At 40.4% G+C, this 41,981-nt stretch carries 42 protein-coding genes and 1 pseudogene; 18 read left to right on the top strand and 25 right to left on the bottom strand.

From position 1 onward, the window contains the following. Positions 1 to 300 (bottom strand): PD-(D/E)XK nuclease family transposase (locus B4N43_RS25590; protein WP_414711935.1); only part of this gene is annotated, 300 nt, incomplete at its 3' end. Here B4N43_RS25590 and B4N43_RS22590 point away from each other — a divergent pair. Both B4N43_RS22590 and B4N43_RS22585 read left to right on the top strand, forming a co-directional pair. Further along, positions 245 to 715 (top strand): hypothetical protein, encoded by a 471-nt coding sequence (locus B4N43_RS22590; protein ID WP_286736362.1) that lies wholly within the window; start codon positions 245 to 247, stop codon positions 713 to 715. The two genes, B4N43_RS25590 and B4N43_RS22590, sit on opposite strands and share 56 nt — an antisense overlap. 219 nt (positions 716 to 934) lie before the next feature. Further along, positions 935 to 1,462: a DUF4468 domain-containing protein gene (locus tag B4N43_RS22585; protein WP_088161285.1), complete on the top strand. Its 528-nt coding sequence runs from the start codon at positions 935 to 937 to the stop codon at positions 1,460 to 1,462. An 81-nt stretch (positions 1,463 to 1,543) separates the two neighbouring features. On the opposite strand, the gene B4N43_RS22580 is transcribed toward B4N43_RS22585, so the two are convergent. Beyond that, entirely contained in the window at positions 1,544 to 2,290 is a 747-nt protein-coding gene (locus B4N43_RS22580) for a hypothetical protein (protein ID WP_088161284.1), read from the bottom strand. 261 nt (positions 2,291 to 2,551) lie between these two features. On the opposite strand from B4N43_RS22580, the gene B4N43_RS22575 reads away from it, so the two are divergent. Continuing rightward, entirely contained in the window at positions 2,552 to 7,060 is a 4,509-nt protein-coding gene (locus B4N43_RS22575; RefSeq protein ID WP_286736358.1) for an AAA domain-containing protein, read from the top strand. A 284-nt stretch (positions 7,061 to 7,344) separates the two neighbouring features. Here B4N43_RS22575 and B4N43_RS22570 read toward each other — a convergent pair whose 3' ends face one another. Next, the gene (locus B4N43_RS22570; protein ID WP_075992243.1) at positions 7,345 to 7,740 is read right to left on the bottom strand and encodes a hypothetical protein; all 396 of its coding nucleotides are present in this window, start codon (positions 7,738 to 7,740) and stop codon (positions 7,345 to 7,347) included. Between the two features lie 3 nt (positions 7,741 to 7,743). Beyond that, entirely contained in the window at positions 7,744 to 8,916 is a 1,173-nt protein-coding gene (locus B4N43_RS22565; RefSeq protein WP_248933575.1) for an FAD-dependent monooxygenase, read from the bottom strand. A gap of 83 nt (positions 8,917 to 8,999) precedes the next feature. Between B4N43_RS22565 and B4N43_RS22560 the strand changes: the two genes are divergently transcribed. Further along, the gene (locus B4N43_RS22560; protein ID WP_286736354.1) at positions 9,000 to 9,953 is read left to right on the top strand and encodes a helix-turn-helix domain-containing protein; all 954 of its coding nucleotides are present in this window, start codon (positions 9,000 to 9,002) and stop codon (positions 9,951 to 9,953) included. 5 nt (positions 9,954 to 9,958) lie between these two features. On the opposite strand, the gene B4N43_RS22555 is transcribed toward B4N43_RS22560, so the two are convergent. Beyond that, positions 9,959 to 10,216 carry a hypothetical protein gene (locus B4N43_RS22555; RefSeq protein WP_145330417.1) on the bottom strand — a complete coding sequence of 86 codons (258 nt, stop codon included), beginning with the start codon at positions 10,214 to 10,216 and terminating at the stop codon, positions 9,959 to 9,961. Positions 10,217 to 10,363: 147 nt separating this feature from the next. Then, positions 10,364 to 10,600, bottom strand: coding sequence for a hypothetical protein (locus tag B4N43_RS22550; RefSeq protein WP_286736352.1), 237 nt, complete (start codon positions 10,598 to 10,600; stop codon positions 10,364 to 10,366). A 343-nt stretch (positions 10,601 to 10,943) separates the two neighbouring features. On the opposite strand from B4N43_RS22550, the gene B4N43_RS22545 reads away from it, so the two are divergent. Next, positions 10,944 to 11,411, top strand: coding sequence for a hypothetical protein (locus tag B4N43_RS22545; RefSeq protein ID WP_088161279.1), 468 nt, complete (start codon positions 10,944 to 10,946; stop codon positions 11,409 to 11,411). A 26-nt stretch (positions 11,412 to 11,437) separates the two neighbouring features. On the opposite strand, the gene B4N43_RS22540 is transcribed toward B4N43_RS22545, so the two are convergent. From B4N43_RS22540 to B4N43_RS25585, 3 genes and pseudogenes are all read right to left on the bottom strand, one after another. After that, a complete protein-coding gene (locus B4N43_RS22540) occupies positions 11,438 to 11,884 on the bottom strand; it encodes a hypothetical protein (RefSeq protein WP_075992237.1) in 447 nt (148 codons plus the stop codon). Positions 11,885 to 12,003: 119 nt separating this feature from the next. After that, positions 12,004 to 12,261 (bottom strand): hypothetical protein, encoded by a 258-nt coding sequence (locus B4N43_RS22535; RefSeq protein ID WP_075992236.1) that lies wholly within the window; start codon positions 12,259 to 12,261, stop codon positions 12,004 to 12,006. 4 nt (positions 12,262 to 12,265) lie between these two features. Then, positions 12,266 to 12,373: pseudogene (locus tag B4N43_RS25585) on the bottom strand (DUF3606 domain-containing protein); the annotation flags it as partial. Positions 12,374 to 12,540: 167 nt separating this feature from the next. On the opposite strand from B4N43_RS25585, the gene B4N43_RS22530 reads away from it, so the two are divergent. The 3 genes from B4N43_RS22530 (at position 12,541) to B4N43_RS22520 (ending at position 14,218) form a co-directional block, all read left to right on the top strand. Continuing rightward, positions 12,541 to 12,741 carry a hypothetical protein gene (locus tag B4N43_RS22530; protein WP_088161276.1) on the top strand — a complete coding sequence of 67 codons (201 nt, stop codon included), beginning with the start codon at positions 12,541 to 12,543 and terminating at the stop codon, positions 12,739 to 12,741. 10 nt (positions 12,742 to 12,751) lie between these two features. Continuing rightward, the gene (locus B4N43_RS22525) at positions 12,752 to 13,525 is read left to right on the top strand and encodes an Fpg/Nei family DNA glycosylase (RefSeq protein WP_286736350.1); all 774 of its coding nucleotides are present in this window, start codon (positions 12,752 to 12,754) and stop codon (positions 13,523 to 13,525) included. Between the two features lie 84 nt (positions 13,526 to 13,609). Continuing rightward, on the top strand, positions 13,610 to 14,218 hold the full coding sequence (locus B4N43_RS22520; RefSeq protein WP_145330415.1) for a hypothetical protein: 609 nt from the start codon (positions 13,610 to 13,612) through the stop codon (positions 14,216 to 14,218). 67 nt (positions 14,219 to 14,285) lie between these two features. On the opposite strand, the gene B4N43_RS22515 is transcribed toward B4N43_RS22520, so the two are convergent. From B4N43_RS22515 to B4N43_RS22470, 10 genes are all read right to left on the bottom strand, one after another. Further along, the gene (locus B4N43_RS22515) at positions 14,286 to 14,558 is read right to left on the bottom strand and encodes a hypothetical protein (RefSeq protein ID WP_286736348.1); all 273 of its coding nucleotides are present in this window, start codon (positions 14,556 to 14,558) and stop codon (positions 14,286 to 14,288) included. Positions 14,559 to 14,841: 283 nt separating this feature from the next. Further along, positions 14,842 to 16,407: an ABC transporter permease/substrate-binding protein gene (locus tag B4N43_RS22510; protein ID WP_286736347.1), complete on the bottom strand. Its 1,566-nt coding sequence runs from the start codon at positions 16,405 to 16,407 to the stop codon at positions 14,842 to 14,844. Then, positions 16,404 to 17,324, bottom strand: a complete 921-nt coding sequence (locus B4N43_RS22505; RefSeq protein ID WP_286736346.1) for an ABC transporter ATP-binding protein — start codon at positions 17,322 to 17,324, stop codon at positions 16,404 to 16,406. The genes B4N43_RS22510 and B4N43_RS22505 overlap by 4 nt, the downstream gene beginning before the upstream one ends. Before the next feature lies 1 nt (position 17,325). Continuing rightward, positions 17,326 to 18,519 carry an ergothioneine biosynthesis protein EgtB gene (gene egtB / locus B4N43_RS22500; protein ID WP_286736344.1) on the bottom strand — a complete coding sequence of 398 codons (1,194 nt, stop codon included), beginning with the start codon at positions 18,517 to 18,519 and terminating at the stop codon, positions 17,326 to 17,328. A 12-nt stretch (positions 18,520 to 18,531) separates the two neighbouring features. Then, positions 18,532 to 19,533, bottom strand: coding sequence for an L-histidine N(alpha)-methyltransferase (locus B4N43_RS22495; protein ID WP_088161270.1), 1,002 nt, complete (start codon positions 19,531 to 19,533; stop codon positions 18,532 to 18,534). 288 nt (positions 19,534 to 19,821) lie between these two features. After that, positions 19,822 to 20,085 (bottom strand): nucleotidyl transferase AbiEii/AbiGii toxin family protein, encoded by a 264-nt coding sequence (locus B4N43_RS22490; protein WP_286736341.1) that lies wholly within the window; start codon positions 20,083 to 20,085, stop codon positions 19,822 to 19,824. Positions 20,086 to 20,096: 11 nt separating this feature from the next. Next, positions 20,097 to 20,585 (bottom strand): helix-turn-helix transcriptional regulator, encoded by a 489-nt coding sequence (locus tag B4N43_RS22485; protein WP_286736338.1) that lies wholly within the window; start codon positions 20,583 to 20,585, stop codon positions 20,097 to 20,099. 663 nt (positions 20,586 to 21,248) lie between these two features. Further along, positions 21,249 to 21,917, bottom strand: coding sequence for a DUF6766 family protein (locus B4N43_RS22480; protein WP_286736335.1), 669 nt, complete (start codon positions 21,915 to 21,917; stop codon positions 21,249 to 21,251). A 178-nt stretch (positions 21,918 to 22,095) separates the two neighbouring features. After that, positions 22,096 to 22,581 carry a CinA family protein gene (locus tag B4N43_RS22475; protein WP_286736332.1) on the bottom strand — a complete coding sequence of 162 codons (486 nt, stop codon included), beginning with the start codon at positions 22,579 to 22,581 and terminating at the stop codon, positions 22,096 to 22,098. 83 nt (positions 22,582 to 22,664) lie between these two features. Continuing rightward, a complete protein-coding gene (locus tag B4N43_RS22470; RefSeq protein WP_286736331.1) occupies positions 22,665 to 23,321 on the bottom strand; it encodes a response regulator in 657 nt (218 codons plus the stop codon). 384 nt (positions 23,322 to 23,705) lie between these two features. On the opposite strand from B4N43_RS22470, the gene B4N43_RS22465 reads away from it, so the two are divergent. Beyond that, positions 23,706 to 24,035, top strand: a complete 330-nt coding sequence (locus B4N43_RS22465) for a hypothetical protein (RefSeq protein ID WP_286736329.1) — start codon at positions 23,706 to 23,708, stop codon at positions 24,033 to 24,035. An 84-nt stretch (positions 24,036 to 24,119) separates the two neighbouring features. Here B4N43_RS22465 and B4N43_RS22460 read toward each other — a convergent pair whose 3' ends face one another. The 3 genes from B4N43_RS22460 to B4N43_RS22450 form a co-directional block, all read right to left on the bottom strand. Beyond that, positions 24,120 to 26,240 (bottom strand): mechanosensitive ion channel family protein, encoded by a 2,121-nt coding sequence (locus tag B4N43_RS22460; RefSeq protein WP_286736326.1) that lies wholly within the window; start codon positions 26,238 to 26,240, stop codon positions 24,120 to 24,122. Between the two features lie 62 nt (positions 26,241 to 26,302). Continuing rightward, entirely contained in the window at positions 26,303 to 26,509 is a 207-nt protein-coding gene (locus tag B4N43_RS22455; RefSeq protein WP_286736324.1) for a hypothetical protein, read from the bottom strand. A gap of 138 nt (positions 26,510 to 26,647) precedes the next feature. Then, positions 26,648 to 28,114, bottom strand: a complete 1,467-nt coding sequence (locus B4N43_RS22450; protein WP_286736322.1) for an MFS transporter — start codon at positions 28,112 to 28,114, stop codon at positions 26,648 to 26,650. A 228-nt stretch (positions 28,115 to 28,342) separates the two neighbouring features. Between B4N43_RS22450 and B4N43_RS22445 the strand changes: the two genes are divergently transcribed. Genes B4N43_RS22445 through B4N43_RS22425 form a run of 5 tightly spaced genes read left to right on the top strand, consistent with a single transcriptional unit; the run spans position 28,343 to position 34,301 of the window. After that, positions 28,343 to 29,284 (top strand): glycosyltransferase family 4 protein, encoded by a 942-nt coding sequence (locus B4N43_RS22445; protein ID WP_286736320.1) that lies wholly within the window; start codon positions 28,343 to 28,345, stop codon positions 29,282 to 29,284. A gap of 11 nt (positions 29,285 to 29,295) precedes the next feature. After that, complete coding sequence (locus tag B4N43_RS22440) at positions 29,296 to 31,152, top strand: glycosyltransferase (protein WP_286736317.1); 1,857 nt, start codon at positions 29,296 to 29,298, stop codon at positions 31,150 to 31,152. A gap of 3 nt (positions 31,153 to 31,155) precedes the next feature. Beyond that, on the top strand, positions 31,156 to 31,722 hold the full coding sequence (locus tag B4N43_RS22435; protein ID WP_286736314.1) for a D-glycero-alpha-D-manno-heptose-1,7-bisphosphate 7-phosphatase: 567 nt from the start codon (positions 31,156 to 31,158) through the stop codon (positions 31,720 to 31,722). Further along, positions 31,715 to 33,208, top strand: coding sequence for a PfkB family carbohydrate kinase (locus tag B4N43_RS22430; protein ID WP_286736313.1), 1,494 nt, complete (start codon positions 31,715 to 31,717; stop codon positions 33,206 to 33,208). Before B4N43_RS22435 ends, B4N43_RS22430 begins: the two co-directional genes overlap by 8 nt. 1 nt (position 33,209) lies before the next feature. Further along, entirely contained in the window at positions 33,210 to 34,301 is a 1,092-nt protein-coding gene (locus B4N43_RS22425) for a glycosyltransferase family 9 protein (RefSeq protein WP_286736311.1), read from the top strand. On the opposite strand, the gene B4N43_RS22420 is transcribed toward B4N43_RS22425, so the two are convergent. Both B4N43_RS22420 and B4N43_RS22415 read right to left on the bottom strand, forming a co-directional pair. After that, positions 34,282 to 35,199 (bottom strand): glycosyltransferase family 9 protein, encoded by a 918-nt coding sequence (locus B4N43_RS22420; protein WP_286736308.1) that lies wholly within the window; start codon positions 35,197 to 35,199, stop codon positions 34,282 to 34,284. The genes B4N43_RS22425 and B4N43_RS22420 overlap by 20 nt on opposite strands. A 65-nt stretch (positions 35,200 to 35,264) precedes the next feature. Beyond that, on the bottom strand, positions 35,265 to 36,782 hold the full coding sequence (locus B4N43_RS22415) for an FAD-dependent oxidoreductase (protein ID WP_286736307.1): 1,518 nt from the start codon (positions 36,780 to 36,782) through the stop codon (positions 35,265 to 35,267). Between the two features lie 222 nt (positions 36,783 to 37,004). Between B4N43_RS22415 and B4N43_RS22410 the strand changes: the two genes are divergently transcribed. From B4N43_RS22410 to B4N43_RS22400, 3 genes are all read left to right on the top strand, one after another. Then, positions 37,005 to 37,781 carry an SDR family oxidoreductase gene (locus B4N43_RS22410; protein ID WP_286736305.1) on the top strand — a complete coding sequence of 259 codons (777 nt, stop codon included), beginning with the start codon at positions 37,005 to 37,007 and terminating at the stop codon, positions 37,779 to 37,781. A 62-nt stretch (positions 37,782 to 37,843) separates the two neighbouring features. Continuing rightward, the gene (locus B4N43_RS22405) at positions 37,844 to 38,362 is read left to right on the top strand and encodes a ferritin-like domain-containing protein (protein ID WP_286736303.1); all 519 of its coding nucleotides are present in this window, start codon (positions 37,844 to 37,846) and stop codon (positions 38,360 to 38,362) included. Positions 38,363 to 38,567: 205 nt separating this feature from the next. Next, positions 38,568 to 40,760, top strand: coding sequence for a hypothetical protein (locus B4N43_RS22400; RefSeq protein WP_286736302.1), 2,193 nt, complete (start codon positions 38,568 to 38,570; stop codon positions 40,758 to 40,760). A 3-nt stretch (positions 40,761 to 40,763) separates the two neighbouring features. On the opposite strand, the gene B4N43_RS22395 is transcribed toward B4N43_RS22400, so the two are convergent. Then, positions 40,764 to 40,913 carry a hypothetical protein gene (locus tag B4N43_RS22395; RefSeq protein WP_286736301.1) on the bottom strand — a complete coding sequence of 50 codons (150 nt, stop codon included), beginning with the start codon at positions 40,911 to 40,913 and terminating at the stop codon, positions 40,764 to 40,766. Between the two features lie 339 nt (positions 40,914 to 41,252). On the opposite strand from B4N43_RS22395, the gene B4N43_RS22390 reads away from it, so the two are divergent. Next, positions 41,253 to 41,981, top strand: a 729-nt coding sequence (locus B4N43_RS22390) for a DJ-1/PfpI family protein (protein ID WP_286736300.1), incomplete at its 3' end; no start/stop codon positions are given.

The raw sequence follows: 41,981 nt of genomic DNA, 5'->3' as shown, positions 1-41,981 counted from the left end.
ATAACATAAACAAATATCGTGTAGAAAATACTTCTCATCCCCCGCATCAGGCATTGCAAATCCATCCATCAGTACAATGATATAAACTTCACTAATTCCATAATTCCAAGCCCTTCGGTTGTCTTTGGGTGCCTGATCCGCTATCAATTTACTACTGTAGTAAAGCATGCGCTTTTTCAAATTATCCTGCGCCGTGCGCTGCACTTCAATAATAAAACGTTCGCCATACGGCAAAAGATGCTGAATGCGCCTTGTTAATCGAATAACCGGCGAAGCTTTCCATCTGCCGCCAGATCTCACGGCTAATCTTTTCGGGGTAGCCCTTCGCCTTACAGTTGGAAAAGAACTTATCCTCAATTTCGATCAGGTGGTCTTTGCTGCGATATTTGCCCGACATCATCCGCCGGAGCACATGCATCAGCCATATCGAGTCCTCCATAAGCATGCGCATGCCTATAAACCCATGAAAGGAAATCTGGAGCAACTGCTCGCTCGAACCTGTATAACTCCACTTTGGGAGGACGATTTATTGTCAATAGACGATGCGCTATTATTGGTGGGTACAGAAAGCGTACAAGATGATTGGATCGTGCTGGTCAAGCAGAAAAGGGGAAATAAAAAGTATCTCTTGTTAATCGTTAAGGGAGGCAGTTTTGGCTTTTCTCAAATATTTTTTAGGCAAAACAGTATGGCTTTTGATATTGTTATCTATTAAAATTTTATAAAATGTAGTGAAATATGATTGCATCTATATTATAGTTTTCCGATCGACTTATCTTATTGAAAACTCAACGCATTTGATATACAAATTTCAATTCTCTAACCCGCTCGCTTTGGATTTTCCTTCACAAAGAAGTACATTGCAAAAAATTAATGCGACTAACGACTTATTTTGTAAAGTTGGTTGAGTTACTTTCCTTCAAAACAATTTAATATGAAAAATTATATCATTACCGGAATATTTTTGCTTCTGTTCATAAATTTAGCATTTTCACAATATTTCACCCTAGCTCCAACAGGTTTCGTTTCTAAAGAGAATCTAGATTATACCGTAGTGGAAGTTCCTGGCGCTAAACAGCAAGAACTTTACGATAATGTATTAAAATCGATCAATAGCTTATATTCCAACCCCAAAGAAGGCCTGACTTTGGTTCCTGGGCAGGCGATCGCTTTAGCAGCTTACCAACAAAGAGGACTTAAAACATCCGCTATTGCTTACTATGATGTCGATTACACCTTGTCTTTTTTATTTAAAGATGGAAAAATAAGAATCAATAGTCCAACTTTCAGTGCTCAAATTATGAATTACAACGGTACTTGGAATAAAATGAACGTGAAAAAATTTTATTTCAAAGGCAACGGTAGCCCCAAAAATGAGAAAAAACATCAATTCGTAAACGCGTACTTTAATGAGCTGATCAAATCTATTCTTGAAAAATCAACCAATATTGATAATTGGTAATATCGATGTATTTGTTCTCTTCCTGACAATAAACTTGCGAGCTTTCATCCCATTTTTCCGGTTTTAATTCTAGAAATAATATCATTCAACGCCTTTAAAAGACATAATAACGCCAGAATATTTATCGTGATCTGCACCAATATAAGATAAATCAATACCGGATAAATTTTTATTGTTCACAGCTTCTTTAAATAGCGTATAATTCATTTTTTCGACCCTATTATTCCAGTCTTCATCCGATGTTGGCTTAATTGATTCCAAATCTTTCATTTCAAACATCGCACGATCCGATATTTTTTTAGACCGTTGGACAAAAATTGTATCTCCTTCTATCTTTAGAATCTTAACCCAACCTGCTGGTAAACCTTGGATGTTATTTCCTTCAGCATCGGTAAAGAAACTTGCACCATATAGTTGTCCTGCCTGTAGTTGTTGAGCCGATTGAGCAAGACTTTCTTTTTCATTCCGATATTTCTTACCATCTATGTTCAGTTTAATACCATAAATAATAGAGCCGATAATTGCTATCGATGCTATAATCAAATACCCTTTCCAAAGTTTGAAATACGGAATTTCTAGTGTCTTCTTAAATTTCTTTACCTCTTCTTTTATTTCAGGCGAATAATTTCTTGCGTGGATGACCTGCCCGTATTGATTGACTAAACGAGACATTTTTACCAGACCTCCTCCAACTGGAAACCCTAAAAATTTGGTCGCAGGTGTAATGATACTAAGATTGAAATTCTGCGCTATGGTCTCATTTTTTAATGTTGCAATGATATTTTTACTTCCTAAAACGTACTCGTAACGTGTATAAATGAACAGCATAAATGGAATGAATTATAACTATAACGGTTCGAAATTAAGAAAAAATTCCTCCTGTAACAATCCTGTGTCAATTAACTAATTAGTACAGAAACAGATAAATTTATTTGATATCCTACGCGTACCTGAACCATCTCGTGTAGGATCTTTGCGATGAAGCTGGCTGTCTAATTAAAATGCTGACAGGCTTTGATAAGGTAATTTGATTCGATTGCTGATTATACCGAATATTTGTATATTAGGATAAATACAAATATTACAATTATGTCATCCAAGATTTTCCTGCAATCTTTACAAAGTAAATTAAAAGGCGGTAACGCCCGCTCTATTCATTTAAATGCATTGCCAGGAAGGTTGGCCACACGGTTAGACCTGCAGCAGCTCGACCTCATTGAGGATGGTCTAGCCAAATCATTTTTAGATACCTTGTTGACCAAAGCAAACTTTGAATTTAAGATTTCATTTGATACGATAGATCTCAATGAAAAAGATACGGAGACTCAAAAGAAACTAACCTTAATTTCTAAACGACTGAACTCCATCATCATAGAAAATGAAGATTATTTTAAAGAACATGGGATGAAGACCCTCGGATTTGGCTATCCTATTCTTATAAAAAGATCCTCAAAAGATCCTTCTAAGATCATAAAAGCCCCATTATTCATTTGGCAACTAGAGGCCGTTAAATCTAAAAACAAAGTCAATGAATGGTCGTTTTTGCGAAATAAAGCGATTCATGCAAATGGAAAAATAGTGGATTCAGATATTCACCCGATTAGTATCAACGAGGTCCTCCTTTCTTTTATCAAAAGTGAAGATGACATTACATTACCCAATCTGACCAATGAAGCCTTAGATGACGCGCTGATTGACAACAACGAGTTAGTGAACGCTTGTGCTGAAGTACTGGAAGCACTCAATTCAAATAGTAAAGAGCAGATACTTGAGGTGCTAGGCAAAAACTTTGAAACAGCTATCAATGTATTACCCGAAGCATCCCAGATAGATGCTATCGCCAATAACAAAGCTTACATTCATTTTGGTGGTGTTTTTGGTTTGTTCAGAGCGCAAAAAGAAAGTATTATCACCGACATTTCCCGCTTATTGGATCGCTTCGATGCCTTTGAATTTGATGAGCTTAAAGTGGAAAATCTATCGACAACACCTTTCAGCGCCGTAGATACAGACCCAAGCCAACAGGCCATAATAAGTGCTCTTGGAAATGAACCGAACCAAATAATACAAGGCCCTCCAGGTACGGGAAAGAGCCAATCGTTAACTGCACTGATCACAAATGCACTTGCCAATGGTCTGAAATGTCTTGTCGTCTGCGAAAAGAAAACAGCGCTTGATGTGATTAAAGCAAATATCGAACGTACGAATCCTCAGATCGGCGCGCTAGTCGGTGTAATTGATGATGTGAACGATGCGCGTGAAGCGATCGTAGATTCCGTCAGAGATCGTCAGATCGGAGTTCCGTTTCACATCTCAGGAAGGCAAGCCCAAAACCAATATGATGCGATAAAATCAAAACTCAAGGAATCAGCTGAACTTATCAATGCACAGCATGCTGCCTTAGCTCAAACGGTCTACGGCGATAAGAGTTGGCCGCAGATCGTCGGACGGTATTTGGCTTTATTAAAAAACTTTAGTCAAGTACCGCTCAAGAATATTATACCGAAAGAGGATTTTAATTTTGCTCAGGATCATACAGAACTGGAAAGGACACTTGTTATTCTAAAGCAAAGCCATAATTTATTTAAGCAATCGCGTCAGGTTCATGCCATATTTAGACCATTGGCAGACGATCTATTTATAGATCAACAGGTTGGGCCATCGCGTGTAAGAATTGAGGATTTTGTTGCATACGCGCATAAACAGCTACCAACTATTGAACAGGTTATTGCTGAACTTCAAGTGAGTGGAAAGCAGTGGGCTGATGATTTTTTGAGCGGCATCCCCACAATAATGCAGCAGGATTTTAAGTCCTATTTAGCATTTTGTATTGGAGATTCAGTGAAAGAAGAGGTATTACCATCCACTTTTCCTCAGGAACAGCGCATCAATGAAATTGTCTTAGGACTACAAACAGTAGGGATAAAAGCGCAACAATTTTTCAAGCAATATGAAGATGCTCTGCAACAACATTATAGCAGCTATCATTCATCGCTAAGCAATGCAATATCAACTTATCTTGCCTACGCTGAAACAAGCATTGCTCAATATGGCAATAACTTATTAAATAATAGTAGTGGTGCAAAATTTAAAACAAGTTTATTAAGTATATTCTCGGGAAAGCATAAACAGATAAAACAAACGAGAATCGAATTAAAGAATCGTATCGCGCAGGTAAGATCAGCCCATGTTCAGAAAAATTATATTGAACATCAATATAACGATCATTTGGAAACAACTGACTTATCTATATATCTAAACAATATAGAGGAACTCAGACAAAAGGCAGCCGCTTGGAAAGAGCAATACCCGCATACGATCAGTAACTATTTGTCTAATATTAATGATCATCATTTTCATGCTGAACTGAGTGAACTAAAAGCGCAGATAACTCCCCTACTTCAAAAATTGGATAGTATAGAGCAAATGCTAATCGCTGATTACAATATCGTTCCAACGACAGCTGTTACCGATATCAATGGGTTGATTGAGGCAGTACCTTATCTAACTGAAAGAGTAACTTTTCAATTAAGGTATTTTAGTAATTTTCGTGACTATTACGCGGAACGCGCTGATGCCTATCGGAGTCTACAAAACTCGTTTGACGATATTGAAAGTAACCAGTTAACAGGAAATATAACAAATGGGATATTTTTGCCGTATACAAGTCTTCAGGCGGCACAGGAACTATGTGATAAGATTAAGCATACCGTCACAACGTTCGGTGAACATATGAGTGATTTCCGTATCTATCATGAGTGGAAATCATTTTTTCTTTCAGTGGACGAAGCGCAACAAAGGCTTATTACCAGAATCAGCATACATCTTAAAGATCATTGGGCTGAAGCATTTGAATGCTGGTATCTGTATTGGGTACTCACGACAAATGAGCCACAGGAGTTGCCAAAAAGTGACTACCAACTACAACAATATCAGCAGCAAAAACAAGAGTTTAACCATGCACAGCTGAATAGTATTATTGCCTTATGGACGGAAAGGCAAGCTGAAGCCGTCGGACATTTTAAAGCCAGAGGACAAAACATCAATAGTTTGTTTAACAAAAAGGGAGCTAAGGGAATGCGCCGCAATTCACTCCGCACTATTGTGAACAGAGAATTTGAACTATTTACAGATTTTTTTCCAGTATTATTGGTCAATCCTTCGGTTTGCAGTTCTATCCTTCCGCTGCAGGAAGGAATTTTTGATGTGGTCATATTTGATGAGGCCAGCCAGTTGCGTCTCGAAGATACCTATGCGGCCCTGATCCGGGGAAAAGCTAAAATCGTTTCCGGTGATAAGCACCAGATGGCTCCCTCCTCTTACTTCGAGGGAAGTGGAGCGCTACTTGACCCGATTGATGATGAAACAGAAGATTACGAAGATGAATTTTCAGATCGGACTGCGCTACAGGCTGCTCAGCTTAACCTCGCAGATAGTGAATCCTTACTAGCTTATGCTGTAGACAAAGGGTTCGTTGAATCTTATTTAAAAGTCCATTACCGCTCGAAACACCCTTATCTTATCGACTTCTCCAATCATGCATTCTACGGGAATAGGTTAATGCCTGTTCCGGCGAAGGAGCACTACACGCCTATCGAATATTTACAGATTGATGGTTTATATGAAGGGCAAGTAAATAAACAAGAGGCATTGCAAGTGGTCGAATTGTTACAACAGATCATGAAGGAAGCTAAAGACAGTATTCCAAGCGTGGGTGTTGCTACTTTCAATATTTACCAACGCAACTTGATCCTTGAGGAACTGAGTGCAGTTCGCCAGAATGACCCTGCATTCGACAGTTTAATGGCGCAGGCGGGAGATTCATTCTTTGTTAAAAATCTCGAAAACATTCAGGGCGACGAACGGGATATTATCATTCTATCCACAACATTTGGGCGAAAAGCCGACGGTTCGTTTAGTCAAAACTTTGGTCCGATTATACAAGGTAAAGGACATCGTATGTTGAACGTAATCATCACTCGAGCGCGGTCAAAGGTATATGTATGTACTTCTTTCCCGCAGGAGTATGTTGGTCAGTACCCAAATCTTATCCAACAGAAGGGCAATAAAGGCCGTGGTATTATGTACGCTTACTTTACCTATGCGAAAGCGGTAAGTGAGGGTAATGACGAATTGCGAAAGGGCATTCTCCAGCTATTGAGTCAGTATTGTACAGATAAACTGTATGAGCCAGCAGAATTTAGCTTGGGGTCTGAGTCTCCATTTGAAGATGAAGTATTCGAACAACTTGCACAGCATATCGGTGCCGATCGTTTAGAACAGCAGCATTCCGTAGGCGGTTTCCGGATTGATATCGTTGTCAAATCAAAAACAAGCCACAAACCACTCATCGCAATAGAGTGTGATGGCGCGAAATATCATAACAGTCCGGAAGCTTATGCTTGGGACAGTTTCCGACAGGAGCAACTTGAAAGATATGGTTTTGTATTTCATAGGATATGGTCAATTAAATGGTGGGATGATGCCGATGGAGAGCTGAAGCGACTACTTGATTTTATTCGTCAACAGGATGAAGAAGAGGCAAATTTGAACAACCACGTGCATGTGGGAACGAAAATCAATATAAATGATAATTAGCGAATCGCCATTGATAGAACCGATAATTCGCAGGTAACCAGCACAAATAATGTTATCTCATTGGTTCCCGACTCCTATTAAAGGTTATCGAGGCAACAATCGTAACCACAATAACCTTTAAAAGGGAGCTATTCACACCAAATGACGAAGTCTGATCTCACGTTCAGGCTTGATAACTTAAAAGATGCATATTAATTATCGCTTTTGATGACATTACTCCTACAGCACTAAATCTAGTTTCGCCAAAAAATCAGGTGGTCAATTTGCAACTAAGAATCGCATGGTCATTTGATATGAAATTTACATATAATAGAAGTTACTCGATATCCTAAAAATACACAGGGTAAAATACCTAAAATCAGCAATACCCAAAACCATATAGGATTTTCAGACGACAACCATAGCCAACCCACGACCAGTATTATTAAACCACCAACTATAAGATTTTCTCTTGGCTTGCCCCCTATCCTCGTAGTAGCCATTCCACCCAACACACAACTAAACCAAACACAAAAAAGTTTGATGATAAATTGGGAAAAATTGGTGGCAGCGATTTCCTTACTGGTAAATATTTCTAAAGATGACGTGAACAGCAAGCCTTGCATTTTTGCAAAAACAGAACTCATTAATCCTATCGTTCCGAATCCAACTATGACGGAAAATATCTTTCTAAAATTCATTATCTAATTGATTTTAAAATTTAACTGGTCTTTCGTTAATACAATTGGATCAATCATTATTTTTTGCACATCAGCCTCAGAGGCGGCTCTGAATGAATGGACAAAACAGTTTAATTTTTCTTTACTATCAGGGATAAATGATGCTGAATTATTTTTTGCATTAGCCTGAAATTTCTGAATTATTGGCTGCATCATGGTATCATAATTGCAACAAGCCGTTTTTAAATCATTCGGATTTTGATGAATAAAATGAGCTAGCGCCTTTGCTCCATAAATTGATAATGATGCTCCCATTCCCGATAGCGCAGTGGGACAATACCCCGCATCTCCCAATAAAACCACATTACGATTTACTAAAGTGGATGAATTTACCATCCCCATTTTATCAATAAACATTAGACCGTTATCCGCGAAGCGACCTAACAAATGCTGTATATCTTCATTATACCCAGCAAAAGATGTTTTGAGTATTTCATTAGCTTTATTTTGAACAGATGGTAAATCTCCTGTATTATGTAAATAGCACTGAATGGCTATTTCATCGGAAGCAATGGGATAAATAGACAGCATCTTATTCACATCAATATAGATATTGAATTTGCCAACCTCATAAGAATGATGCTCTTTCAATCGTCCACCCATATAAACAAATTTAAAATCCTCTAGCGTACTTTCCGGAAAATAATTTTGTCTTGTCGTAGAGCGTAACCCTTCTGAAACGATAAGGAGATCGGCCTCCAACACAGTTCCGTTGTTGAGTAATATTTGGACTTTGTCTTCATCATGCATTACGTTTTCAACAGAAGATGAAAAATGAATACTCACTTCATTTTTTACTTCGTTGTATAAAACGTGATGCAATCCGCCTCGCGTTATCAGAACGGAACGTTCAATATTCTCGTTCATTTTCTCATAGCTAAGACTTTGTATAATTGAATCGTCTGACTCCCTGAAATTTACAAATTCAGAGGGTGACGATGCTTGTTGTAATTGTTCTGCTAATCCTAATTCTTCAATAATACGAACGCCAAAACTCTTAAGCGAAATAAGAAATCCGGACTTACTGAATGATGCCGCTCTTTCCAAAACAGTCACCTTATGCCCTTGTTTGCTCAACAGTTTTGCAACAGTCAATCCAGCGATGCCACCTCCTGAAATAATAATATTTTTTTTCATTTTTTTCATTTTTATACAGCAAATATCTTTCTATATTTACAGATAAAATAGCCCAAATTAAACTAATAATAGTCCAAAAAATTATGTTTGATGAAAAGCGTAAAATGAGAAAACTTGCTGAAAAACTTGGCATCTCCTTATCTTCCATTGAAAATGAGATAAAATTTTTGAATTTCAACGAATTGAACATTGTGGACTTGATGCCCGAGATGTTAATAATGGTTCGCTCTTTAATTGCCAGCAAGACTTTTGCTTATAAAAGAAAACCAATCAGGACAATAGAAAAAGGACTACTCATTTCGTTTCAAAATATTTTTATTAACAAAAAATCGGCAAATGCCATTAGTAAAAGATCTTTGAACAATCAGCCTCATGTTCGTATTATACCTTCACATTTGGAAAGTGAAGTGTTATTTCCTAAAGATGTCCACGTACAGCAAATCAGCATTTTAGTTGAGCTGGAATACCTGAAACATTTTGTAGGAAATGATGCAGATAAATTGTCTTATCTTTTTGATATAGAAAAAACCTTTTGGATAGAAGAATTTTTGTCACCTGAAATGACTGATTTAATTGCTCAATTAGCTGACCTTTCAATAGAAAACATTTTACCGCAAGCTTTTTATCGGTTAAAAGCACTTGAACTTATTTATCTGCTTTTCAGCAATTTATTAAAAAGAAAAAAAACAGATTATTTCCATCTTAACAACGCTGAAATTGATGCGGTTTATTTGGTTCGGAATACGATAGCATCAAATCTGGAAAAATCCCTATCTAAAGATGAACTGGTAAAAATAGGTGGAATGAATGAGCTAAAACTAAGAAGGATTTTTACACAAGTTTTTGGAAAAGGAATGTACGAATATTACAATCATCTTCGTATGCAAAAAGCAGCAAGACTATTAAAGCAGGAAAATCTTTCAGTTTCAGAAGTTGGCTATCAAGTAGGATTTAGCAATCTGAGTTATTTCGGAAGGTTGTTTGAAAAACACTTTGGATTAAAACCAAAGAAGTGGCAGGATAAAAATAGAATGTAAATACCTTATCCCTTTGCAAATTCTACTTTACCGGAGAAATCAGAGGTTGAGAGCTCCATTTTAAATATGCCATCTGAGTCGGTAACGGTACTTCCAATTAGTTCCCCTTTTTCAGATTTAAAATTCACAGATGTATTGCTTGCTTTTTCATTAGTGTCACCCAATCTAATTACCCCCGATACAATTAGGTTTTCATACATGTTACTTTCATTCACATCTGTGTAAGCTTGCACTTCAAATCCACCGCTGTTATATCGTTGCACTCTCCTAATCGGATCTTCACTATACATTCTCCGAGAACAACCAATAGTTATAAAAATTATAGATAATAAAACTGTAAAAAATCTGTTCATTAAAATCGAGTCGATAAAAAAATTACTTTTATAAACAATAAAGATAAGATTACATTTTTAACATCCCGCATGTTGACCGTGTTGAACTGTATCATTGTTTTCTACTTTATACTGTTCAGCTTTAATACGATCTATTATACGTTTTCTTTTAGTGTCCGAGAGCTTCATAAAAGCTTTAGGACCTGTTAATCCCTTCCAAGCCATATCATTGTAAAAGTCAGAATCGAATCCATTGTCCGCATAAAATATCTTAGCGACTATTTCTTCGCCAAAATCCGGCAAGAACAAAGGCATACTGATGTATATCGGAATTTGTGGGCTAAAAGGAGGGTTACAACTTTTATTTTGATCTTCGTGTGTATACGCTAGCCGGTTAAAATTGCTGGCTCGCCACTATTTACCAATTGATAAACCTATATGCCACAGCTCTTGTTCTTTCTTAAATATTTAGAACCATGATATATACGGTTTATGCACAACAGCAGTATCAAGGCAGGAAAATCTCTCTGTTAGCAGTATTTATAATTGTAAAAAAAGATCACAAAAATAAAGTACAAAGGAGTGTAGTGACACTGAAAGATACAATTACCACAATTTGATCATTTATTTTTACTAAATTAATTAGTATTTTTGATCCATGAAACCTCTTGAAGTCTTTTGCCGTAATCGCGTTATGTATGTCCAAATGACTGTGCATGATAAAAGCATGGGCATGAAAGACTATCATCTTTACAACAAAAATGGGCTTGCTTTTTATGTTTTCAGAAAGTCTCAGGGAGTTTGGGAACTTGCGTTTGGAGAACTTGCAGATGATATAAAGGAAGCATGTATCGATGCACTGATCTTGCGATTCGATACCGATGTACCGGAGCTATTTTACCACCATGGCGTGCGCCAGGTAGTCGAGGTACGCGCGAAAAAATACAGTCTTTGGCACATTTATCTGAACAATGCTTATGTAGGCAGCATCCAGCACGACAAGTATACTAAGAATTTCGATTATCATATTGAGGACAACAGCCTACTGACCGACGACCAGGTACAAAAATACATCGGAATGATTCAACACGGGGAGCTAAAATGGAGAAAAGATGATAATAGATAATTTCGAGATTATTTGTGTGTTTAACGCTACTTTTTTAAACGTTTTGTCGGTTTCTTTTTTTGTGGCTTTGCTGGTGTCTTAATTTTTTTCTGTACGGCCTCCATGCGCTTTCTCCAGCTGATGATCTGAGATTCTTCATATACGGGAAGGCCTTTATCGTTGAGAAGCCCCATAGATTTAGCTAAACTAAGACTGAGACGTGCAGACTTACTGTTTGCTTTCTTCCAGGTCTGTTGATCGTCTTTAAAATCCTTCTCATAGGCAGCAATAGCCTGCTTAATAATGGCTAGCTCCTTCTTATATTCTTTGAGCTTTCGATAAAGAATCATTAATCTGTTATATGCCCCTGCTTGTAATGGTGCTTTCCTTATAACCAGGATATAGCTTTTGATGGCATCTTCAGTTTTACCTTCAAGCTCCTGCAATCGTGCATCTTTTAACAGCTCATTTTTGGATTTCTTAATACCAGTCATATTTATTTTTATCTTTCAATACGATCCTGAATACCCGGCCAAATCCCCGCTAATATATTGTAGAGTCCTTTTAACCTGAATATCATAATTAAACTTGAGAAAAGTAATGAACAAATTAACTAGCTCAAAGTTCCATCTCGGTTTCGGTCTACTTCCAGTAAAAGAAGAAGTTTGGCAATAGCGGGTTCCCTCCATTCTTCCGCAAGATCGCCCTCTATAAAACCAAAATCTTCATCTAAGATCATCTGGCAGCCATCCATCGTAATTCGGGCATATGGTCCGTTTTGCCCCTCCTGTCCTACTTCAAAATCACAGTATTTTTCTACTCCTATGTTATTTGTCACCGGAATTCCAGTGAATGTTGCTATAGCTCCCATATTCTCATTTTTTATTTTTCAAATAATTAATAACATCCTCACGACCATTGCCAACGCTTTTGATGGCCTCTTCGACTTGCTGCCGGGTTACGCCAAGTTCTTTTGCCAAATAATCTACCTCATAAGATCACCGCCAGCTACCTGATTGCGGTCCCTTGCATCTTTTTTATTTTTATTGTCTGTCATAATAAATGTTTTTGGAATAGAACAACCGCCAGCCAATAGAGTTTGAAAACTATCACTATTCTGATGTTGTTCTAAATACAAAAAGGAGGAATTATGCCTTGGTATAATGGAGATTATCCACCATCATATAAAAATCAACCGGTCAACATCCGGGAGAAAGCAACTGAAATCGCAAATGCTTTGCTTGAGGAAGGCGCCGAAGAAGGAATTGCCATAGCAACCGGCCTAAAAAAAGCGAGGGAGCATTTTAAAAAGGTAAAAGAAGAGAGTAGAAAGAAGTACACAAATTATTAAATCGACAACTATGCCAGAACTACCAGACCTACAGGCCTTCAGCAAAAATCTTACAAAAATGCTTAAAGGTAAAGTGCTTGAAAAAGCTGCCATTCACAACAAACAAAAAACCAAAGTCAGCCTGAATGAGCTGCAAACTCTAGAGGGCAAAAAACTCGTCAAAGTTTATCGGGAAGGTAAAAGACTTTTTTTTGATTTTGGCAAAGATGCTATCTTGTCGATCCATCTCATGTTGCATGGCAAACTGGTATATTCGGAGGACGAAAACCCAAAGTATGCATTAGTTTCCATGAAGTTTAAGGATGGTGGAACGCTATCCGTTACTGACTTTCAGAAAATGGCACATATAGAATTTAATCCTGAACATGCAAATGTGATGGATGCACTTTCTGAAAAGCTAAATCCAAAATTACTTTTCGGATTACTGCAATCAAGCAAGGCCAAAATTAAAACTCTCCTGATGGACCAAAATGTCATTGGCGGGATTGGAAATGCCTACGCTGACGAAATCCTGTATGAAGCAAGGATATCACCACTTTCAATTTCAAACAAAATTCCCGAAAAGCAGGTACAACATCTTGCCAAAGCAATTAAGGAAGTACTGGAAAATGCCGAACAGCAGATTCTAAAAGAGCATCCTGAAATCATTAACGGTGAGATAAGGGACTTCATGAAAGTCCATAACAAAAATGCGAAGGTTGATGGTAAGGGTCATGAAATATTGCAAACCAAAATTAGCGGCAGAACTACTTATTACACAGAGCAACAAAAAGTTTTCGAATAGCACAGGATACGACTAGAGAATTACTTATCTCAGTGAAGTTTTTTGGCACAGATCTGGTACGGAAATAATAGCAACTAATTGCATATGAATAATCTATATATTATCTTCTTTTTTTTAGTTCTCCAGGGCTGTACAATGCGTAAAAGTACAATGACACCGGTACAAAATAATAAGTCCAAAATATACAATGACAGCTCAATGCAACAAGACTATGTTTCCATTTTAGAAACAATTTTGTCTGACGATTCGGCTGGTATCAAACTGCAACGTGAAGGAGAACGAAGGGCGTTCATTCATAACAAGTTTATGAGAGATTCTATCTCATCATTGCATGACAGGAATTATGTTTTTTACAACGTCGATCCACAGAAGCTGATGAAAATACTGGATAACCAGCTCACAGATTCGCTGGATATGCTGAATCAGATGAACGAAAGGAAGGCAATCATCCCGATTCCAGCCGCTATCAAAGCAGCGTACACTGTTGATGACGCCGATAAATACAGGATGGACCGCAACCAAAGCATTTATTACTTTCATCTTCCCATTATAGGGTATAATCGCAAAAAAGCATACGTGCCGGTTGACTATATATGCGGCCCTTTATGTGGAAACGGTGATGCATTTCTGCTTGAAAAAGTGAATGGTAAATGGGTAATCATACAACGATTCTTTAACCTCTGGATCTCTTAAAAAAATGTAGTCACAATAATCTTTAAACAGAAGATATTCACGCCAAATAACCAAGCGGACTTATAGCCTAAAGGACCTTATCACTTTCTATAAATACACTTCCCGACAAATAGCACTCGGGAACATTGGCTAATACATAATCAATGTCCAGAATATTAGGACGAGCTGTACTTCCATGCCCACAATACAAACTCCTGATCCAGGTATCTACGTCATCCACCCATATCGCCTTCCAGGTAATATTTTGTGGATCCTGGACATTGACAGGTGAAATTAGGACATTATACCCCATCGCTCGCAGCGCGGTTAATACGACTCGATTTACTTTGACAAATTTCATCTTCGAAAGCTATATACGGTTGTCTTTACTTTGGAACAGAAATACAACCCATATGGTTCAAAAGTCATTAACTTTTTGTGCTTAGCGGCAGATCCTTATAGTACTAAATCTGACTGATCGCTTGCATCGGATCCATTCCCGAATCAAGAGACTCGTGGTGGTTACTCCTTTTTATATATAACTATTAAAACTGTCCTGTATGAGTTTTATGAGGTGTAATCATACAGGAGAAATGCTTCGGAACATCATTTTTTGACTTTCTGATTTAGTTTTTATACCACTTTTAGTAATATTTTTTCAAATCACTAATTCTTTCAATATGAAGTTCTCTGGCCTGAGACCGCCGCATCATTAGCGCATAAGCATTATTAAATCCCAAAGGTTTTAACCACTTGATGCCGTACAGCCTCTGAAACTCATTGTTCACATAATTATAGGTATCGGAAGGACTTTTGGATACGCTTCCTAATACCTGCTGATTTGGTTTTAACAACACCAAAAGGCCTGTTCCGGTGTACTCTACATAGCAATCAATCGCATCGCTCACCAAAGCATCAAAACATATTTTGGTCCCACCCAACCCCGTCTTTGTATCTACTTTATAATCGGTATGGCCTTCGATCAGCATTTTGTATATCGCAGCCAAAATATATTGTTCTGCAAAAATTTTTGAACCTACCTTTATCGTACCAGCGCTCCCAGAACCAGTTGGCTTATAAAGATTGTTGTGCAGGAGAAAGTCCTTTGCAATATGTTCTGGCGTCTGCTTCAAAAAGTCTGCTCTATAATTGAGCTCCGTCATGACCGAATCATTGAACTTATCTGCCAGCAGGTTCATTGTCTCTTCCAGCTTGGGGAATTTCTGAAGGGTTGCCTCTTTGATGATCGGTGAAGCAAAATAAGGTGGGAAAATCTTCTTGTCATCTGCCAGCACAAACAGGTCGTATGCCTTGATCCGCCCATCGGTGGAGTATCCGCTAATGAGATCAAGATCTTTTTCATAAGCGGCTTTATACATAATTGCATCGCTGACAACAAGTGGGTTGACATGAAGACCATAGATACTGCGAAGTCCCAGGTCACCGTCCTGACGTCCCATAAACTCTGGTGTGAAACCTGCCTTGATGCGACTGTCATTGGACCTCATAACCATATAAAGCATACTTAAAATGCACACAGCGGTGAATATGCCCAAAATAATATAGGTCTGTCGACTTTTGATATTTACCTGGGAATATTGGATTAGTGCAATGCCTTTGTCCAAGAGGATTGCTAGTAATGCTGCAGGAATAGCACCGGCCAAGATCATGTTTGAATTGTTGAGGGATATACCGCCAAAAATAAATTCACCCAAGCCTCCGGCGGCAACAAATGATGCCAAGGTAGCTACACCAACATTGATCACTGCCGCTGTACGTACGCCCGCGATAATCACTGGCATGGCAAGTGGGAGTTCTACTCTGAGAAGCAGTTGCCAAGCGGTCATACCCATCGCTTTGGCTGCCTCCACGATACCGGAACCAACTCCTGTAATGCCGGTAAAGGTATTCCGGATAATGGGTAAGAGTGCGTAAATAAATAGTGCAACAATGGCGGGAATGGCTCCGATACCCAGAACCGGAATAAGAAAACCCAACAATGCAATACTCGGTACAGTTTGCAAAACACCTGCAAAACCTAAAATAATAGCAGCAAATTTTCTCTTTCTCGAGATCAGTACCCCTAGAGGCACTCCGATAAGAATGGCCAATACCAAAGATAAAAATGTAAGCCCAAGATGTTGGCCAATCTGGGTCAATAGCTTGTCCTGTTGTTCGAGCATAAATTGCCAAAAACTTTGCGCTTTCATACCACTTGTTGTTTTCGATAGTTGTTAAATGCACCCACTAGCGTTTCATAGGCTTGCGCCGTATCTGTATGCATACTCAGAACCTGGGTGGCATGCCATAAATCTGTGCTCAATGTAAATCCATAACGCGAGATAAAAGGATCTATCGCCGTAATCCCTTGTAGTTCTTGTAAGGTAGTCACTTTATACTCCAATAGTAGGCGATTTTCGGCGAAGAAATTGGCTACAAATTCATTTGCAGGTCTATATAACAGTTCTTTTGGCGTTCCAATCTGCACGATTTTCCCCTTGTCCATTAAGCAGATCCGCTGTCCAAGTTCGAAAGCCTCCGACACATCGTGCGTAACGAGGATGATCGTCTTACTGCGTATCTCCTCCAAGGATCTGAATTCTGCGTGGATATCTGCTTTCGTTATATTATCCAGTGCTCCGAATGGCTCGTCCATTAATAGAATAGGTGAATCGGCGATCAGTGCCCTAGCAATGCCTACGCGCTGTTGTTGCCCTCCACTCAGTTCATGGGGATAACGTTGGAGGATCTCCTCGCCCAAGTTTAATTTGTGAAGTAGCTCCGCAGTACGCATGCTTATTTTCTTTTTTTCACATTTCAACAATTCTGGAACTACAGCAATATTGCGTGCAACGGTATAATGCGGAAAAAGGCCGGCATGCTGCATGACAAAACCAATTTGCCTACGTAAATCATGGATGTCTCTTTCTCTGATATCTTTGCCAGCAATAAAGATCTGGCCTTTATCGGGTTCGATAAGCCTATTGATCATTTTTAGGGTTGTCGTCTTTCCACAACCGCTGGTCCCTAGCAGAACAAGAACTTCGCCTTCCTTGGCCTGAAGGGAAATCTGATCGACTGCAACCTTTCCATTGAAGAATTTTGAAATGGAGACGATATCTATCATATTATCTCGCCAGTCTAATACCTGTAAATTGCCATTGCAGTGCCGTCTGAAAAAAGTTTCGGTACGTTTTGCGGCTATGATCTTTAGGTGTTGCAATAGAGGCTCCACGCAAGACCATCTGGTTGACCATAAATTTTCCGTTATATTCACCCACGGCGCCAGCTTCCTTTTTAAATCCGGGATAAGGAAGATATGCAGAATTGGTCCACTCCCACCGCTGTCCCCAATTGAGATGATCTGCCGCAACTTCCCACTCTGCCTCTGTCGGAAGCCGCATTCCCCTCCAGGCTGCAAATGCGGAAGCTTCATAAAAGTTGACATGGCAAACTGCATCCTCCAAGTCTATTTCCATCAACCCCGCTAAGGTATAATTCATCCATTGTCCATTCATCAAATGCCAGTATAAGGGAGCCCGAGCCTGACGCCGTTTTACCCAGTCCCAACCTTCGGCATGCCAATACCTGAAATCAGCGTACCCACCAGCTTCCATGAAAGCCATATATTCCTTATTTGTCACCAAATCACTCGCAATTTCAAAGTCATTCAGATAAACCTTATGTCTGCCTTTCTCATTGTCAAAACAGAAACCCGGACCTTCATATCCGATTTCATAAATCCCAGCATCAAATTGGACATACGTCGATTCAGCAGCCGCATAACTGAAAGGAGCTTTTGTGCTGCCATAAGCAGGAAAAAGGGGATTGTGACCCAGTATATATTTGATATCCGTAAGCAGCAATTCTTGATGTTGCTGTTCATGATTTAATCCTAGCACAAAGATGTCAAGGAGATCATTTGTCAAAAACCCACCATCCAAAAACTCAATCATGGACTTGTCCACACATTTGCGGTATCTATAGATATCTGCCACGGAAGGTCTGCTCAGATTTCCTCGATCTGTACGAATCACCCGAGCTCCTATTGTTTCATAGTAACTATTGAATACAAAATTGTATTCAGCATCGAATGGCTGATAGTTTGGCAGATGCGGAAGTAAAATAAATGTTTCGAAAAACCAGGTGGTATGTCCAAGATGCCATTTCGGAGGACTAACCTCTCCTATGGGCTGAACAACATAATCCTCAGTTTCCAACGGTTGGCAAATTTCTTCGGAATAAGCCCGTATAGCAAGATAGCTATCGATCCATTTTTGCTTTTCGGACATTTCGATAAGCGCATTTTGTATATTTTTCATAAATAAAACGTATTAGGACACCCTCCATACCGAATCAACAAACCATCCTTTGCTGTCTTCAACATTTGCGATCAGCTGAAATCCTGCTAGAGAAGCCATTCGCTGTATTTCCTCAGGAGTATATTTCTGAGAAATTTCCATGTCAATTAACTCATTTTCCTTAAAAAATATAGACTCGCCTTTGATATGGACATGTTGATTGGTTAGACTGACCAAGAAACTGCGGCAGGCTCCGGAGATTGGATCGTAGGATTGATAATGCTGAAAACATTGGGTATCGAAATCAGCTTCAAGTTCCCGGTTGATGCGATTCAGTAAATTGATGTTGAAGGCCGAGGTGATTCCGGTTTTATCGTTATAGGCAGAAAGAACGGTGTGTGGATTTTTTTTGAGATCAAAACCGATTATAATAATATCACCGGGGCTTAGTTTACGGCGGATTTCGGAACAAAAAAGTTGGGCTTCGTCCATATCCATATTGCCGATATTACCACCTAAAAATAAAACTACTTTTCGCCGTTTTGAAATTTTCATCGCCTGGTCAAGCATTTCAAAGTACTCTCCCTCTAGCGGTACGATATCTAAAGTTGGAATGTCACGATGTAATTTTTCGCCTAATACCGCAAGAATATTGCCCGATATATCGATAGGCATGTAGGAGTACGTGTTATGATGTGCACTGAGATGGGTTAACAGATGACTTGATTTAAGGGCATCACCTGCCCCCAGTTCTATCAGGTCGAAATCGGATTCATCAGTTGTGATGAAATCTGCTAACTCAGCAGTTTTTGTGCGGAATATTTCAAGCTCGCAGTTGGTCAGATAATATTCGGGCATATGCATGATATCCTGAAAAAGTCGATCGCCGATGGGATCATAAAAATACTTTGAAGATAATTTCTTCGGATAAATACTTAAACCTTCTACCACTTCCTTGTGAAAAACCCCTTCATACTTTTCGATCTCAGGTGAAGCACTAATTACTGGTAGAACATTATTTAATTGTAAACTCATAACTCTATGGTATTTGCGGTCTTTGTTACAGAAATATAACAGGAAAAATGAGCGAATAGTTTCGGAATAATCCAATCTGTGAAAATAGTCGATCTCTAACTACAAGAGAAGAACATGAGAAGAGTAGAACTTCACGACTACACAGCACAGTCATTGGCTGAAAGAATTCCGTTCTTTAAAAAAATTTTAACAAAGTAACTTTCTGAACCACACTAAAGATTATCTTTCCGACATTTTTAGTTAAAACAACGAAGTCTGCGCCGCATCACTTCCCAATGGTGGCAATCCTTATAACTTTCCCATAGTGGGAGCAATATTGGACAAGTGATCGACGTACGAAAAAGTATCTTTCAAGTACTTGTCAATTGACGCAAAGTCTAAACTGCCATATGGAACATCCGAGAAAAGACCAATATCGACAGATTCCCTATGGCCTAAATGCAAGCTTAAAGCGGTTCCCCCAACCAATCGAAAAGTTGAAAAAACATCCGCTTTCATTAGCGTTAATAGTGTTTCTCTTAATAGGACATTAACAGTATTATAATATAGCATAATTATTTGCGCTAATGTTTATGCAACAACATTGGAGCTGTTGTTGGTTCAGATAAAGCCTGCTGAACTTGCTCCTTGCCATAAAACCTTAGTATCTCATTTTTCTCTTCTTGATTTCCCCTTTCGAAAATACGATGAATTACGGCTTTAGCTTGTTTTCCCCAATTTATTTTATTGACATCAGTGTCCCAAAAAAGAACTTTTCGCAAAATAGTCAAATCTGGCTTGTTTATATTTCCAATGTTTGTTTTAGCATTTTTTATCTCATAAAAAGTTTGTAACAACGCAAAAGTCCCTTCTTCAAATCCTAGTGCCTGGTCAACTTTCAATGATAAAGGTACTGGAATGCCGCGTTGACCTTTTATGATTGCATTGAATATTTGTCTTTGTGTATCTATAGAGCGGGCAAATGGACTTGGCTTAATCGCACGCCTCTTAAGCTCTCTTTCTAAGATAAGCCCTGGATGAATTCCTTTAAAACGTTCCATACTTTTTTCCATAATACAAATGTAATCAAAATTGATTACATACTTACACATAAAAATTCTTTAATGATATGACTCAGAAGTTCATTTGTATAACGTCCTGTTAAATCAATTGACGAAGTAATTAAAGTGATTGAAATGCTATATCTTTAAATACCCACATTAACTTTTACGAGCTTAGCTATAGATTTAAAAGAAAACATTGGGACAAAGGTTTTGAGACCGAAGCATCAAAAGGATGGCTGCTACGGCGGCTCAGTCTTTTTTTCATTTTTATCAAACCAAGGTCTCAAAAGAATTGTCCATCTATTGTCGATCGTTACGTATCAGTTCAGATTGATTGATTTAATTGTATGGTCAGGTTTTTAGGCCTGGCCATTTTAAACGTATTTTCCGGTCCCAAATGGATCTGTCTATAATTTAGTTAAGGGGCTAATCGAAAGATTAGTCCTTTTTTTGAAAAATAATGAACTATTCTATCAGAATCATGTTCTTCACCAGGTTAAGTTAGTTTGTTTTAGTAGTTATAAAGGTCGGGGATTCATGTCACCGGCCTTTTTTATTTTTTGTAAACTATCATGGAGTTTAGTTGTACTTACTTTGGATATTTAACTAATAGATTGCAGGCTTGATAGTATCGCATTTATCAGGCCTGCATTTTTGAAAACTCTTTCTCAACTACTTACCTGTCTCTGTATGAGCTGCGTCCACAGGTTTAGATTCTGGAGATCCTTTTTGTCGGAGAAATATTGTTAATATAACAATTGAGGCCACCGAGAGAAATTCACTTTGCCAGTTCTGGAAAGTTTCAAACCAAAACTGAGGTTCAGCTAGAAAATCTAATAAACTTTTTTCGGGTTTGCCATGCAAGCTTTCCTGCAAGTTGGCATCCTTAAAACTACCATAAAGATGGCCTGCCCAACTTAAAAGAAATAGGATAACAAAAACAATCGACAGGGAATTTTGGTAAAGCATTAAACGCCATCCCCCTCTCTTAACTGGACCTGGTGCATCTTTTCGGCTTGGATCAGGAAGCCGATCAACTTCCTCAGGCTTTTCCGGATCTTTTGACTCAGCCGATCCCACTTGCCGCAAAGAGATCGTAAGCATGACATAAAGCGCCATTTGCAGAAATTCGCTTTGGAAATTTTCAAATGTTGACGAGAAAAAATGGCCGCTTTTCAGATATGCAGAAAATATAATTTCTGGAGAACCCAGATCTTTCAGATTTTCATTGTTTTCTTTCCATCCAAAAAATGCCTGCGCTCCCAGCGCAGTTACAAACAATACGATAAATACGATGGAAAGACTGTTCCTATAAAAATAAGTTTGTTTTTTATTCTTCATCACCTTCATTTAATGAATTATTCTTTCACCGTGAACATCACCAAACATCTAAAGGTTTAACGGAACAACTCATTCCTCTTGCTGAAGCGGAGCATGGCTATAAAATCTTCCATGAGAAAGAAGACGATTGCGTTAAAGTAGTTTTGAAACCCAAAGATAAATTTGCGAGGAAAAATCGCTAAAATAGCTTCGCAAGTATTCCTTCAAAAGTTACCAAAATATTTTCGCCATATTTTTGCTGTGCTTTCGCCCCTAAGAAATTTTTATTCAATTCTATTTTTTCGGAAACGATTATCTGCATTTTATAGGATATTGCAAAATATGCATACAACTTAAAATCAGACTCTTCCACTGGAGTTGCATAACCGGTAACACCTATACCAAAATCAGCATTGAACAAGTGTGAGGCCTGCAGTGCCATATCTTCGGCGATCTGAGACGACACACAATCACTTGCTCTGCCCTCATCCTCATCGATTCCTAATAAATTTACTTTCTCTTCAAGCGTGTAAGCTGTAATCCCACCTTTAAAATTAACTGCAGCATTTTCGATCTGGGACAGCATAAACTGAAGCTGTCCAGCTGTTACACTTTCGGCCGTTGCGACGGTCTTACGATCAAGTAGCTTGCCAATACGTTGAATTACTTCCTTATCGAGTTCCATCCTGTACTTATTAATTTAAACCTATTGCCTTCGCAGACCTTTTATCTACACGGAATCTTAAATCCGTTATTGACCGTAAGCATTTATTGTAGCAGTTTATTTTGAAAGGCGAACCGCACTAGATCAGCTGTATTTTTTGTTTTTGTTTTATCAATCAGCTGCTGCCGATGCCCCTCAACTGTTCGTTTGCTCAGAAATATCTGATCTGCTATTTCAGCGTTTGTAAAACCACGTGAAATCAGTTCCAAAACCGTTAATTCCCTTTCAGAAATATCGTAGCGATGGAAAATAGCCTCTTTATCGATACAAATAGGACTATTTAGCTGAAAATGATCTAGTAGTGATAGACCTATTTCCATTGAAATATATCTTTTCCCCTGCGATATGTTGAATATACCTGCAACAAGTTCGTCATAATTCGAATTTTTCGATAAAAAGCCAACTGCCCCAGCCCTAAATGCATCAGCCACGGTGTTATTATCCTCGATCATTGATAAAACAGCCACGTCAATTTCAGGATATTTGGCCTTCACTTTATGGATTAATGTAATGCCACTCATCTCTTCCATTTTGAGATCCGTAATTATAAGATCAGGTGTCTCGCTTTTATCTAAGAATTCTAGCGCCTGAACTCCATTTCCAGCCTCCCCAGTAATGGAGAGCTGCTTATGTGACTCCAATATTAGCCTAAAGCCGTTCCTTACCAATGTGTGATCGTCAACAAGTAATATTTTATACATCGTAGTAGAGAAAATCGTGTGTTATAGGTAATTTAGAGCAATTAGCTTGCCATTTTTACATTACTAGAAAATTTTCAATTTATATTTTAAAATTTGTAATAATTACTTATTAACCCCAGTATTATTACCTTCCATGAAATACATAACGCCATTCTGTCGTATAAACATCCCCCTATAATTTTTATAAAAAGTATCCCTCTCACTTGAAATTGGATTATGAACATCCAATACATTAAGATCCTTAACGCTAAAACTTAATATCCGCAGTTAAAGTACTTCATCAGACTATTATAATGATTTCAAGTAGTAAATGACTTACATTGCGTAGTTTATCAGTTAACGAAACCGGCTCCAAGGAGGTTCACTTTATATATTTATTAAAAGATGAAAAAAAACCAAATTATGCAGGATCGGTATCAAGGTATACTTATCGTTGCATTCGCAATTGTCGCACAACAGGGCCCCGAGGATCTTCCGAACGATGTGCCAGATAATCCTGAAGAGGAATTATCAGAAAATGAATCCGATGAAACTCCAGAAATGCCTGATCAGGATGATTTAGGCATCGACGAAGAACTGGGAAACGAAGAAGAAAATGAATTTCCTGAAATTGACGAACAGGAAGAAGACGAAAGAGAGATTGATGAACGAGAGACTGATGAACTGGAGGAAGCCAACGACGGAGAGTTAGCTAACGATGGAAGAACCATTTAAAATCAAACTCTCTTTTAATTTTACGAAATAACCAACGCGTAAAGGCTATATTTACCCGTTGGTTATTTTGTACTTCATTTAACTTTAGGATGAAGTAACTTTAGAATCATAAAGGATTGCTTCCGCTTTTACTTTTTCAAGAAAGCTGCTCCGAAAATATTCGATCTGTCGTACATGCTGTATCCCTACTTGAATGGATACAACATAGGCATCTGCTGTGATATCTTTCGTCAGAATTTTTATCGGAAGGCTTTGATCAATTTCTTGAAACTCGACAACACGCTCCAATAACCATTTTTTCCAATCCTCAATATTGCGGCTCGTTACAATGGTAAGCTGAAGATTCAAGCGAATATCAGATTCCTCAAATGTCCAGTTGACCAAGCGACCGGAAAGGAGATCTCCATTTGGGATGATTACCTGCGCCCCCTGATCGGTGAGCAAGGTACTGGAACGAATACCCACTTGCAGAACCTGACCTTTCTTGTCGGCAAGTTCCACATAGTCGCCAACTTTAAAAGGACGCTCGAACACCAAAATAACGCCGGAAACAAAATTATTTATAATATTTTGAAGACCTAAACCTATTCCGACACTGAGTGCTCCAACAATAACGGTAAGCTTATCAACTCCCAAACCTAGAATACGAATCCCTATCAAAAAGCCAACGATAAAGATAACGACACGCACAAGCGGTAGTAAAGCACTTCGGCGCTGATTTACCTTCGACTCAGGCTGATCAAGCAGATCTTTTAAATTCTTCTGTATCCAGTTCGCCGTCCAGACAACAGCAAAGGCTAAGAGCACATCACCATAGGTGTATGTGATACTTCCGACCGAATGGTTACTGTGCAGCAAACGATCAAAAAGTCGACGTATCTCACTCGTTATATGCAGCGTATTGGCCCAAATGATAATAACCAAAATCGTGGAAAAAAGTCCGATTACACGATGTAGGGCGGTAATCATCTTTTCTTTATCGAATCTACTGATAAAATGAGCCTCTTTAGCATTCTCATAGGAATTAAGCAAATCATGAGACATCATATCGCGAAAAGCATGCAAAGATAAAGCCTGCAGTAACCCCACACCAGCAGCAATACTGCATGTGCGTGCTAAATTTAAGTAGCCGAAGAAATCAAAAATAATAGCAGCCATACTGAACGCAATAAGTGCCCAACGGGCAAAAGGCCGCAGGTAATCAAAAGGGATTTTGCTATCGGTTTTTCGTCCGAGTATCCAGAGGAGACGAATGCCAAACCCATTAACCAATAAGGCAGCAATTCTTGATATCCAGTCTATATCCAAAATCAGGTTTACGGTCAGCAAGAGGATATAATAAAAGAAAACGAATTGCATCATTCTTACTTTAAAATCTGACAACTGCGAGGCCGTAAGCAGATATAAAAAGCCAAAAATCAATAAATAACTTAATTCGATTACGAGTACTGGAACCCGAAAAGATGTGAGTGGCAAAAGAACGAGAAAAAAAACGGCGAATTTTAAAATAGGGATCCACCAAGGCTTGTTTCGATGTAAAGGAAGCTGTTCTTCGGCTCCAATTTCGCGCTTTCGCATTTGATAGAGCCAATAAAAATATGCAAGGCTCAGTATCAGTAGAACAAAACGGCCGTCCCAAGCACTATCATAATAGCGTTGAGACAGACCGTCCTGCTCCAGATTCTTGTGTATTATGCTTTTCCAATAACTCCAAGATGCTGCTGTTTGCGCCGTCTGAACGACGTTTTGCTGTTGTTGTGCCTTGGTGTTTAGATCATCCATATCCAATAACAGCGACTCTATATCGCGTTGCATGGTCGCTACACTGTCCTGAACAGCACTCCAAGACGACGCAGTGGAGTCTTGTGGTACAGTCTGCCTCCGCAGCACATCTACTTTGCTACGTAATAACAGTATAGAAGGCTTAACCTGCCGGATATAGCCCTGAACGCCTTTTGCCCCGCCTCTATCCTCCTCTCCCCGCTGCCATGCCACCTCACGTTTTATACTGTCAAAAGCTGTGTAATAATGATTGACTTGGTGGCGCCACTGCTCAAGGAACGCTCTTGCGGTAGCAAGTGGATTATCTGGCAGCGAATCTCGGACAGCTACCGAATCGACTGCTGCGGGGAGTGAATCCATCTTTTGCGCAGAAACAACGGAATAAAAGAGGCTAAGCTGGAGTATCCAGCTTAGCCTCAGCATAGCGCAAACTATAGAATTTATACTTTTTACCATTCTCTTTTTTATTTTAACATCTTTATTCTTTAGTCGGGTTTAGCCGGCGACGGTTGCCTTTGTAAAGAATCTGTGCTATCTCGGCCTAAAGAGTCACTGGCGACTGCGCCTGACTGTCCATCATCGACATGAGTAGAGGAGTCGTAGCTCCCATTTGCTTGATTTCCTTTGTTGCTACTATTGCCACATCCCCAAAGCCCGAGGACTGCCAATATCAATACACTAATTTTTTTCATATCTTCTGCGTTTAACCTTCGAATTATATGAAAATTGAACAGTGCTAAAACCCTAATGGTTGTCCTGAAACAAATTTTGGGTAAAAACCACCGCTTGCAGTACTAGTACGCGCTATCGAAATAACAATGAGTATGAAACTAGTCTGCCGGCATTTTACGTTTTATAATCTGCTTAAGCTGTGCATGCAACGTGATGATATTGCCCACGAGCAAGCTTTCCTTCAATCCGGCGCGAAAACGCTTTTTCATAATACGCTTAACAAGCTGATGACTTACTTCGCCATTTTCCTGCACTTTGGCAAGCCAACGCAGCGATACAAAAGCCAGTGCAGAAGCCATGAGGAAGAGGAAATTCCATTCATGAAGATAGATCAGTTTTCCGCCGGTCTGCAGATCGGGGCTCTTCCAGGAGATACTGATCTGCAGCTCGCGGGTAGCGAAATAATCGACCAGTAAACCTCCTATAATCGGTCCCATAGCGGTAAAAAAAGATGCTACCATATTTTTTACCGTGATAAAAATAATCGCATCAGTTTTAGGCGCTAACTTGAGACCTATGTTGGTCATCGCGAGATTAATGCCTCCTGTGGAGATTCCAGTCATGACATGCAAGAGCACCAACAAAATTAAATTGGGAAGTGCACGTGAATAGATCCCGACAAATATCCATAACAAAATACAGCAAATGTAAATCGGCGCAGTGAGGTATATGATACTTTTATTGCTGTACCTGTCGGAAAGATTTCCCCAAAGACGTAATCCGGCTACACTTCCTAGCTGACTGACTACAGTCAGCAGAATGACCATTTTCATGGAAAGACCTAACGTTTTTAGCATAAAAACAGTAAAAAACGGAATAGCCAGATTAATAGCGAAGAGCCAAACGGCGTTAAAGATGAGCAAGTTTTTAAAATTTTTGTTTCGAAGCGGCTCAAGTAATAGATGGCCCAGGTTCCCGCCCGACATTTGCTGTATCGGCTCTTTTGCCTGAGCCAAAAAGAAGGCGCCAGCGGAACCGACAAATCCAGCCGTCAGAAAGTAAACGCTATACAGATTTTTCAATTCGCCCGGTGCATTCCTGGAGTAATAGTCAACCAATGCAGCCACGACAAGACTTGCGGTTATATCCGTCAGCTGCATGATCCGGGTACGTCTGGAAAAGTAAGTACCAAGACGAGCCTCTGGAACAAGGTCTTTAACCCATGAATTCCAGCCTGCTCCACCAATGGCGCTGAGGAAATAGTGAACAAACATTAAAATCAGCAGAATGTTAAATGAAAGACCAGCACTGCGCCCCATGATAATGCCAATAGCTATTAATGGTAATTTCGCGATAAATACGGATAAAACCGTGATAACTTTCCTGTTCGAGTAGCGCTGCATCAGCACTATGGCCAGCAGCTGCGACAGGTTACATAATGTCGGAAATGAGGCCAGCAAACCAATCTGAAAATTGCTAGCCCCAAGCAACAAGGCTGCGCCCACTAATATAGCGCCACTACTTAAACACACCACAATTTCCGAACATACTCCATCTATAACGACCATGCGTAAACTTTGGTCAATCTGCTGCGGTTCGAGATGATGTGTCGGTTTAAATTCCATAGCATTTTCTTTCTGGTGTAACAGTCATCGGCTTCGTTTGGTTCCATTTAATACATTTATAGGACTTAATACTGAGGAGAAAGTACTTTATACATCTAATTGGGTATTAATCCATTAAACCAAGTTACGCTTACAACCGTTCATCAGACAAAGGTTTAGAACAAATGACCTCCATCTAAGGCTGTTACCGACATGGACGAAAGAGGGAATGTTTAATAAAAAAAAATTATGGCACAAAAACCCCGTATCCTAACTTGGCATATCCATGGCTCCTATCTGTATTATTTATCGCAGGGAGACTATACGCTGTATATTCCTTATACAGCAGAAAGAGGCCCCAGGTATGTCGGTAGAGGCAACACATTTCCCTTTGGTGAAAATGTAATTGAAGTTCCTGCCAATGAAGTTCGTAATCTTGAGTTTGATCTGATATTGTTTCAATGTGATGAAAATTACCTAGAAGATCAATACGTGATCTTGTCAGAATTACAGCAGCTATTGCCTAAGATTTACATCGAACACGATCCGCCGTGGCATCATCCCTGTGATGAAATCCATCCGGTAACGAATCCGGCAGTTACGTTGGTCCATGTGACGCATTTTAACCATCTCATGTGGAAAACCAGCGTTCCAGATGTTCGTGTGATCAGCCATGGCGTGGATACACACGGCGTTACCTACAATGGAAAACTAGACAAAGGGATCGTCGTTATAAATAATCTCCCTTCTCGCGGACGCATGCTGGGTAGCGATATCTTTGAACGTGTACAGCAGCAGGTTCCTTTAGATCTCATCGGTATGGATAACGCGCCGTACGGCAATCGCGAAGTGCTGCATCCGCAGTTGCCTGAATTTATTAAAAATTATCGTTTCTTTTTTAATCCAATACGTTATACGAGTCTTGGACTGGCCATCTGCGAGGCAATGATGGTGGGCCTCCCAATAATTGGATTAGCAACAACGGAATTATCGACTGTCATTGAAAACGGAAAAACCGGTTATATCGGACTGGATATCGATGAGCTAATCGCTAAGATGAACATGTTGCTACACGATCCGATTCATGCACAGCAATTAAGTGTGCATGCACAGCGTAAAGCCCAGGAGCTTTTTGATATCGCCCGTTTTGCGCAACAATGGGAACATTTAATCAACACAAAAATTAACTAATACCTTATATAATGAGAAAACAAATAGCTTTTATTAGTGATCATGCCTCACCACTCGCCACATTGGGTGGAAAGGACAGTGGCGGCCAAAATGTTTATGTGGCCGAAGTAGCCACCCAGCTAGCTCTAATGGGTCATCAGGTCGATATTTATACGAGAGCAGAAAACCCTAAGCAGAAACAGATCGTCTATTGGAAACCGAATATTCGTGTTATCCATATCGTAGCGGGTCCAATGCAGGAACTGCCCAAGGAAGAACTCTATGATCATATGGAAGAGTTTACCGCGAATATGATTGCTTTTATTAAGAACAATCAGCTGGTTTACCAGTTGGTCCATGCCCATTTCTGGCTCTCGGGGATGGTGGCTATGGAGCTAAAAAAACAGTTAAAAATACCGTTTGTCATTACTTTTCATGCCTTAGGCGCGGTGCGTAGAATGCACCAGGGCTGCTCCGATAAGTTTCCGAAAATACGTGAAAAAATTGAAAAAGATATTATTTGGGCGGCAGAACGTATTATAGCCGAATGTCCAAACGACTTAAAAGATCTCATTCAGCATTATCAGGCGCCGCAGGATAAGATAGAGATTATCCCCTGCGGTTACAATCCTACAGATTTTCATCCAGTTGACCGTACCGAAGCAAAGGAAAAATTGGGTCTTGACCCTAGCTTCACCTATATTTTACAGCTTGGCCGAATGGTGAGACGCAAAGGCATCGACAACGTGATTGAGGCTTTCTCACATGCGCAACATGCATTACCAGAACTTAGGCTTTTAGTGGTGGGCGGCAACTTTGATTCAGTCGATGACCGTACTGAATATGAACATTTGGATCATCTTTGTACCGCACTCAATATCAAAGATAAAGTCATTTTTACAGGGCAAAAAGATCGCGATAAACTGAAATACTTCTATGCTGCAAGTGAGCTCTTTATTACGACGCCCTGGTATGAGCCATTCGGGATTACACCCTTAGAATCGATGGCCTGTGGTACACCAGTAATTGGTGCCGACGTCGGCGGAATATCATTCACAGTCCGCCACGAAGAAACCGGTTTACTTGTCCCCCCGCAACAACCACAACAATTATCTTCTGCCATCGTCGAATTGATAAGCAACGACCGTAAGCGCATGAGATTTTCCGTCAACGCACTCCGCCATGTCAAATCTTTCACCTGGAAAACCGTTAGTGAAAGTATGGCCAGGCTCTATGAACAATGCGTACCAAAGACAACCGAAAAAGAAGCAATTTATCAGATAAAACAGAGTTTCATAGGCTCCTCACGAACCTTTGAAAAAGCAGCAGAAGTTATGGCTGGCGGGATTGCTCGACTATCCGCTAAAATGGTTTCGGTACTCCGGGGAAACCGGAAAATCATGATCTGTGGTAATGGGGGCAGCGCAGCGGAGAGCCAGCACTTTGCAGCTGAACTGGTGGGGCGATTCGAAATACCACAACGGCCCGGTTATCCGGTTATATCGCTCAATACTGACGTTTCGGTCATGACCGCCTGGGCCAACGACTTTGGTTACGACACGGTGTTTTCGAGACAAGTACAGGCGCTTGGACAACCTGGCGATATGCTGATATGTCTCAGTACCAGTGGAAATTCGGCAAATATTATCAACGCATTAAAAGAAGCAAATAAAATAGGCATTGTCTGTGTAAACTTATTGGGAAAGGACGGCGGCGAATCAACGCAGTACGGCGAGCACAACCTCATTGTGCCATCGGATAATACAGCCCGCATTCAGGAAGTTCAACTCCATATAATCCATCAGCTCTGTGCGCTTGTAGAACAACAAATGGTTAGACAAACAGAAGGGAACGAGCGTATCCTAATACAAAAAAAACTGATCGCATAGCCAATGGAAAAAGCACTGTTTTTAGATAAGGATGGAACGCTCATTAAAGATGTGCCTTACAATGTAGACCCCAAGCGGATTGTATGCTACCCCGATATATTTAAACCGTTGCGGGTGCTGCAAAAAAAAGGATATAAACTCATTGTCGTTAGCAACCAGTCGGGTATAGCGCGGCGCTATTTTACGGCAGAAGAGTTGGAAATCGCTTTTTCTGAGCTTCGAAAACAGCTCATGGCTGAGGGTATTCACCTGGATGGCATTTATTACTGTCCACATGGCGACAGAGCGAGCGATTTGCAATGCATTTGTCGCAAGCCATTACCGGGAATGTTATATCAGGCAGCCGCGGAGCTTCATATCGATTTAAAAAAATCGTGGATGATAGGCGATATTTTGAATGATGTCGCTGCCGGAAGAGCTGCGGGCTGCAAAACTATTTTGGTGGATCGAAGTAGGCAGGAACGCAAAAAAGACCGGTTGGAAGACCCGAAATTTAGGCCCGATTTCATCAGCGATGATTTTTATGGATTGACTCAGGTAATCACATTAGAAAAAGAATATTATGAATAAAATAACATTAAATAAGTTGGTCGAAAAAGGATTCAACAATCCCAGGGTTCTTGTTTTAGGGGACTGTATGCTGGATATTTACCTGGACGGCGAGTGTAACCGGCTTGCGCCCGATGTTGCTGTTCCGGTTTTGGATGTCAATGCTGTACAGTGCTGCCTCGGCGGGGCCGGAAATGTGATCACCAATCTCTGCAACATGGGCGCCAAAGTTTCTGTAGTTACTATGCTTGGCGACGATCACAGTGCCCAAACCATAGCCCGTGACTTGCGGTTACGAGGAATAGATACCAGCAACATCCTTTTCAATGCTGACTGTCAGACACTAACCAAGACCCGCCTGCGCAGAGAAAATCAATGTCTCTTACGCTATGACATTGGCCGTGTCTATCATTTTACTCCTGCTCTATTACAAAAATATCTAGCAGATGTAAAAAAAATGCTGCGGCATATCGATATTATTTTTCTGGCGGACTATGACAAAGGCAACGTTCCCGACGAACTGATTCAGTTACTTTATGAGGAGCAGCAGAAAGATCCTAAGATAATCGCTGTAGACAGCAAGGATTATTACCGATATAACTGTCTGCGCCCCGATTTGGTTAAGCCAAATTATGAGGAGGCGTGTAAAATTTTAGGACATAAACCGCAAAACGAACGCGTAATACAGGCGTTAGAATGGTCCGAAAGTCTGTGTGTTATCTCGAAGGCAAATTGGGTAGCGCTCACCCTGGACAAAGATGGCGTGATCTTATTTAAAAAAGAGGAAGAGCCCAAACATTATCCCGTACCTGCCCTAAACGAAGGAAACTTTTCCGGTGCCGGTGATACTTTTCTGACTGTGCTCTGTCTGGCTTATTATAACAAACTGGAAGAAGATATAGCCATACAATTGGGTATCAAAGCCGCTCAAATCGGTATTCATAAAAGTAGCACAGCAAGCTGTAGTTGCGAAGAGCTTGCCCAGGAGCTACACCATAAAGATGATAAAGTGATCATGGATCTCAGAAGCCTTGAATCAGTATGCGATAAACTACGCACCGACCATAAAATTGTGTTTACAAATGGATGTTTTGATATCTTTCATGCAGGTCATGCACATTACCTCAGTGAGGCCAAGTCGCAAGGAGATATTCTGATTGTCGGTATTAATACAGACGAAAGCATTGCTCGGTTAAAGGGAGCCTCCAGACCCATAAATACCCTAAACGAACGTATCGAAGTGCTGCGCGCTTTATCGGCTGTCGACTACATTGTCCCTTTTGGTGATGAGCTCTCCGACGACCCGATTCCGGTACTCGAAAAAGTGAAACCCCATGTATTTGTTAAAGGCGAGGCTTATGAAAGCGAAGAAATGCCCGAAATGGGGCTGCTTCAAATACTAGGAACCCAACTTGTCTTTATTCCGCATGTACACCAACAATCGACAACTAATATCATACAACGTGTGCAGGAAAATAGCAGCCAACTCTTAAAGAAAATCAGCTAATATGGACAAATGGAAAGATTGTAAAAATATGCTGATCATCCGATTAGATAATATGGGAGATCTCATTATGAACAATGCCGCATTACAGCAGATAAAAACGAATATGCCCCACTGTAAGGTTACACTTTTAGCATCGGAAATGGCTATTCCTATTATTCCTTTTTTAGGTACAGTAGATGCATATATACGATATGATGCGCCATGGATGAAGTTAAGCAACCAGGATTCTACGGCCCGCACCGAAGCGTTGATTGCAGATATTAAGGAAAAACAATTTGACTCCTGTATCATATTTAATGTTTATAGCCAGAATCCAATGGCAGCGATTCTATTAGCCTATCTTGCCGGCATTCCGAAGCGCGCGGCGTATATGCGTGAAAATCCCTATTCGTTGCTCACGCATTGGGTTCCCGATAAAGAGCCGTTGTTTCAGGTACAACATCAAATTACAAGGGATCTTGAATTGGTCAAATACCTGGGTATCTCCCATCTAAGTATTTGCCTACCGACTTTAAAAATGCCTTCCAGCACATTATCAATCTCCCTACCAGAGCCTGATGTCAAACGTGTTATCCTCAATTATGATGTCTCTGAAGAGAAGCGTCGCATTCCCATTGAAGTCGCGCGGGAACTCCTCGAAAAATTGCTCGGACTGAATTTCCAGGTGGTCTTGGTGGGTAAGGAAAATAACGGGTACCTAAGGTCCTGTTCGTCTGCCGCCAGCTCGCCAAATCTGGTCAATCTCATTGGGAAGACAAGTATTCGTGACCTTTTGTTACTGGTGCAGCAGGCAGATGCTGTAATTACGGTAAATACCGGTGTGGCTCACATTTCCTGCGCATTACAAAGGCCCACAATGGTCCTATATGCGCAGACTAATCCGCAACATATTCCCTGGTCGCGTGACTCCGATTTTATCTTATATCCAGTCAGCCCTTCGGCCAGGTCAAAAAACACCATCAATATCTTCGTGGATAAGCAGAACAGGGCCTCTAAAATTGTTCCTTTAACAACCGCTGTCATTCTTAAAAAATTTCAGGCCTTACTTGGCCGCAGCGGCACTAAAAAGGAGCTTATGGAAGAAGACGGTTGACTTCACGTTCAATCTGTGCCATGGCGACGGGTACAGTTAGGTCAAATGTGGTGTGCAGCTTTTTATTGAGCGGCCCCCAGCGTTCTGGCTCGCCGTCCATACTAATGACAACGCTCCTTGTCTGCAATGCCGCAGCGACATGCGAAATGCCGGTACAGTTGCTAAGTAACAAAGAGGCCTCTGTCAACAGACAGCCCAACATACCTAAATCCAGCTTGGAACAAAGATTGACTGTGGGAAATTCCAGTAAACGCTGTAGTTTATCCACCAGTATTCGCTCTGCGTATACGCCCGTCAGTATTACCTGATATCCCTTATTGTACATATAACTGGCTAAATAGGCGAAATTTTCGAGCTGCCAACACCGTCTCGCGTCCCTGCTTCCTACATGCACAATAACAAATGGTGGTACCATTTCAGATTTTATGTGCTCATACGCTGCCCAGTCTGCTGGAAACAGGGGATAGTACATCGCGCTCGATACAACTTGGAGACCTAAAAAACGGACGAGTGCCAAATGTCGCTCCACCTCGTGCAGGTTATTCGGATAGGTCAGCCAATCCGAATCACCTGCAGCGGCTAACGGTGTAAATCCGACCATTCGCCTTGCACGGAATTGTGTTAAAAAATCGTTTACTATAGTCCCATCTCCTTGCATTTGGACGAGCAGATCGAAATTTTCCGCTTGCATGCGAAGGATGAACCGGGCCAATTCCTTGGGGTCGTGCGGAATCTCCGGAAGCGCCGGATGCCCAGGGAAATCGACATATTCATCTATGCAATCGTAACGCTCCATTAGCGCACGCATATGTGGCAGGCCAATAAAGTAAAGTTTCGCGTTTGGATAATTAAATTTAAGGGCAGCTATCGCCGGTATGGAGCATAGGAGATCCCCCAACTGAAGCGCACGAAAGATAGCGATTTTGAACATTTTATATGATCAAGAATAGTTTATGGTTTGTATTAAAAATGTAGATCGAGTTTGGATAGACCTTTGGTCGCAGGCCCATTTAACATGTTGCCGTTGACATCAAATCTAGATCCGTGGCAAGGACAGTCCCATGTATGCTCTGAAGAATTCCAGGACACCGTGCAACCCATATGTGGACACACTGAATTTAAACAAGATAATGTACCCTCATTATCCCTCGAGACCGCCAATGTCTGTCCTCCAAAACGGACAACTTTCCCGCCATCTTTGGAAATGCCATCCAGCTCTTTTACTGTATCTGGCGAAAGCTTGTCCATAACAAAATGCTTGACCGCATTCAACCCTTCAGACACCACACTTTTAGCACTTGCGATCGGTTTCACCCGCGCAGGTGACAACAATTTGGATAAGGTAGTTTCCTTATTTTCAATCAAATCGGGAATTATCAAAGATGCCATTGAGCCGAAAGTCATTCCATTGCCGCCGTAACCCGTAGCGATGTAAACATTGCGCTCATCTGGCATTCTTCCGATATAAGGTAAACCGTCTGCCGAGATATAGTACTGTGACGACCACTGAGCAATCAACTCATCATAATCAAAATGTTCATTAGCCCATTGTTTCAGGTCATCAAAATTTTTCTCTGTGTCCTTTTCATCTCCAGTTTTGTGGTCGAACCCACCAACGATTAAATATTGTCCGTCTTCAGCATGGTGGTATCTAAAGTAATGATAAGGATCATACAAATCTGCAGCCTGTCCGAATGCAGGTGAGCTTTTAGGAAGTTTCAAAACCACAACGTAACTTCGGTATGGAGCTAATAATAAATTAAATCTATTCCTTCCGGGGGGCGTATGTGTTGCCCAAACGATATTTTTTGCTGTAAAGATTCTTTTATCACTTGTCTTTATGGTAATGCTATTATCGTCATTGTCATACTCCTCAATAATCTGATTCGTAAGGATGGCACCCCCTTCATCGATATAGGTAGACAATAATCCTTCAATGTATTTAATTGGATGAAATTGAGCTTGCCCCTCAATGCAAATCGCTTTTTTAAAAGGTACGCTAAAGGGGATCGAATTCACTTGAGATGTTTTCAATCCGAGTTGTTGATGAGCTTCATAAATTTGATCCAGTTGCTCATTTTGTCCCTCCTCTGCGCTGAAAAGGAAAAAATCGCATACAGAGAAATCGCAGCTGATCCTATTTCTTATAATATTATTTTTAATGTAATCTACCGTATCACATGTACTGAGTAGCAGCTGTTGAGCTGCTGCTTTTCCGAAATTAGCGATAATCTCATTATACGAAGCATCATAAAAATTATTGATATGTGCAGTAGTTCCGCCCGTAGTTCCAAATCCGGGATTTTCCTTGTCTAAAAGCAAACACTTTATACCCCTATGTTGTAATTCCTTCGCTAAAGTTACTCCCGTAATTCCTGCTCCAACAATGATGGTGTCAAATGTTAGATCAATGCTGTCGGATGAAAAATTGGGGGATTCATCGCTTTGCCAAAAACTTCTATTGATTCCGTCTCGTGTCATAATATTTCGAATAATCTGAAGGCTGTCTGTCTCATAACAATCCCTCGTGGTTTATAATTATTAAGATGATTATTGGGGATGAACCATTCTCTAAGAGAATCGTTTTATCGGTAAATACGCAAAAAGGCGAACAAATACGCCTTAAAAAGCTGGTTCAAACGAACTTAGAAGAGCTAATGTTCCACTAATGCAGTTTAGCATACATAGTCACTAATTATAAAAATGATGATAAAGGATCCAACAAATTATGAAAATGCTGTCCTACCAGAATGGATAAAGAACAAAAATATACTAATTACCGGTGGCACAACAGGAATTGGTCGTGCCACCGCATTATTGCTCGCATCGATGGGAAATCACGTTCTGATATGTGGTCATCACCAAAGGCAGCTGGAAGACACACTGGAAGACTTCAATAAAATAACATGCGCGGGCTCATTAAATGGTATCGTTGTAGACTTGGCTACAGAAGATGGAATCAGGTCTCTCTTTCAGGAGTTTGACCGTGTGTATGATCGGTTGGACCTGTTGATAAACAATGCCGCCGTTGCTTATCAATCGGTTAAAGAAGGGACATATTTGGACCAGGCTTATTTATTACGTATCAATATTCTTGCCTATCTGAGCTGTTCACAAGCGGCCATATCTAGGATGGAACCCCACGGATCAGGACATATTGTTAATGTAGGCTCTATGAGTGCAGATGTCAGAGAGGCACAAAGTTCTGTTTATGTCTGTTCAAAAGGCGGTATCAAAGCATTTACAGAATCTTTACGCAAGGAGTTTAATCCGAAGGGCATTCAGGTTTCCCTTATTGAACCGGGAGCTGTCGGAACCGATATGCAACCCTATTCGCCCGAAGAACAGCGCGAAAAAATCGAAGCGATGGAAATGTTGTATGCCGAGGATATTGCTCGGTCTATCGCCTTCATCGTATCGCAGCCCCTCCGCTCGTCGGTAGTGAGTATGCAAGTTAAACCACTATTACAAATTATCTGACATTAGTGAGACTTTTAGAAAACGATATCCTCCTGACTGATGTCCATCTTCAAAAAAGAGTTATGGCAAAATCGAATCAAAATCAGCAACAAATGCCAAATGAGCATTTACACGAGTTATTTGTAGACGAGTTAAAAGATATTCTAGGCGCAGAGAAACAGCTCTTAAAAGGTTTAAAGAAAATGAGCAAGGCGGCAGAAGACGAACAATTGAAACAAGCATTTGAGGAGCACCACAGCCAAACTGAAGGACAGATTGAGCGGCTGAAAGAGGTATTTGGAGCTTTGGGTATTGCTGCACGCGGTAAAAAATGTAAAGCCATGGAAGGCCTTTTGGAGGAAGCTGACGAAATCATCGAAAATTTTGAAGATGATCCAGCACTAGACGCGGCACTTATTTCTGCGGCACAAAAGGTTGAGCATTATGAAATCGCGAGCTACGGCTGTCTGGTCACATTTGCAAAACTGATGAACCACACTGAAGCAGAGCAATTGCTCCAGCAAACCCTCGATGAGGAAAAGCAAACCGATATCTTACTCACAGAAATAGCCGTCTCGTCGGTAAACGAGACAGCTTCATAAATGTAATAAATGCCCGGATTGCCGGGCATTTATGATTTCAACCCTCTCCGAAACCCCTATATTACTTTCCTCAGCATAATTGAATAACAGGAGAAATACATTTTTCAACGTAGTTGTAACATAAACGTCGATTGTTAAAACCATTGCGACGTTACTCGCCTTCCTGTAGTAAGACAAGCAGTTATAAAAATAAGAAATTTGCAGGATGATAAATCCTGTCACTCCTTGGGCAGCAACTGTCCAAGCCGATATTTCGAATTCTGTGCCTATTTTTGAAATAGACCTAAAAGCATACAAACTCAAAATCCATAATGTTGGCGGTTCGATTTGGCTCATTGTCTTTTGGCCAGCAGGCCCAAGCATAGCCTTTAGGCTGGCCTTTGGAATGAATAGCCTGTTCGAAAAAGTGACGATCTCCGAAGCTTCTGATGAGATTTTGATCACTGATTCAACCAGATTGGCCTATTATCGAATCATACTGTTTTTTCCAGAAAGTCCGCTAGCCACCTTTCGTTATACCACTACAATACGGACAAAATTACCGCTGCTAATCCCCTTCTGGCCACGCGATATTGTTCCCTTGACTAAAGATGGAAATACCGAAAATACAGCAGGAACAATACATGCTAAACAGGTCGGCTCGCGATCGGGACAGCTCTATTTCAGTATGATGAAGCCAAAAGCGGGTTCTGTATTTTATTTTCAGAACCTGACTGCCATGTCCCCTTACTGCCAGGAAACTGAGGTGTCGCTCCGCGAAACAGTCGGCGGCGAATGGCCAGAGCTCGGGTTCCAATTTCCCGTCAACGCCGACAAGCCATTGCCGGCCAACAAGGAATATATTATTTCCGATGCGTTTGTTCAGTTTGATGAAAATATCCCAGAAAGTGATACCGAGATTGTTGAAAGTTACCTTGATTTACTCGCATCAATATACCTTATCCTTCCTAAGCCCGAACCCAGCCAGCATAATTGGCTACCTACAGCTGAGAAAATTCTGGATAATATTTCCAGCAATAAAGGCTGCTGGACTCAAACGGACGGCATCTCTTATCTGAATGCCTATGTGGGTGACTACAAAACACCTGCTGAGATCATGGTGCAGCTTGCCGTCCTACTCCCACTGAATGAGTATCTTACCTGGACCGGACAGAGCCACCCGATGCTGCAAGAACTCTCTGATGGACTCAGGTATTTTTATGATAAATCTATAAAGAGTTTGGTCAGGTGGCACCCTTCGTTAAAAGATGATCTGGATCATTCCGAGGAGCAAAAGAGCGAGATGGTAATGGATTCCTGGTATCTACACCACCCCTTGTTAAACCTTGCACGACTGGCACTGCGGGGAGATAAGATGGCTAAAAAACTGTTTATGGATTCGATAGATTATGCGATAAAGGTTGCAAGAAATTTTAATTATAAATGGCCCGTTTTTTACAAAATGACCACCTTGGAGGTATTAAAAGCTGAAACAGCTCCAGGCAACGGGGGTGAAAAGGATGCTCCGGGCTCGTATGCTCACGTTATGCTCCTAGCCTGGCAGCTGACAAAAGAAAAGCGGTTTCTGCTGGAAGCGAGCAGGGCGATTAAAAAATTAGACGGTCTGGCCTTTGATATATTCTATCAGGCGAACAACACGGCGTTTGCTGCAGGTGCCTTTGTGGAGATGTATAAGATGACCAATGATAAGCACTACCTGGAGCTCAGTTATTGCTGCCTAGCCGGTATATTCAACAACTGCCAATTGTGGGACTGTAATTATGGATACGGCAAAAATTTCCCCTATTTCTTTTCTGTTTTTCCCCTGAAAGATGCTCCCTATGCAGCGGCATACGAAGAGCTGGAAGTATTTGCTGCCCTACATCATTATCTTGAAGCGGCAGCAGATATTGAAATTCTTCCATCGCTAAGAATATTAATCCCCGAATTTATCAAGTATGCGACGGGCAGACTCGCCTACTATTATCCTCCGCTTCTACCGCAAGAAATGATTGCCGAAGAAACAAAAACGGGTGAGGTACAAAAGGACTTATGGATTCCACTTGAAGACATACATGACGGCTGGGAGAAAAGCGGTGAAGTCGGTCAGGAAGTATACGGGGCCGGCCTGCCATTTGGTATCATAACGCGACAATATTTCAAAATAGACAATCTGGGCGGCACTGTATTTATAAATTATCCGATTTCAAACGTCCGCATCGGCAAAAATTCCGTTACTTTCCGACTGGAGGGCAGTGCACTACTCAGGGCTCACATGAGACTTCTGGGTTTTTCAAAGGATAACTTAAAGAAAATACATATAGAACAAAAAGTAAAATCATCGTATCAATCTGTGCTTGCACTGGGTAATGGTTTTTACGAATTAGTTGGGGCTGGAAGGGTCAGAATCAGCAGCTAAGGATTAGAATCCAACGGTAATAAATCTTTCTCCAGCATACATTTCTGATTCCGATAAAAAGTTCATCAAAATTGCCATCTTTAAAAATATATCCTGAGGCCCCGCGGCGCGGGCCCGATCTACAAAATCAGCCCGCTGATGAATCGTCAACATAATTTTTTAATTGCGGGTGAACGACATGAACTTTTTAGCCTGTCTTTTTCTTAACATCGGGCCACTTATGGCGAGGCAGTACGAAGTCGGCATAGTCCTACACCACAGGTTTGCGAAACGAACTTTTTGGGATCCTAACGAACAGGACTCAGGAACGTTGGCCAGTATATCCAATATCACGAATATTAGGACGAGCTGTTCATCCCTTTTCACAAATATTATTTTAGCGAAACAGCATGGGTTTGGATATTGTTATCTTTTAAAGATTTATAAAATGTGGAAAGTTTGACATTCGAAGCTTATCAATAGCACGAATTACAAACAATAAAAAATACTATTATGTCATTATTTTCAAACGATTTGAGCAAAGAGTCCGTATTTGACGGCATTGGTTACGAGCCTTCTTTTTTTTCAAGAAAAACGATGGTTACGACCAAGACAAATTACAGTAAAAAAAAGTACAGTGATATCAACAAGGACACCCGGAAAAAAATTCTTGTGCTCTGCACAGAAGAACGGTATATGACAATGAAAAATGGAAAGAAGTTTTCAACGGGCAATCATCCGGTCGAAACACTGGTTCCCATTCTTCATTTCGAACAGGCCGGATTTGAGGTTGACTTCTACACACCAACAGGCGCTCCTGTAAAATTTGAGATGTGGGCTATGCCATATGAAGATGAAAACATCGGTAAAATCCTCGACAAGTATAATACGCAATTTTCAAACCCGCACAACCTGAGAGATTTTATAGCTGACAAGAATAAAGGATATGTTGATTACGTTGCCGTTTTTATCCCAGGAGGACATGGGGCAATGCTAGGACTACCTGAAAATAATGATGTCAAAGAACTTATCAAATGGGTAGTAGCGGAAGATAAATATCTATTGGCAATCTGCCATGGCCCCGCAGCGCTCTTAAGCGTAGCAAATTGCGGAGACGCTGAGTTTCCTTTTAAGGGATATAAGATTAATTCGTTTCCTGATGAAATGGATAAGGCTTTGCCAGAAAGTGGATACCAGCCCGGCGAGATGCCCTGGTTTTATGGCGAAAAACTCAAACAGCTT

Source organism: Sphingobacterium sp. UBA1897, from assembly GCF_002337775.1.
Taxonomy (GTDB): Bacteria; Bacteroidota; Bacteroidia; order Sphingobacteriales; family Sphingobacteriaceae; genus Sphingobacterium; species Sphingobacterium siyangense.
This window is presented reverse-complemented; position numbering and strand designations above follow the sequence as displayed.

What these genes read in the sequence shown, in the direction of transcription:
- B4N43_RS22590 (WP_286736362.1), top strand. Translation starts at nt 245, where the DNA reads ATGCGCCTTGTTAATCGAATAACCGGCGAAGCTTTCCATCTGCCGCCA.
- B4N43_RS22585 (WP_088161285.1), top strand. Translation starts at nt 935, where the DNA reads ATGAAAAATTATATCATTACCGGAATATTTTTGCTTCTGTTCATAAAT.
- B4N43_RS22580 (WP_088161284.1), bottom strand. Translation starts at nt 2,290, where the DNA reads ATGCTGTTCATTTATACACGTTACGAGTACGTTTTAGGAAGTAAAAAT.
- B4N43_RS22575 (WP_286736358.1), top strand. Translation starts at nt 2,552, where the DNA reads ATGTCATCCAAGATTTTCCTGCAATCTTTACAAAGTAAATTAAAAGGC.
- B4N43_RS22570 (WP_075992243.1), bottom strand. Translation starts at nt 7,740, where the DNA reads ATGAATTTTAGAAAGATATTTTCCGTCATAGTTGGATTCGGAACGATA.
- B4N43_RS22565 (WP_248933575.1), bottom strand. Translation starts at nt 8,916, where the DNA reads ATGAAAAAAAATATTATTATTTCAGGAGGTGGCATCGCTGGATTGACT.
- B4N43_RS22560 (WP_286736354.1), top strand. Translation starts at nt 9,000, where the DNA reads ATGTTTGATGAAAAGCGTAAAATGAGAAAACTTGCTGAAAAACTTGGC.
- B4N43_RS22550 (WP_286736352.1), bottom strand. Translation starts at nt 10,600, where the DNA reads ATGCCTTTGTTCTTGCCGGATTTTGGCGAAGAAATAGTCGCTAAGATA.
- B4N43_RS22545 (WP_088161279.1), top strand. Translation starts at nt 10,944, where the DNA reads ATGAAACCTCTTGAAGTCTTTTGCCGTAATCGCGTTATGTATGTCCAA.
- B4N43_RS22540 (WP_075992237.1), bottom strand. Translation starts at nt 11,884, where the DNA reads ATGACTGGTATTAAGAAATCCAAAAATGAGCTGTTAAAAGATGCACGA.
- B4N43_RS22535 (WP_075992236.1), bottom strand. Translation starts at nt 12,261, where the DNA reads ATGGGAGCTATAGCAACATTCACTGGAATTCCGGTGACAAATAACATA.
- B4N43_RS22530 (WP_088161276.1), top strand. Translation starts at nt 12,541, where the DNA reads ATGCCTTGGTATAATGGAGATTATCCACCATCATATAAAAATCAACCG.
- B4N43_RS22525 (WP_286736350.1), top strand. Translation starts at nt 12,752, where the DNA reads ATGCCAGAACTACCAGACCTACAGGCCTTCAGCAAAAATCTTACAAAA.
- B4N43_RS22520 (WP_145330415.1), top strand. Translation starts at nt 13,610, where the DNA reads ATGAATAATCTATATATTATCTTCTTTTTTTTAGTTCTCCAGGGCTGT.
- B4N43_RS22515 (WP_286736348.1), bottom strand. Translation starts at nt 14,558, where the DNA reads ATGAAATTTGTCAAAGTAAATCGAGTCGTATTAACCGCGCTGCGAGCG.
- B4N43_RS22510 (WP_286736347.1), bottom strand. Translation starts at nt 16,407, where the DNA reads ATGAAAGCGCAAAGTTTTTGGCAATTTATGCTCGAACAACAGGACAAG.
- B4N43_RS22505 (WP_286736346.1), bottom strand. Translation starts at nt 17,324, where the DNA reads ATGATAGATATCGTCTCCATTTCAAAATTCTTCAATGGAAAGGTTGCA.
- egtB (WP_286736344.1), bottom strand. Translation starts at nt 18,519, where the DNA reads ATGAAAAATATACAAAATGCGCTTATCGAAATGTCCGAAAAGCAAAAA.
- B4N43_RS22495 (WP_088161270.1), bottom strand. Translation starts at nt 19,533, where the DNA reads ATGAGTTTACAATTAAATAATGTTCTACCAGTAATTAGTGCTTCACCT.
- B4N43_RS22490 (WP_286736341.1), bottom strand. Translation starts at nt 20,085, where the DNA reads ATGCTATATTATAATACTGTTAATGTCCTATTAAGAGAAACACTATTA.
- B4N43_RS22485 (WP_286736338.1), bottom strand. Translation starts at nt 20,585, where the DNA reads ATGGAAAAAAGTATGGAACGTTTTAAAGGAATTCATCCAGGGCTTATC.
- B4N43_RS22480 (WP_286736335.1), bottom strand. Translation starts at nt 21,917, where the DNA reads ATGAAGAATAAAAAACAAACTTATTTTTATAGGAACAGTCTTTCCATC.
- B4N43_RS22475 (WP_286736332.1), bottom strand. Translation starts at nt 22,581, where the DNA reads ATGGAACTCGATAAGGAAGTAATTCAACGTATTGGCAAGCTACTTGAT.
- B4N43_RS22470 (WP_286736331.1), bottom strand. Translation starts at nt 23,321, where the DNA reads ATGTATAAAATATTACTTGTTGACGATCACACATTGGTAAGGAACGGC.
- B4N43_RS22465 (WP_286736329.1), top strand. Translation starts at nt 23,706, where the DNA reads ATGAAAAAAAACCAAATTATGCAGGATCGGTATCAAGGTATACTTATC.
- B4N43_RS22460 (WP_286736326.1), bottom strand. Translation starts at nt 26,240, where the DNA reads ATGCTGAGGCTAAGCTGGATACTCCAGCTTAGCCTCTTTTATTCCGTT.
- B4N43_RS22455 (WP_286736324.1), bottom strand. Translation starts at nt 26,509, where the DNA reads ATGAAAAAAATTAGTGTATTGATATTGGCAGTCCTCGGGCTTTGGGGA.
- B4N43_RS22450 (WP_286736322.1), bottom strand. Translation starts at nt 28,114, where the DNA reads ATGGAATTTAAACCGACACATCATCTCGAACCGCAGCAGATTGACCAA.
- B4N43_RS22445 (WP_286736320.1), top strand. Translation starts at nt 28,343, where the DNA reads ATGGCACAAAAACCCCGTATCCTAACTTGGCATATCCATGGCTCCTAT.
- B4N43_RS22440 (WP_286736317.1), top strand. Translation starts at nt 29,296, where the DNA reads ATGAGAAAACAAATAGCTTTTATTAGTGATCATGCCTCACCACTCGCC.
- B4N43_RS22435 (WP_286736314.1), top strand. Translation starts at nt 31,156, where the DNA reads ATGGAAAAAGCACTGTTTTTAGATAAGGATGGAACGCTCATTAAAGAT.
- B4N43_RS22430 (WP_286736313.1), top strand. Translation starts at nt 31,715, where the DNA reads ATGAATAAAATAACATTAAATAAGTTGGTCGAAAAAGGATTCAACAAT.
- B4N43_RS22425 (WP_286736311.1), top strand. Translation starts at nt 33,210, where the DNA reads ATGGACAAATGGAAAGATTGTAAAAATATGCTGATCATCCGATTAGAT.
- B4N43_RS22415 (WP_286736307.1), bottom strand. Translation starts at nt 36,782, where the DNA reads ATGACACGAGACGGAATCAATAGAAGTTTTTGGCAAAGCGATGAATCC.
- B4N43_RS22410 (WP_286736305.1), top strand. Translation starts at nt 37,005, where the DNA reads ATGATGATAAAGGATCCAACAAATTATGAAAATGCTGTCCTACCAGAA.
- B4N43_RS22405 (WP_286736303.1), top strand. Translation starts at nt 37,844, where the DNA reads ATGGCAAAATCGAATCAAAATCAGCAACAAATGCCAAATGAGCATTTA.
- B4N43_RS22400 (WP_286736302.1), top strand. Translation starts at nt 38,568, where the DNA reads ATGATAAATCCTGTCACTCCTTGGGCAGCAACTGTCCAAGCCGATATT.
- B4N43_RS22395 (WP_286736301.1), bottom strand. Translation starts at nt 40,913, where the DNA reads ATGTTGACGATTCATCAGCGGGCTGATTTTGTAGATCGGGCCCGCGCC.